A 56,551-nucleotide genomic window follows, 5' to 3' on the forward strand; every position below is an offset into this window, starting at 1 on the left:
GGGCAGCGGCGAAGGAGGCGAGCGCCTTCTCGTTCCGCCCCTCGAACTGGTGGGCCAGGCCCTGGATGACGAGCGCCATCGAGGCGACCCAGTCGTTCAGCGGCTCCTGGCGGGGTGCTTCGGTCACCGCCCCGACGTACGAGAGCGCGAGGCCGCCTTCGCCGAGGCTGATGTGGAGGGCCCCCAGCCCGGTCAGGGTCCGGGATTGCTCGTACGGGTCGGGGCGGAGCCGGCCGAGGTCCTGTGCCTCGGTGAACAGGTCCCGTGCCCGTGCGTACCGGCGCTGGAACAAGGAGGTGTAGGCCAGGCAGTTGCGCAGGGCCACGGCCATGCGCGGGTCCGTGGCCTCGTCGGCGTGCGCGAGCGCGATCTCGAGCGCCGTCTGGCTCTCGTGGTAGCGGCCCTGCCGTACGAAGTAGTCGCACAGCGCCTCGGCGAGCCGGCAGGCGTAGTCGGCTTCGCCGAGGGCCGCGGCGTGTCCGACGACGTCCACGAGCTCACCGCCGGCCGCGTCCAGCCAGGCCTCCGCCTCCCGCCAGTCCGTGAACCCGGTGCGCGTGGGCGCGGGGCCGGTGGGCGCGGGAGCGGCCGGGAAGGCGCCGGAGCCCCAGTCGCTGGTGGTCCGGGCTGCGTCGAGGTAGAGGCCGAGCGCGGCCGTCCGCGCGGTGGCTGCCTGCTCCGGCTCGGCCTGTGCGACCCGTCGCGCGTGGACGCGCACCAGGTCGTGCAGTCGGTAGCGGCCCGGCCGCGGCTGCTGGAGCAGGCTGGTGTCGACCAGGTCCTCCAGGACCGCCTCGGTCTCGTGGGGCGGCCGTCCGAGCATGGCCGCGGGTGTCAGCGCGTCGAACTCGACCGTCGGTGCCAGGCCCAGGGCCCGGAAGGCGCGCTGCTGGCCGGGGGTGAGCTGGTCGTACGACAGCCGGAAGGCCGCCTCGACGCTGCGGTCCCCGACGCTCAGCTCTCCGAGCAGGCGGTCGTCGTCCACCATGCGGTCGACCAGGTACCCGACCGTCCAGCTGCCGCGGTTCTGGAGCCGTGACCCGGCGATGCGCAGTGCCAGCGGCAGCCCGTCGCACAGCCCGGCCAGCCGGTCCGTGGCGTCCGGCTCGCTGCTCGCGCGCTCCTCCCCGATGAGGTGGGCGAGCAGGGACACGGCGTCCCCGCTCGCCAGCGGCTCCAGGGTGACGCGCCGGTCGGCGTCCAGTTCGCCGAGCCTGCGCCGGCCGGCCACCAGCACCCTGCTGCCCGCCCCGGCGGGCAGCAGCGGCCTGACCTGGTCCGCGTCCAGGGCGTCGTCCAATACGAGGAGCAGCCGCAGCGGGCTGGTCGCCGCGCGCCAGGCGGCGGTGAGTTCCTCCAGGTCGCTCGGCAGCTCGCCGTGGGCCGCGCCGAGGGAGCGGAGCAGCCGCTGGAGCGCCTGCTCGGGCGTCTGGCGCCGGCCGGTGCCGTGCGCGCGCAGGTCGACGAACAGGCAGCCGTCAGGGTGGTGGGCGCTGAGTTCGCGGGCCGCGCGGACGACGAGCGCCGTCTTGCCGACGCCGGCCGTGCCGTCGACCGTCACGACCGACACGGCTCCGGCCTCGGACGGGGCGGTCAGCCGGGCCAGTTCGGCCTCGCGTCCGATGAGGCGGCCCGCGTCACCGGGCAGTTCGTTTATCGCGCGGCGGGGCCCGGGCCGGGCGGGGGCGGCATGCCCTGGCGGGGGGTGTGGGGGGCGTACGTCCGCCCGGCGGAGCACCGCTTGGTGCGCACGCCGGAGTTCCGTGCCGGGATCGACGCCCAGCTCTCGCTTCAGGCGCCTGCGCAGCTCCTCGTACACGTTCAGTGCCTCGGCCTGGCGGTCGCAGCCCTGGAGGGCGCGCATGCGCAGCGCGGCGAGGGGTTCGTCGGTCGGAGCGGCCGCGGACAGGGCGGCGAGTTCGTCCAGGGTCTCGGTGAACCGGCCCAGCAGGACCATGCATTCGAGCCGGTCGCGCCGTGCCGCGCGCAGCCGCTCCAGGAGCCGCTGCCGCTCGGCGTCGGCGTACGGTCCGGGCAGCCCGGCGAGCGGCTCGCCGTCGCACAGGGCGAGTGCCTGGGAGAGCCGGTCCGCCGCGCCGGCCGGATCCCCGGCCCGTTTCGCGCGGTGGGCGGTGGCGGCCAGCCGGGCCAGGTCGTCGGCGTCGAGCCGGACCGTGCCGTCGGCGAAGCGGTATCCGCCCCGTTCCCCGCGGATCACCGAATCCGCGGGCGCGGTGCCCTCCTCGTCGAGCCTCCTGCGCAGTGCGTAGACGTAGCTGGGCAGGACCTTGAGGCCGGAGCCCGGCGGCTTGTCCCCCCAGACCCCGTCGAGCAGCTGCTCCCCGCTCACCAGGAGGCCGGGCCGCAGGGCCAGCGCGGCCAGGACGGCCTGCTGCCGGACGGGCCCGAGGGCCAGCTGCGTACCGTCCCGCCAGGCCCGTACGGTGCCGAGCACCGCGAGCCGTAACCGCCGAGGAGATCCCGCCCCCACTGTCGAAAGCCTCCGCTCCGCTCCGTACATCATCAGAACTTCATCCGCATTGCAGCGCGTTCCGCGACGGTTTCGCAAGCGCGGCGGCCGCCACGAGGGGTGCGGCCGCCGCCACGACCGCGGAAGGAACACGGACATGACCGTCATCGACGGATCTCTCGGGGCACTGCTGAAGACGCGGGGGCTCTTCCTCACACAGGAGCGGAGCGATGCCGCCGGGATCGTGTACGTCTGCGTGGACGACGGGCTGCCCGGCGGTTATCCGGTGGGCTACGTCGTCCCGTCCCGTGCGGGGAACTGGTTCGCGTACGCCCGGGCGCGCGCCGGCCGGGTGTTCGCCTGCGACCAGGTGGACGCCGGGCTGTCGGGGATCGAGGCGGCGGTCCGTTCCGTCCTGGACCACGCGCGCTACGGGGACGTCCTGTACGCCCTGGCGCGGGAGAGCGGGTCCGAGGACGTGTACACCGTCGAGCTGCACCGGGAGCACGCCGCCTGGCTGGCCTCGCTGAGCGCGCCGAAGGGCATCACCCGCGTCGGTGACGGCAGGGTGCGGCTGACCGGCCCGGCCGTCGCGTACCTGCGCGGTCTTCCGCGGCGCCTCGGCTGTCACGTGGACGTGGAGGACCGCATCTGGCTGGCGGGTGAGCCGTACCGGCTGGTCCGCGAGCCCCGGTAGGACCGGGGCTCGTGACGCGCCGGATCAGGCGTCGATCAGCGGGGAGGGCCGGGAGCTGCGCAGGGGCCCGGCGAGTTCGGCGAGGGCCTGTTCGAGGCCGTACAGGTGGGCGAGTGCGGGTTCGGTCGCGGCGGCCCGGATGGCGGTGTCGGGCGCCGCCGTGTGCCCGGCGTGGTCCTGTTCGTCGGCGGCGGTCAGCGCCTCCACCGCCGCTTCGACGCGCCAGCAGGCCGCCGCGAGGCGGGCGTCGTGGCTCGCGTCGGGGTCGGCGGCGACCGCCGCGAGGCCGCGGACCTCGCGGGCGCAGTCGTCGAGCAGCGCGATGACCTGCCCCGCACGTTCCTTGCGGCCCCGGAAGGGGCTCAGGGGGTGCACGAGCGGGGCGAGCGCCATCCGTACGCGGGCCAGCAGGACCTCGAGCTCGGCGGCGTGCGGTGCGGGGTCCGCGGTGGGGGAACCGGCGAGGCGCGCGGTGGCCTCGGCGGTCGCCGCGTGGACGCAGCGCAGGGCCCGCTGGATCCAGGCGGAGTTCACGGCGTGGGTGGTCACCGGCAGGACGACGATCACGGCGAGGGCGGCGCCGAGCGCGCCGATCGCGGTCTCCTGGAACCGCAGGAGCAGCAGGCCGGGGTGCAGGACGCCGAGGAGACCGTAGAGCAGCCCGGCCATGACGGTCACGAAGAACATCATCCAGGAGTACGAGGGGGCCGCGGTGTAGAAGATCCCGAAGACGCACAGGGCGACGAGGACGGCGGTCGGCACGGGCGCGCCGTGCAGGGGTACGGCGATCAGCAGGCCGGCGGCGATGCCGGTGACCGTGCCGAGGACGCGGCGGAAGCCCCGTACGAGGGTCTCGCCGCGGGAGGTGGTGTTGACGAAGATCCACCAGGCGGTGCCGACGGCCCAGTACCAGCGGTCATCGGAGAGGGACTGGCCGATGACGAGCGCGAAGGCGCAGGCGGCGGTGGCCTGGAAGGCCTGCCGGGTGGTGGGCCGGGCGAGGCCCGTGCCGGGCAGCCCGGGCGGGGCGGGCGGGGGCGGGGTGCGCCGCTCGATGGGCCACAGGACGAAGCGCACGGAGCCCGAGGCGAGGAGCGCCAGCCCGACGGCGGCGAACAGTTCGGGCAGCTGCGCGGGCACGGCGTGCAGGAACTGGGTGACGAAGAACATCATGAAGCCGAAGACGCCGAGGGCGTGCCCGCGCGGCCCCCAACGGCGGGCGTAGACCCCGGCGAGGACGACGGCGAGGAACGCGGCGTCCCGGGCGAGGGGCATGGTGTGCAGGCCGGTGGCCAGGGCCAGGACCGGGAATCCGGCGACGGGCAGCAGCGCGGTGGTGAGGCGCTGGGCCGGCACCTTCGGGTCCAGGACGGTGAAGAGGGCCAGCAGGGCGGCCAGTCCCCCGGTGATCGACGCGGTGAGGGAGAGACCGCACAGTTCGGCGAGGGCCACGGCGGCGGCGACGCCGATCACCGCGCGGGCCGAGTTCCGCAGTCTCGTGAGCCCCGGGTCCGGAGCAACGAACATCCTCTTCACGGCGGTGTGCCGCCCCCCTTGCGATGCTGCGCGCCGTGTCCGGGCGGCCGCCCGGGGGTGGTGGGAGGCGTACGGACACGACGAAGGCACCGCGGTCCGGTCCGGCGCCTTTGCCGGTCCGGCGCTGCGCGGCGCCGTAGATACATGGATAGGACACAGATAAGCATGTAGAGGGCAATGGTTCAACCGAGGAGCGGATCGGTGGGCCAATGGCACAGTCCTGGGCGGCGGTCCTCGGCCATGAGAAGACCAACGGACGGCAAACGTCGTGGCAGGTGACTCCACACCCCTGGGATCGGCGGTTTCGCACCACTACATTGCCCACGGCCCCGCGTGTACACAGGCGGGCGGAGGGGTGAGGAGCGGGGGACATGGGCTCTGGGGTCTTCGCGAGACTGGGTGGAACGATCAGCGGGAAGACCGCGGCGTCGGTGGCCGCGGGTGTGCTGGTGGTCGGCGGCGCCGCGGGGGCCGGCGTGTGGTGGACCGCGCAGGGGAAGCCGCACGTGGTGGTCGTGCAGCGCAGTGCGTCGGCGGAGGTGCCCGCGGGCGGCGAACAGTCGGTCATCGCGGCGTGCGAGAAGCACGAGACGGCGCTCGGCGGCGGGTACGCGGTCGGCGGCGGCGGCTTCGCGACGGCCGGCGAGTTCGTCGGCGCGGCATGGCTGGCGGCGGCGTACAACCCGGGGGACGCTCCCGTCAACCTCACCTCGTACGCGCTGTGCGTGAACGCCAAACCGGAGTTCGCACCGCACCAGGAGTTCACTCCTGCCGCGGCGCACGCCTTCAAGGACCACTCGACGAAGATCACCAACCACGACGACGGCGACATCCACGACCTGTCGACCGACGGCCCGTTCGCAGGGGCCTTCCGCAACACGGACGCGAGGCCCGTGTGTCCGGGCGGCGGCTTCGTCATGGTCGGAGTCGAGTTCCGGGCGGGGCGCAAGGTCCCCGGGCGGTCCGTGGCTCCCGTGCCGATGGACAGGATGGCCATGTACGAGCCCACCGCTGGGACGCCGTCGACCGCGGCCTGGAGGATCTCGGTCAATCCGGGTACGGAACTGAGCACGGGTTCGTTCCGGATGTGGAACTCCGAGGGGGCGGAGCGCAGGACCAGCATCCTGGACCCGCAGCCCCCTCAGTCGAACTACGCGGTCGACGTGCGGCCGGTCTGCGTCCAGCTGCGGGACGTCTCGATCGCCACCGCCACGGTCGACGTCGGGGCGGGGGGCACCGCGGAGGCCACCGTGAAATGTCCCAAGGGCCGGCTGGTACTCGGCGGCGGCTTCCAGTTCCCCGCGGACAACGAGAACGCCGCCGGCGGCCCGCAGCGCTTCTTCGGCGACGGCTGGCTGTACGCGTCGGCGGACGGGCCCACTCCGGGGAAGTCGGGCCGGCCGGTGAAGGACTGGCACGTCACCGGCAACAACCAGCAGCGGGCGGGCATCGACTACCACGACACGGTCTGGATGGAGCATTCCGACGGCGAGACCCTGACGGGCAACGTCTATTTCGACAACCACGCGCACGGCGCCGGTGACAACGAGCTGCGCAGCGTCCCCGTCCCCGACAGGCAGAAGATGGTCGCGCGTGCCGTGTGCGGCACCATCGACGCCGAGCCCACCTCCCCGGACAACGGGGCGGCGCCGCCCACCGTCAACCGGCCGGTCCTGCCGCCCGCCCTGGACCTGGCGCCGTCGAAGTCCGGTCCCGCGACCTCGGCGAGCCCCCTGCCCAGCGGCTCGCCCTCGCCCTCGGTGAGCCCCGGCGGGGCGCCGGGCGCCTCGCCCACGCCCCGTACGCCGAACAGTCCCGGGCCGACGACCGGCGGGCCCGATCAGCCGCCCGCCACCCAGCCCGGGCACTCGCCCTCCGCGCAGCCGCAGGCCCCGGCGGTGTCCATCCAGCAGCCGGGCGGTGGCGGCAGGCTCCGGCGCGGCTGCGAGGAGACGTTCACCGGTTCGGCGCGCACGCGCCCCGGAGACCGGGCCATCACCGATCCGCAGGCCACGACCTGGCAGATCATCGGCCCGAACGGGCCGATGACGATCGGCGCCGGTGCCTCAGGCCGGTTCCTGGTGCCGCTCCTGGCGGACGGGACCTACCCGCTCGTCTTCTCCGCCACCGACACGGCCTCCGGACTGACCGGGAGCGCGAGGATCTCGGTCCAGATCACGGGGTGCCTGCGCTGACCCGGGGGTAGCGGCGCGCTCCACGGCGCGCCGCCGGTCCGCCGGGAACCCGAGCCTGTAGGGCAAGGGGGTGCAGGCGCGGCGGCGAGGCTCTCGGGAGGACGGATGACGTCGGTCGATCCTTCGGCGCGGGAGGCGCCACCCGTAGATCCCGACCGGACCGGGCGGCAACGGACAGAGCGGCGGGTGGGCCAGGGGTCCACCGTCCTGCGATGGCTGTCGACCACCGACCACAAGGTGATCGGCAACCTCTACCTGGTGACGGCCTTCTGCTTCTTCCTCTTCGCCGGCGCGCTGGCCCTGGCCATGCGGGCCGAACTCGCCCGCCCCGGGCTGCAGATCCTGTCGAACCAGCAGTACAACGAGGCGTTCACCATTCACGCCACGATCATGATGCTGCTGTTCGCCACGCCGACCTTCACCGGTTTCGCCAACGCGATCATGCCGTTGCAGATCGGGGCGCCCGATGTCGCCTTCCCCCGGCTGAACGCCTTCACCTACTGGGTGTACCTGTTCGGGGGCCTGCTCGTCGTGTCGGGGTTCCTGACCGCCCACGGGGCCGCGGACTTCGGTTGGTTCGCGTACGCGCCCCTGAACGGCCTGCGCTACTCCCCCGGCACCGGCGCCGATCTGTGGGCCATGGGGCTCGCCGTGTCCGGGCTGAGCACGATCCTGGGAGCGGTCAACTTCATCACCACGATCATCTGCCTGCGGGCGCCGGGCATGACCTTGTTCCGCATGCCGATCTTCACCTGGAACGTCCTCTTCACCTCGGTGCTGGCGCTGCTGGCGTTTCCGGTGCTCACGGCCACGCTGCTGGTGCTGGAGGCGGACCGGAAGTTCGGCGCGCACGTCTTCGACCCGGCGAACGGTGGCGCTCTGCTGTGGCAGCACCTGTTCTGGTTCTTCGGGCATCCGGAGGTCTACATCGTGGCCCTGCCGTTCTTCGGCGTGGTGAGCGAGATCCTCCCGGTCTTCAGCCGCAAGCCCATGTTCGGTTACGTCTCCCTGATCGGTGCCACGATCGCGATCACCGGCCTGTCCGCGACGGTGTGGGCGCACCACATGTTCGCGACGGGGGCCGTGCTGCTGCCCTTCTTCTCCCTGCTGTCGTTCCTGATCGCCGTGCCCACGGGGGTGAAGTTCTTCAACTGGATCGGGACGATGTGGAACGGGTCGCTCTCCTTCGAGACACCGATGCTGTGGTGCGTCGGCTTCCTCGTCACCTTCCTCCTGGGAGGCCTGACGGGTGTGCTGGTGGCGTCGCCGCCGCTCGACTTCCACCTGACGGACAGCTATTTCGTCGTCGCCCACCTGCACTACGTCCTCTTCGGGACCATCGTGTTCGCCACCTTCGGCGGCTTCTACTTCTGGTGGCCCAAGATCACCGGGCGGATGCTGGACGAACGACTCGGCAAGGTCCACTTCTGGACGCTGTTCTTCGGCTTCCAGACGACCTTCCTGGTCCAGCACTGGCTGGGCGAGGCCGGCATGCCGCGCCGGTACGCGAACTACCTCGCGAGCGACGGTTTCACGCTGCTCAACACCGTCTCCACCATCGGCTCGTTCCTGCTGGGCCTCTCGACGCTCCCCTTCCTCTACAACGTCTGGCGGACCGGCCGCCACGGCACCCGGGTCACCGTGGACGATCCGTGGGGATGGGGCCGCTCCCTGGAGTGGGCGACGAGCTGTCCGCCGCCCCGCCACAACTTCCACTCCCTGCCCCGGATCCGCTCGGAATCCCCCGCCTTCGACCTGCACCACTCGGAGGTGCCCCGTGAAGGGTGAGGCCTGGCTCTTCACCGGTACGGCCCTGTTCTTCGGGATCACGGCCGTCGCCTACGAATGGCTGTCCCGGGAGCCCGCGGGGACCGCGGCACTCTGCGTGTCCTTCATCATGGCGGCCCTCGTCTCCGCCTTCCTCTGGCGCCAGTACCGGCGGGGCGGCGAGCGGCCGGAGGACCGCGGGGAAGCCGAGGTGAGCGAGGCCGCCGGGCGGCGGCTCTACTTCCCCGCGCGCAGCCACTTCCCCGTCCTGGCGGCCGCGGGAAGCGCGCTGATCGGCCTGGGCGTGGTCCAGGGGCTGTGGCTGTGCCTGATCGGGTTCGGGGTGCTGCTGCCGGGGGTCGTGGGGTTCGCCTTCCAGAACCTCGACCACCCCGAATCGGAGTAGGTCAGCGGTCCGGGGAGCGCCGGTCCCGGTCCGGGCCCGCGGTGGTCCCGGCGGCCCGCCGGCGTTGCTTCGGGGTCGCCGGGAAGCGGATGCGGTCCTGGTAGTACCAGGTGCTGAGGGCCGACCGGAGCCGGTCGCGCCGGCGCGCACGGCCGCGGGCCGGGAGCGTCAGCGGCAGGGGCCTTTCCCGCGCGAGCACGGCGTACCGCTCGGTGGGCGTGGGGGCCCGGTGCCGCGGCTCGAAGCCGCCTTCCACGCCCTGGAGCACGAGGCCGGACTCCGCACCGTCCGTCAGGAACCGTTGCTCGCGCCACTGGAGGGCCAGGCACAACCGCCTGGTGAGCCAGAAGACGGCCACCGGTACGAGGAAGAACGCGATCCGCAGCGCCCGGGTCAGGCCGGGCAGCGGCACGTCGAAGACGAACGCCAGGATGTCCTGCGCCCCGGCGAGGAGCAGTACGGCGTAGCAGGAGACGGCCGCCGCGCCCAGACCCGTACGGACGGGCCGGTCGCGCGGACGGTCGCAGAGGTGCCGCTCGCCCGTCGGGCCGGTGATCCAGCGCTCGAAGTACGGGTAGGCGTACAGGACGGTGAAGAGCAGACCGGGCAGCAGTACGGCCGTCACCAGCGGATTCCAGGCGATCGTGTGCCCCCACAGCCGGGTTTCCAGGCCGGGCATCAGTCGTAGTGCCCCTTCCAGGAAGCCGACGTACCAGTCGGGCTGGGATCCGATGGAGACCACGTCCGCTCGGTAGGGGCCGTAGGTCCAGATGGGGTTGATCTGCGCGACGGCGCCGAGGGCCGCGAGCACCCCGGAGAGCGCGAAGAACAGCCCGGCGGACTTGGCCGTGTACTGGGGGAAGAACGGCAGGCCGACGACGTTGCGGCCGGTCCTGCCCGGCCCCGGCCAGTGCGTGTGCTTCAGCGTGACGACGAGCAGGAGGTGCACGGTGATCAGGGCCGTGAGCAGGCCGGGGACCAGCAGGATGTGCACCGGGTAGAGGCGGGGCACGATGTCCTCTCCCGGGTACTGGCCGCCGAAGACGAAGAAGCTCAGGTACGTGCCGACGAGCGGGACCGACAGCATGATCCCCTGGGCGATCCGCAGCCCGGTGCCCGACAGCAGGTCGTCGGGGAGGGAGTAGCCGGCGAATCCTTCCAGCAGCGCCAGCAGGAACAGCGTCACGCCGATCGTCCAGTTGAGCTCGCGCGGGCGCCGGAACGCTCCGGTGAGGAACACCCGGAGCATGTGCACCCCGATGGCGGACACGAAGAGCAGGGCGGCCCAGTGGTGCATCTGACGGATCAGCAGCCCGCCCCGGACCTCGAAGCTGATCCTCAGGGTGGAGAGGTAGGCCTGCGACATGGGTACGCCCTGCAACGGTTCGTAGGGGCCCCGGTAGACCGTCTCCGTCATCGACGGATCGAAGAAGAACGTGAGGTACACGCCGGTCAGCAGCAGCACGACGAAGCTGTACAGGGCCAGCTCCCCCAGCAGGAACGACCAGTGGTCGGGGAACACCTTGCGCACCCCGGTCCGGGCCAGTTCCGAGAGCGGCAGCCGGGCGTCCAGGGCCTCGGCCCCGCGTGCCGCCACGCGCCCTGCCTTCCGCGTCGAACCGAGCACCGGCACGCACCTCCCGTCCGGGCTCCCACCGCTGGGTCGGTCAAGCCGCTCGGAATGCACGCAAAGCTACCGAAACCCACTCTCCGTCATCAATTCAGACACGGGACGGCCGACCACCCCTCGCTCCGCCCGGGCTCAGCCCTCGGTGGGCACGCACAGGACCGGCACCGGTGACAGGTGCAGGAGCTTGTGCGGGGTGGAGCCGAGGAGGGCGCCCCTGATCGGGCTGTCGCCCCAGGTGCCGACGATGATGACGCGCGCGTCGTGGCGTTCGGCCGCGTCGAGCAGGGCCTGGTGCGGCTTCTCGTCGACCACCTCGACGGTCGAGGGCACCCCGGCCTCGTCGGCGGCCTCGACCGCGTGCGCGAGGGCGCTGCGGCCCGCCTGCCGGACGGCTTCCTGGTGGGCGTGGTACTCCTCGCCCACGGCGCCCGGGGCGGCCGCGCCGTAGACGAGGACGAGGGGCTCGCCGAAGGCGGTGGCCACCTCCAGCGCCACGTGCAGGGCCCGTTCCGCGCCGGGCGACTCGTCGTACCCCAGGACTACGGACATGGGGGCTCCTCCTCGGTTCTTCCGGCTCGGTTCTTCCGGCTCGGTTCTTCCGGCTCAGTTCTTCCGGCCGCGGACGAGGGCCGGGTCCACCACACCGCGCCGCTCCTGCCAGAACCTGCCGTCGTGGATCCGCCAGTAGCACATGACGAGCAGGCCGACGACGGCGATGCCGATCCCGATGACCAGGGGCGGGCCGAGGCCGAACCAGGAGACCCCGCTGGCGGAGTTCTCGGGGTTCGACATGTCGTTCACCGACTCCACGAGCAGCCAGATCAGCAGGCAGGCGCCGATCACCGGGCCCGCCCCGATGAGCAGGAAGTTGCCCGGCGACTCCAACAGGTGGCGGCGGTAGTAGACGGCGCAGGCCAGTCCGGTGAGCGCGTAGTAGAAGGCGATGAGCAGGGAGAGCGCGGTCAGCGAGTCCAGGAGGGCGTTCTCGCTGATCTGGTTGACCACGAGGTACCAGCCGATGGCGATGGCGGCCACCCACCAGGTGCTGACGCTCGGGGTCCGGAAACGCGGGTGGATGTGGGCGAGATGGTGCGGCAGCGCGTGCCGGCGGGCCATCGACAGCGCGGTGCGGGAGGCGGGGATGATCGTGGTCTGGGTGGAGGCGAGCGCGGAGGTGCAGACGGCGGCGAGCACCACCCAGTCCCAGCCGCCCATCACCTCGTGGGCGAGTACGGCGAACACGGCCTCCTCCTCGCCCGCGTTCTCGGCGAGGAACTCGGTGCCGGCGTAGGCGACGACCGCGAAGCCCACGGACAGGTACGTCACCAGCAGGATGACGGTCGACCAGATACCGGCCCGCCCGGGCGCGGTGGCGGAGTTCTCGACCTCCTCGGTGAGGTTGACCGCCGACTCCCACCCCCAGTAGATGAACACGCCCAGCAGCAGGCCGGCGGTGAGGGCGGCGCCTCCCGCCCCGAAGGGGTTGAGCCATTCGATGGACGGATCGATCGCGTGGAGGGTGCTGGTGTCCGCGTAGACCCGGTAGATGGCCACGACGGAGAAGACCAGGAGGAAGAAGACCTGGGCGAGGATGAGGATGTCCTGCAGGTGGGCGGAGAGCTCGGTGCCGATGACACAGATGAGGGTCATCAGCAGGATCACGACGACGGCCAGCCCCTGCCGGATCGCCTCGTTGGCGGCCCAGCTGTCCAGGCCCACGGTGAGCAGCCCGAAGCGGACGGCCACGTCGGCCAGCGAGCCGATGACGAGCACGCCGGTCATCGCGATGGCCCAGCCGCCGAACCAGCCCGCCCACGGGCCCATGGCCCGGGTGACCCACGAGAAGGTCGTGCCGCAGTCCTGGTCGACCCTGTTGAGGTAGTAGAAGGCGGCGGCGATGAGCAGCATCGGCACGAAGGACGCCAGCATCACGCCCGGCGCGTAGATCCCGACCAGGGCGACGATCGGCCCGAGGACCGCGGCCAGCGAGTAGGCGGGCGAGGTCGAGTTCAGGCCGATGACGAGGGCGTCGAGGAAGCCGATCGCGTTCGCCTTGAGCCCCGGTTCGAGGTCGCCGTCCCCCGCACCGCCACCGCTCTCAACGTCTTGGGCCATGTACGCATCGTCACGCACCCGGCGGCGCCCCGCGAGGCGGGTTCCGCCGGTCAGGGGCGGGTGTTCCAGCCCGCGATCACCGGGAGGCCGTGTTCCTTGGAGAGGATGCTGACGGTGCCGGTGCGCAGCAGGAACAGCCGGCCGTCGGCGGGGTCCAGGCCCAGGTAGCGGGCGGTCAGCACGCGCAGGAAGTGCCCGTGGGCGACGATCACCACGTTGCCCTCGTCCGCGTCCAGCGCGGGGGCGACGCGGGCCAGCGCGCGGTCCGCGCGGGCGCCCACCTGGGTGGCGTTCTCGCCCGGGTGCGTGGCGTCGCCGGGCGGGACGCCGTGGGTCCACAGGGACCAGTCCGGGGTGGTCCGCCGGATCTCGGCGGTGGTGACGCCCTCGTAGCCGCCGTAGTCCCACTCGTGCAGGTCGGGGTAGGGGATGCCGCCGGTGAGGCCGGCGAGCTCGGCCGTGGCGACGGCCCTGCGCAGCGGGCTGGTCAGCACGAGGGCCGGCTCGCGGTCCCGGAAGAAGGGGGCCAGTGAGATGGCCTCCTCGACGCCGCGCGCGGTCAGCGGAACGTCGGTGAGTCCGGTGTGCCGTCCGTCGGCGCTCCAGGCCGTCTCTCCGTGCCTCACCAGCAACAGGTCGCTCATCCTCGGGACCCTATGCCTTCCGGCATGTCGACACGGCGGGACCAGGTGGGCGTGTCACTGTCGGGCCTCATGGACGAGGGGCCGCGGCTGCCCGCGCTGATGATCGTGCTGACGGTGGCGACCGGCTTGGTCGAGGCGGTGAGCCTGCTCGCGCTCGGGCCGGTGTTCACCGCGATGCAGACGGGCAACGTGCTGTTCCTGGCCTTCGGGGCCGCCCGGGCGGGCAACCTGCCGGCCCTGCCGTCGGCGGTCTCTCTGGCGGCCTTCGTCCTCGGGGTGCTCTGCGGGGCGCTGCTGGAATCGGTGACGGAGGCGCGGGGTCGGCGCTGGTTCATCATCGGGCTCACCGTCGAGGGGGTGCTCGTCCTGGCCGCCGCGGGCATCGGCTGGGGGCTGGAGCCTCGCTACGGCGCTCCGACCGCGCGGCACCTGCTCGTCACCGGCGTCCTGGCGTTCGCGCTGGGCATCCGCAACCTCACGATCATGCGCGCGCACCTGCCGGGGGTGCCCACGACGCTGATCACCCGGTCCATGACCGCCTTCTTCGGGGGCCCCGCGATGGGCCAGGGAGGGGCCTTCGCATACCGGACCCCCGCGTGGCAGCTGCGCGGACTGTCGGTCCTGGCGATGTTCGCGGGCGGCTTCGTCGGGGCGCTGCTGGTGCAGGCCGGATGGACCGTGGGCCGGCTGCTGCTGCCGATCGCGGTGCTGGTGCTGGCCTCGGCCGCGGCCGAGCTGGGACAGCCACGGCTGCACTCCGGGCAGTTCCCCGACGGCAGGGGATCCGGCTGAACCGGACCATTGGTATGCCATTGGTACAGTCGGGGCATGGCGGTGGACGAGTTGGACACGAGGATCCTGCGCCTGCTGATCGAGCAGCCGCGCACCAGCGTCCGTGAGTACGCCCGGATCCTCGGTGTCGCGCGCGGCACCCTCCAGGCCCGCCTGGACCGCCTGGAGCGCACCGGGGTGATCACCGGTACGGGGCCGGCGCTCTCCCCGGCGGCGCTGGGGCATCCGGTGCTGGCCTTCGTGCACATCGAGGTCACGCAGGGGCACCTGGACGACGTCGGCGACGCGCTCGCGGCCGTGCCCGAGATCATCGAGGCGTTTTCGATCACCGGCGGCGGGGACTTGCTGACCCGGGTCGCGGCCCGGGACAACGAACACCTGGAGGACGTGATCCAGCGGCTGATCCGGCTGCCCGGCGTCGTCCGCACCCGTACCGAGGTGGCACTGCGCGAGCGGGTCCCGCACCGGCTGCTGCCGCTGGTCGAATCAGTGGGACGAGCGACCCGCAAAACCTGACAGGATGGTCCGGACAGGACATGACCGGCAGGACAGGCACAGCGGATGATTTCCGTCATATTCGATCTCGACGGCACCCTCGTGGACAGTGAGCCGAACTACTACGAGTCGGGACGCCGCACCCTGGAGCGGCACGGGGTTCCCGATTTCACGTGGGAGGAGCACTCCCGCTTCATCGGGATCGGCACCCTGGAGACCCTGGAGATCCTCAAGGACCGCCACGGGATCGAGGCGCCGATCGAGCAGCTGCTGGCCGAACAGAACGCCGCCTACCTGGAACTGGCCCGCACCCGCACCGAGACCTTCCCGGAGATGCGCGGGTTCGTCGAGCGGCTGCACTCCGAGGGCGTGCCGATGGCGGTGGCCTCCGGATCCTCGCGCGAGGCGATCGACGCCGTGCTGGCGGGCACCGGTCTGGACGCGTTGCTGAGCCTGACCGTCTCCGCCGAGGAGGTGACGCACGGCAAGCCCGCCCCGGACGTGTTCCTGGAGGCGGCCCGGCGGCTGGGTGCGGAGCCGGCCGACTGCGTGGTCGTCGAGGACGCGGCGCCGGGAGCGCGGGCCGCCCACGCCGCCGGCATGCACTGCGTGGCGGTGCCGTACGTGGCGCGGAGCGCACGCGACCCGGAGTTCGCGACCGCCGGGCTCCTCTTCCCGGGCGGGCAGGGCGAGTTCAGCGCCGATGCGGCGCACGACTGGCTGACGGGACTGCGGACGGCCCGGTCCGGGGCCTGATCCGGCACCCGACATGCGGCCGATCCGGGGTCTGGTTCGCGGTCCGGTCCCGGGCCTGGTTCGCGGTCCGGTCCGGGGGCTGATCCGCGGCCCGGTCCGGGGGCTGATCCGCGGCCCGGTCCGGGGGCCGGTTCGCGGTCCGGTCCGGGGGCCGGTTCGCGGCCTGACGCCCCGTCGGCTCGCCCGAGGCGCCTGCCCACTTGGCCCGCCGACGAGGCCCGCCCACTCTGCCCGGTCGGCCCGGTCGGCACTCTGGCGCTCTGCCGGGGCGGCTGTCACCATGCCCGCGTGACCTCGACCCAGACCCCGCAGGCCCAGAGCCCCGGCACCCGGAACGGCGGCGGGCCGCGCGGCTGGCCCCTGCTCGGGAACCTTCCGGCCTTCGCCCGCGATCCGCTGGCCTTCTTCGAGTCCCTGCGCGACGAGCACGGGGACTGGGCGCCCTGGAGTCTCGGCCCGCAGCGCAACGTGCTGGTCTCCCGTCCGGAGCACGCCGGCGAGCTGCTCGGCGCCGTGGAGTCCACCTTCGAGCCGACGGAACTGGGATGGGCCTTCCGCCAGTTGCTGGGCAACGGGGTCGTCGTCGCCCGGGGGGACGACTGGCGGCGCAAGCGGGCCCTGGTGCAGCCGGCCGTACGCCCGCGCCAAGTGCGTTCGTACGCCGCCACGATGGTGGAGTGCGCGGACGCACTGGCCGGGACCTGGCAGGAGGGTGACGTCGTCGACGTGCACCGGGAGATGGCCGGGCTCACCCAGCGGATCGCGGTGCGCACCCTGTTCGGGAGCGACTCCGCCGGCCGGGAGGCTCCCATCAGCGCGGCGATGGCCACGGCTCAGCGGGAGCTGGGGGCGGAGTTCCGTGGGCTGACGCTGTTCCTGCCGCCTTGGGTCCGCACGCCCGGCAGGCAGCGGATGCGGCAGGCGGTGGCGGTCCTCGACCGGGAGATCGAGCACGTCATACGGGAACACGAGGCGGCATCGCGCGCGGGCGCGGAGCGGGACGACCTGCTGAGCCGTCTGCTGGCCGCCCGTGACGAGCGGGGCGGGCCCCTGTCCCGCAAGGAGCTGCGGGACGAGTCGATCACCCTGTACATCGGCGGCCACGAGACCACCTCCACCACCCTGACCTGGGCCTGGCAGCTGCTGTCGGGGGCGCCCGGGGCACGGGCCCGGCTGACGGAGGAGCTGGACCGGGTGCTCGGAGGGCGGCTGCCGACGTACGACGACTACGCGCGGCTGCCGTGGACGCAGCAGGTGGTCAAGGAGGCGCTGCGGATCTATCCGCCGATCTGGCTGATCTCGGCGCTGGCCAGGGAGGGCGCGAGCATCGGCGGCCGGCCGGTGCCCGCGGGGACGGCCGTGTGGACCAGCCCGTGGTCGGTGCACCGGGATCCGCGCTGGTTCCCGGACCCGGAGGCCTTCCGCCCCGAGCGCTGGGACGCGGACGCCCCGCATCCCGTGCCGGAGCACGCCTGGTTCCCCTTCGGCGGCGGCCCCCGGGCCTGCCTGGGGGCCAGGTTCGCGCTGGTGGAGGCGGCGCTCGTACTGGCCGTACTGGCGCAGCGGTTCCACCTGGACAGCGGCACCGGGCGGGCCGCCGTGTTCCCCGGGCTCACGCTCCAGCCGAAGACGCCGGTGACGGCGACGCTGGCGGCGCCCTGACCCGACCGGCAGCCACGGGAAGATCCCGCCGACCCCGCGAGTTGGTAGAACCGTGAACGAATTCTCGCGGGACGTGGACGTGGACGTGGTCGTCATCGGCGCCGGGCAGGCGGGGCTCTCCAGCGCCTACCACCTCGCCCGGGCCGGGATCGGGCACGTGGTACTGGACCACGCCCCCCGGCCCGGCGGCGCCTGGCAGTTCCGCTGGCCCTCGCTCACCTACGGCAAGGTCCACGGGATGCACGCCCTGCCCGGCATGGAGCTCACGGGTGCGGACGCGCTGCGGCCGTCGTCGGAGGTGATCGGGGAGTACTTCGCCGCCTACGAGGACCGCTTCGACCTGCGCGTACGGCGTCCCGTGGACGTCTCGGCCGTACGGGAGGGCGAGGGCGGGCGGCTGCGGGTGGAGGCCTCGGACGGCATCTGGTCGGCCCGGGCCCTGATCAACGCCACCGGGACCTGGGACCGGCCGTTCTGGCCGCGCTACCCGGGCCAGGAGTCCTTCCGCGGTCGGCAGCTGCACACGGCGAACTACCCGGGCCCGCGGGAGTTCACCGGAGCGCGGGTGATCGTCGTGGGCGGCGGGACCTCCGCGGTGCAGCACCTGCTGGAGGTCGCGGAGGTGGCGGCGCGGACCACCTGGGTGACGCGGAGGCCCCCGGTCTTCCGCGACGGGGGCTTCGGCGAGGCCGAGGGCCGGGCGGCGGTGGCACTGGTGGAGGAGCGGGTACGCCAGGGGCTGCCGCCGCAGAGCGTGGTGAGCGTGACGGGACTCCCACTGAACGAGGCCGTCCGGGCCGGGCTGGCCTCGGGGGTGCTGGAGCGGCGCCCGATGTTCGAGCGCCTCACCGCCACGGGCGCCGTCTGGGCGGACGGGAGCCGGGTGGACGCGGACGTCGTCCTGTGGGCCACCGGGTTCCGTGCGGCCGTCGACCACCTGGCGCCGCTGCGGCTGCGCGAGCCGGGCGGCGGCATCCGCGTCGAAGGGACGCGGGCCGTCCGCGACGAGCGGGTCCACCTGGTCGGCTACGGCCCCTCCGCGTCCACCATCGGCGCCAACCGGGCGGGCGGGGCGGCGGTCCGCGAGATCCGGAGCCTTCTGGCGCGCGAGCGGGCCGGCGAGCCGGTCGCGGAACCCGTGGGCTGAGACGGCCGCCGCGCCCTCAGCCGGCCTCCGGTTCGTCGAGGGGGAAGATCCGGTCGGGGGCGCCGTCGGCCGCACGGTCCTCACGGGTCGGGTACACCCGGCCCATGCCGTCCCGGACGTCCAGAACGGGATCGGTCCAGCTCTCGCCGGGCTCCGGGACGAGGATGCGCGTGGTTCCCCGCTCCGCGTCGTGGATCAGCAGCGAGACGATGTTGTGGAGCTGGTGGCCCATCGGGCCGAGTCCCTGCTCGGGGTGGTCCTCCGGGCCCTCGATCCGGATGGTGAAGAAGCGCTCGGCCTCCCAGAACCCGCCCTTGTCCAGCCAGTGGCCCTCCCCCACGCGTACGCCGTCCACCCAGAGCATGGCCTTGCCCGGATGGTCGCGGAAGAGGAGCACCGATCGGCGCTCGTCGCCGTCGGCGAAGGTCACGTCGATCTCGTGCTTGGAGTAGCAGTCGATGAAGCTGCTGCACGCCCCGGGGACCTCCCCGTGCCGATGGCTCGCGAGCCTCTCGCCCGGCGCGGGATCCCGGCTGCAGACCTCGGCGAAACGGCAGGCCCGGTCGACGCGCCGGGTGCAGCCGAGCCCCATCGCCGCGATGTCGCGCGCCCCGGCCTTCGAGAGCAGCTCCCCCAGCCGTTCCAGGTACCGCTCCTCGCCGACCAGGGCGGTCAGTTCGGCCTCGTCGAACCACCAGTGGAGCAGGTCCACTCCGACGGGGGAACGGGCCAGCCAGCCCTGCCAGTCGACCACGCGGTCGCCCCACCGCTCGACCATCCGCCGGTGCCCTGCCCGTTCGGCGGCCGCGGCGGCCTTGGCCTCGGCCTCGATGCGCTCCTGAATGCGCTTCCCGATCGATTCCTCGTCGAAGGCGAGCCCGTCCGCCGTTCCGGAGTCCGCTTCGGCCTTCGCTTCAGCCCTCGTCTTCGCTCTCCATGGCCATTTCACGGTTCGCCCCCTCGGTCCACGTACTCGGTAGGCCGCCGATCGTAGGACCGTCGCGAGGTCCGCCGCCCCTCATTTCCCGGCGGCCGGGCCCGCCTTCGCGCGGATGCGGTTGAACTCCGCCACGTGCTTCTTGTGTTCGTCGTAGGTCGCGGAGAAGCGGGTGTCCCCCGGCTGCACCGTGACGAAGAACAGCCAGTCGCCGGGGGTCGGGGCGACCGCCGCCGCCATGGCCTCCAGGCCAGGGCTGTCGATCGGGGTGGGTGGCAGTCCCTGGCGTTCGTAGGTGTTGAAGGGGCTGTTGATCCGGGTCTCGCTCAGCTTGGTGTCGACCGTGCTGCGGTTCAGTGCGTAGTTGATGGTGGAGTCCATCTGCAGCGGCATCGACTTCGCCAGCCGGTTGTGCACCACCCGGGCGACCTTGCCCATGTCGGTTCGTCCGTCGGCCTCGGCCTCGATGATGCTGGCCATCGTGGCCGTCTGGTACGGGGTCATCCCGTGGGCCTTGCCGCCGTCCGCGACGGCCCGGGTGGCGAGCTTCTCGTTCGCCGTCCGCACCATGTGCGCGAGGAGTGTCGCCGGGGTCGACTTCGAGGTCACCGGATAGGTCGCCGGGAAGAGGTAGCCCTCCGGGTTGCCCTTGGCCTCCGCCGGGAGGGGCAGGCCGGCCGTGGCCACCGCGGCCTTGGTCGAACCCGCCGGGAGGCGCAGCTCGCGGTCGACCGCCGCGTACACCTGCGGGGCCCGCCAGCCCTCGGGGATCAGCAGCCGTCGAGGGGCTTCCGGCGCCGGTTCGCCCCGGAAGACCGGGATCAGGACCACCGCGCCGATCGTGAGCAGTGCGGTGAGGAAGAACGCCAGCCGGCCCCGGCGGGTGAGCCGGGAACGGGGCTGAGGCGGCAGATACTCATGACGCATACGGGAACGCTAACGGGCGAAACATGGCATTCCCGGCATCCGACCGGTGAGCCGGTCATACGATCACACGTTGACCGGAGCCAAATGGGTGGCGTCCCGGTCCCGGCGGACCAGGGCCGCGTACCGGCCGTCCGCCTTGAGCAGTTCCTCGTGCGTGCCGCGCTCGGCGATCCGACCCTTGTCCAGGACCACGATCTGATCGGCGTCGCGCACGGTGGACAGCCGGTGGGCGATGGTGATGGTGGTACGACCCGCGGACAGGTTGTCGATGGCCTGCTGGACGGCGTGCTCGGTGCGGGTGTCCAGGGCGCTGGTCGCCTCGTCGAGGATCAGCACCGGCGGGTCCCGCAGGATGGTGCGGGCGATGGCGAGGCGCTGCTTCTCCCCGCCGGAGAACCGGTAGCCGCGTTCGCCGACCAGGGTCTCGTACCCGTCGGGCAGGGACTCGATGTGGTCGTGGATCTGGGCCGCGCGCGCCGCCTCCTCGATCTCCTCGTCCGTGGCGTCGGGCTTGGCGAAGCGCAGGTTGTCCGCGACCGAGGCGTGGAAGAGGTAGGTCTCCTGGGAGACCACGCCGATGGAGCGGGCCAGCGAGTCGAAGTCGAGGTCCCGCACGTCCACCCCGTCGAGGGCGACCCGGCCGCCCGTGACGTCGTAGAGCCGGGGCACCAGGTAGCTGAGCGTGCTCTTGCCGGAGCCGGTGGGGCCGACGACGGCCAGGGAGCCGCCGGCCGGGACGGTGATGTCGATGCCGGTGAGGGTCGGGCCGCTCTTGGCGTCGTACTCGAAGTGCACGCCCTCCAGGGTGACCTCGCCCTTGGCGCGGTCGATGCGGACGGCGCCCTCGCGCTCGGTGATGTCCACCGGCAGGTCGAGGTACTCGAAGATGCGGGCGAACAGGGCGAGCGAGGTCTGGATCTGCACTCCGGTCGACAGCAGGCTCACGGCGGGCCGGAAGAGGCCCTGCTGGAGGGTGACGAAGGCGACCAGGGTGCCGACGGAGAGCGAGGGGGCGCCCGTCTGGAGGGCGATGCCGGCGGCCCAGTAGATGAGTGCGGGCATGGCGGCCATGACGATGCCGATGGTGGACATCCGCCAGCGCCCGGCCATGCTGGAGCGCACTTCGAGGCCTACGAGCCGCTCCGACTCCTCGGCGAAGGCGGCCGTGAGGGACTCCGAGCGGCCCATGGTGCGGCCCAGCAGGATGCCGCTCACCGACAGGGACTCGGTGACCGTCGCGGCCATGGCGGCCATCTGCCGCTGGCGCTGGGTGGTGATCTTCTTGCGTTCGCGGCCGACGCGCCGGCTGATCCACACGAAGACGGGCAGCAGGAGCAGCGAGACGAGGGTGAGCCGCCAATCGAGGGCGAGCATGGCGACCACGGTGGCGATGACGGCCGTCAGGTTCGAGACGAGCGAGGTCGCGGTGGAGGTGACGGTGGCCTGCATGCCGCCGATGTCGTTGGCGATGCGGGACTGCACCTCGCCGGTGCGCGTCCGGGTGAAGAAGGCCAGCGGCATCCGCTGGAGCTGCGCGTAGACGGCGGTGCGCAGATCGTGCATGACCCGCTGGCCGACCGTGGTGGATATCAGGGTCTGGAGCACGTTGAAGACGCTCGTGACGACGGCGGTCAGGATCATGCCGAGGGCGAGCAGGCTGAGGAGGCCGGTGCGGCCCTGCGGGATCGCGACGTCGAGGATCGCCTTCAGCATGAACGGCGAGGCGACGCCGACCAGCGAGGAGGCGCCGACGAGCAGCCCCACGACGGCGAGCCGGCCGCGGTAGGGGCGGAAGAGCCCCACGATGCGGCGCAGCTCCCGCGGCTGTTCGGCGGGGGCCGGGCGGGTCGGGTCGAGGGGATCCTTCGACGGGATCCATTTGGGTTCGTCGTGCGGCATGGGCACCCTCCGGGGGGTCGACTGCATTCATTGGAGCATAGGTCATTGTTACCTATGTTCACAATGAGCGGGGTCCTGATATTGTTCCCGGCATGAGCTCCGCCTCCGACACCGACCGCCTCCTCGCCGAGCAGCTCCTCCGCCTGACGCGAAGGCTCCACCGGATCCAGAAGCGCCACATGGAGCCGCTCGGGATCACTCCCGCCCAGAGTCGGCTGCTGCGCCTCGTCTCGCACTACGAGGGCGAGCAGCCGCCCCGGATGGCGGACCTCGCGGCGCGCCTGGAAGTGGTCCCCCGGGCGGTCACCACGCTCGTCGACGGCCTGGAGGCGGCCGAGTGCGTGCGCCGCGCGCCCGACCCGGCGAACCGCCGCGTCGTCCGGATCGAGCTCACCGAGACCGGACGCGCCACGCTGCGCCGTCTGCGTAACGCGCGAACCGACGCGGCGGAGGAGATCCTTGCTCCATTGACCGCCGATCAGCGCGAGATCCTCGGCGGTCTGCTCAACGCGCTGTCGGACGCCCCGGCGGAGCGCCGCTGCTGAGCAAGGCGAGGGGTCGCACATGCCGCTGCTGGAACCGAAGCCGGGGGCCATGCGGCCACACAGCATCAGCGGCCCCTCCCCCGACCGGGTCCCCGAGCACCGGGCGGGCGGCACCCCCGAGCCGCTGCGCACCGAGCTGATCGAACTGCTGGGCGCGGAGAAGGTGCTGTGGAAGATCTCGGACCTGGTCCGCTACGCCTCCGACGCCTCCCCCTACCGGTTCGTCCCCCAGGTCGTGGTGATCGCCGAGGACATCGACGACGTCTCCGCGGTCCTCTCGTACGCCCACGGCCGGCAGCGCGACGTGGTCTTCCGCTCCGCCGGGACCTCCCTGAACGGCCAGGCCCAGGGCGAGGACATCCTGGTGGACGTACGCCGCCACTGGGCCGGGATCGAAGTGCTCGACGGGGGCCGGCGGGCCCGGATCCGGCCCGGCACGACCGTCATGCGGGCCAATGCCGCCCTCGCCCGGCACGGCCGGATCCTCGGCCCCGACCCGGCCAGCGCCATCGCCTGCACCCTCGGCGGGGTCGTCGCGAACAACTCGTCAGGCATGACGGCGGGCACCACCCGGAACGCGTACCGCACGCTCTCCTCCCTGACCCTCATCCTGCCCGGCGGCACCGTCGTGGACACGGCCGACCCCCTGGCCGACGAGGAACTGGCACGCGCCGAACCCGCCCTGTGCCACGGCCTGATGGAGATCAAGAAGGAGATCGAGGCCGACGCCGCCCTCGTCGCCCGGATCCGGGCCAAGTACGAGATCAAGAACACCACCGGCTACCGCCTGGACGCGTACCTCGACGGCAACACCCCCGTGGAGATCCTGCGCGGTCTGATGGTCGGGTCGGAGGGCACCCTGGGATTCATCTCCGAGGTCGTCTTCGACACCCTCCCGCTCGACCGCGAACTCTGCTCCGCCCTGCTGTTCTTCCCCTCGTTGCCCGCGGCGGCCGCGGCCGTGCCGCTCTTCAACGAGGCGGGCGCCATCGCCGTCGAGCTGATGGACGGCAACACCCTGCGCGCCTCGGTCAGCGTCGAGGGCGTGCCCGCCGACTGGGCCGCCCTGCCCAAGGACACCACGGCGCTGCTCGTGGAGTTCCGCGCACCCGACGAGGAGGGCCGCGCCGCGTACGAGCGGCGCGCGGCCGAGGTCCTGGCCGGACTCGACCTGGTGGCACCGGCGGCTTCGGTCACCAACACCTTCACCCGGGACGCGCACACGATCAACGGCTACTGGAAGGCCCGCAAGGCCTTCATCACCGCCGTCGGCGGGGCCCGTCCCTCGGGCACCACCCTGATCACCGAGGACTTCGCGGTGCCGCCCTCCCGGCTCGCCGAGGCCTGCGAGGCGCTGCTGAAACTCCAGGCGGAGCACGGGTTCGACGCAGCCGTCGCCGGTCACGCCGCCCACGGCAACCTCCACTTCGTACTCGCCTTCGACGCCTCCGATCCCGCCGACGTCGAGCGGTACGCGGCCTTCATGGACGCCTTCTGCCGGCTCACCGTGGAGCGGTTCGACGGCTCCCTGAAGGCCGAGCACTCCACCGGCCGCAACATGGCGCCCTTCCTGGAACTGGAATGGGGCCCCCGGGCCACCGAGCTGATGTGGCGCACCAAGCGGGTCGTCGACCCCGACGGGGTGCTCGCCCCGCGCATCCTCCTGGACCGCGATCCGGGGGCCCATCTGCGCGGCCTGAAGACGATCCCCCGGGTGGAGGCGGTCGCCGACCCGTGCATCGAGTGCGGGTTCTGCGAACCGACCTGCCCCAGCGAGGACCTGACGACCACTCCCCGCCAGCGGATCGTGCTGCGCCGCGAGATGACGCGCCAGCAGCCCGGTTCCGCCGTGCTGGACGGGCTGCTGGGCTCCTACGGCTACGACGCCGTGGACACCTGCGCCGGGGACTCCACCTGCAAGCTCGCCTGCCCGGTCGGCATCGACACCGGCGCGCTGATGAGGGACTTCCGCCACCGCCGGCACAGCCCGCGCGAGGAGGCCGCGGCGGCGCTCGCGGCCCGGCGGTTCAAGACCGTCGAGACCGCCGCCCGGATGGCCGTGGCCGCCGCCGACAAGATCACCGGCCGGGTCGGGAACGGGCTCCTCACGGCGGTGACGGGGGCCGCGCGCAAGGCCGTACGCCCGGACCTGGTACCGCAGTGGCTGCCGCAGATCCCCGGGGCCGCCGCCCGCGGGCTGCCCCCGACCCGGCGGGTGGGCGCCCGTGCCGTGTACTACCCGGCCTGCGTCAACCGGATCTTCGGCGGGCCGGAGGCCCGGCCCGGGCCCTCGCTGCCGGAGGCGGTGGTGGCGGTCTCGGAGCGGGCCGGGAAGCCGGTGTGGATCCCCGGCGACGTGCACGGCACCTGCTGCGCGACCATCTGGCACTCCAAGGGCTACGAAGCGGGCAACCGGGTGATGGCCAACCGGATCGTGGAAGCGGCCTGGGGCTGGACGGCCGGGGGCCGGCTCCCGCTGGTCGTCGACGCCTCCTCCTGCACCCTGGGCATCGCGCACGAGGTGGTCCCCTACCTGACGGAGGACAACCGGGCGCTCCACGACGAACTGCGGATCGTCGACTCGATCGTGTGGGCGGCGGAGGAACTGCTGCCGCACCTGGAGGTCCGCCGCACGGTGGGCTCGGCGGTGCTCCACCCCACCTGCTCGATGCGGCACTTGGGCGACGAGCCGCAGCTGCGGGCGGTGGCCGAGGCGTGCGCGGACGAGGTGGTGGTCCCGGACGACGCGGGCTGCTGTGCCTTCGCGGGCGACCGGGGCATGCTGCACCCCGAGCTGACGGCCTCGGCGACGGCGCGCGAGGCCGCGGAGGTGACGGCGCGGGAGTTCGACGCGCACCTGTCGGCGAACCGGATGTGCGAGGTGGGCATGGACCGTGCCACGGGCCGCGGCTACTACTCGGCCCTGCTCGAACTGGAGCGCGCGACCCGGCCGTGAGCGCCGGTGTGCGCGACCTGTCTGACCAGGTGCTTCGCGGCCTCCGATGGCCGCAAACCTCTTCGCGAGGGGGCGTTGCCGACGGAAAATCGATTGCCCGGCGCGGATCCGGAGGGCGAACCTTGCACGGCTTCGAACCTTCGACCAGCCGTGGGGCGTCATGCAGATCAGCGATCTTCCGTATCCGGATCCCGGGGTACCCGATGCTCGCTCCGGCCCCCGTTTCCTGCTGTGGCTGGGCCGCGGTCAGCTGGGCGGCCAGTTCAAGAGCCTGGCCTGGGGAATGCTGCACTTCTCGGGCGTCGCCGGACTGCCGTACGCGGTGGGTCTGGGCGTCGACGCCGTCGTGGAGCGCGACGCGGACCGGCTGTTGCTCGTGGGCGGGCTCCTCGTCCTGATCGGCATCGCCATCGCGCTGGGCGACGCCATGCTCCACCGCACGGCCGTCACCAACTGGATCACCGCCGCCGCCCGCGTGCAGCAGCTGCTCGCGCGGAAGACCGCCGAGCTCGGCTCCGCGCTGACCCGGCGGGTCGCGGCGGGCGAGGTCGTCGCGGTCTCCACCGGTGACGTGGAGAAGATCGGCTGGTTCGTCGAGGCGGTGTCCCGTTTCCTCGCGGCCGTGTTCTCCATCGTCCTCGTCTGTGTCGGCCTGCTGTTCTACGCACCCGAACTCGGTGTGGTCGTCGCGGTGGGCGTTCCCCTGGTCGCCCTGGCCGCGCTCCCGTTGTTGCCGCGCGCGACCCAACGCGCCGACGTCCAGCGGGAGAAGGCGGGCAAGGCCACCGAGTTGGCCTCCGACACGGTCGCCGGTCTGCGGGTCCTGCGCGGCATCGGCGGTGAGGAGCTGTTCCTCGGCCGTTACCGCGAGGCCTCGCAGGAGGTCCGCAAGGCCGCCGTGCGCAGTGCCCGGATGTGGGCGCTGATCTCCGCGATCCAGGTGCTCCTGCCGGGGGCGCTGCTGATCACGGTGGTCTGGTACGGCTCCACGCTGGTCCTGGACGGCCGTATCGCGGTCGGTGAACTCGTCGCGGCGTTCAGCGCGGTGGCGACGATGCTGTATCCGTTGCGGCACTTCGAGGAGATCGCCATGGCGTACTCCTTCTCGCGTCCCTCCGCCAAGCGGGCCGCCCGGGTGCTCTCGCTGACCCGGAGCGACTCCGCCGAGCCCGCCCCGGGCGCCGGGGGGACCCCGCAGCCGCCGGCTCCGGGTGGGGACCTGTACGACCCGCGGACCGGGCTGCTGGCCCCCGCGGGCTGCTTCACCGCCGTGGTGTGCGGGGACCCGGACCTGGCGGGCCGGCTCGCGGAGCGTCTCGGCGGCCACGCGGGGCAGGCGGCCGACGGCACGACCGCCGGGCCCTCGGTGCTCCTGGGCGGGGTCGCGCTGGACGAACTCGCGCTGGACGACGCGCGCCGGCTGGTCCTCGTCCAGGACAAGGATCCGGTGCTGCTGTCCGGGACGCTGCGGGAGCTGTTCGACGTACCGGCCTCCGGTGCGGTGGGCTCCGACGAAGCGCTGGCCGCCGCCCAGTGCACGGACGTGCTGGACGCACTGCTGCAATCGGCACCGGACGGGACCCGGGACCCGATGGACGCGCGGATCACCGAGCGCGGCCGGTCGCTGTCCGGTGGGCAGCGCCAGCGCCTCGCGCTGGCCCGGTCGCTGGTGACCGACCCGGAGGTGCTGGTGCTCGACGAGCCGACCTCGGCGGTCGACTCGCACACCGAGGCACGGATCGCCGACGGGGTCGCCGCCCTGCGGGGCGGGCGGACCACGGTGGTACTGGCGTCCTCACCGCTCCTGCTGGACCGCGCCGACCGGGTGGTCCTGATCGACGGAGGGACGGTGGCGGCGGTCGGCAGCCATCGCGGGCTGCTGGCCGTCGAACCGCGCTACCGGGCGGTCGTCACGCGCGAGACCGAGGAGGAGCAGCGGCTCGCCGGGCTCCCACTGCCGGATCTGGAAGAAGCACTCAAGGAAATCGAGGAATCAGCATGATCGGCGTGGCGCCGCCGGAGTACGATCCGGCGGCCCCCGAGACGGCCGCGACCCTGCCCGTGGGCACGCCGGCGACCGTACGGGGCTATGTGCGCGGCCTGTTCCGGCGCCACCGGGGCGCCTTCCTGGCGCTGGTGGGCGTCAACGCGGTCGCGGTGCTCGCCTCCATGGTCGGCCCGTACCTGTTGGGCCGGGTCGTGGACGACCTCGCGGCGGGGGCGCGCGAGCTCCATCTGGGGCGCGTGGCGCTGCTGTTCGCGCTGGCGCTCGGCGTCCAGACGTTCTTCGTCCGGCTGGTCCGGCTGCGCGGGGCGATGCTCGGCGAGGAGATGCTGGCCGATCTGCGCGAGGACTTCCTGGTGCGGTCGGTGGGGCTGCCGCCGGGCGTGCTGGAGCGGGCCGGTACCGGTGACCTGCTGTCGCGGATCACCACCGACATCGACCGGCTGGCCAACGCGATGCGGGAGGCCGTACCGCAGCTGGCCATCGGCGTGGTGTGGGTGTCGCTGCTGTTCGGGGCGCTCGCGGTGACCGCGCCGCCGCTGGCCCTGGCCGCGCTCGTGGCGCTGCCGGTGCTGGTGATCGGCTGCCGCTGGTACTTCAGGCGGGCTCCTTCGGCGTACCGTTCCGAGGCGGCCGGGTACGCGGCGGTGGCGGCGGCTCTGACGGAGACCGTGGACGCCGGGCGTACGGTCGAGGCGCACCGCCTCGGGCCCGCGCGGATCGCACGGTCGGAGCGGCGGATCTCCCAGTGGGTCGCGTGGGAGCGGTACACGCTGTTCCTGCGGACGGTCCTGTTCCCCGTCGTCAACGTCACGTACGTGACGATCCTCGGCTCGGTGCTGATGATCGGCGGCTACAGCGTGCTGCGGGGCTGGATGTCGGTGGGGCAGTTGACCACGGGGGCGCTGCTGGCGCAGATGATGGTCGACCCGATCGGTCTGATCCTGCGCTGGTACGACGAACTCCAGGTCGCGCAGGTGTCGCTGGGCCGGCTGGTGGGCGTGCGGGAGATCGAGCCGGACGCGGGGGACCCCGGCGTGTCCCCGGAGGGGCGCGCCGTCCGGGCGGACGCGGTCCGCTTCGGCTACCGGGAGGGCGTGGACGTCCTGCACCAGGTGTCGATGGCCGTGCCGCCGGGCACCCGGATGGCGCTGGTCGGGCCCTCGGGCGCGGGCAAGTCCACGCTGGGCCGGCTGCTGGCGGGCATCTACGCGCCGCGGACCGGCGAGGTCACGCTCGGCGGGGCGCGGCTGGCGGGGATGCCCGCGGAGCGGGTGCGCGAGCACGTGGCACTGGTCAACCAGGAGCACCACGTGTTCGTCGGCTCGCTGCGCGACAACCTCCGCCTCGCGCGGACGGGTGCCGGGGACGCCGAGCTGTGGGCGGCGCTGGGCGCGGTGGACGCCGACGGGTGGGCGCGGGCCCTGGAGGCCGGTCTGGACACCGAGGTCGGCTCGGGTGGCACGGCGCTGACTCCGGCGCAGGCCCAGCAGGTCGCGCTGGCCCGGCTGGTGCTGGCGGATCCGCACACGCTGGTGCTGGACGAGGCCACCTCGCTGCTCGATCCCCGAGCGGCACGGCACCTGGAACGCTCGCTGGCCCGGGTGCTGGACGGCCGTACGGTCATCGCCATCGCCCACCGGCTGCACACGGCGCACGATGCGGACGTGATCGCGGTGGTGGAGGGTGGCCGGATCAGTGAACTCGGCTCGCACGACGAGCTGGTCTCGGCCGGCGGCGCGTACGCGGCGCTGTGGCGATCCTGGCACGGGTGACCGCTGCGGGGCAGGTCATGAGGGAGGTGGGGAGGGGGAGTTCGGGAAATACCCGCTCCTCGCCACTCTCAACTTATAGCGCAGTGGGGGGCTTGCGGCAAGGCCCCGATCATGACGCAGAATCGGCGGCCTAGTCCTGATCCTGCGGAAATTGGGAGATCCACCCAGTGCGAGCCCCGACCTCGGCCACCAGCGCGTTCGACCTTCCCGATCACCTCGCCCCCAAGGCCGACCCGGCGCTGATCGAGGGCGACGAGCAGCACTTCGCGGCCATCGTCGAGAGCCTGGAGCAGTCGATATCCGAGGTGTCCGAGCGCCTCGACGCCGCACGCCGGGCTCCCGGCGGCGTCGGCCGGGAGGCGATGGACCGCGACACGGAGATCCACCGGCTGACCGGCCGCCTGCGCACCCTGCGCCGGTTCGGCCTGGACCTCTGCCTCGGGCGCATCGTCGGCGCGGACGGCTCCGAGCCCGTGTACATCGGGCGGCTCGGCCTCACCGACACTGCGGGGCGCCGGCTGCTGCTCGACTGGCGCTCGCCCGCCGCCGAGCCGTTCTTCGCCGCGACCCACGCCGACCCGATGGGGCTGGCGAGTCGCCGCAGGTACCGCTGGACCCGCGGCCGGATCACCGACTACTGGGACGAGGTGTTCACCGCCGACGGGCTCGAGGGGCACGCCGCGCTCGACGACCAGTCCGCCTTCATCGCCGGCCTGGGCGCCAACCGCTCGTCCCGGATGCGCGACGTGCTCGGCACCATCCAGGCCGATCAGGACGCCATCATCCGGGCGGGATCCCGCGGCGCCCTCGTCGTCGACGGCGGTCCCGGCACGGGCAAGACCGTCGTGGCACTGCACCGCACCGCCCACCTCCTCTACTCCGACCCCCGCCTCGGTCACCGTCGGGGCGGCGTGCTGTTCGTCGGTCCGCACCGGCCCTACCTGGACTACGTCGCCGACGTGCTGCCCAGTCTCGGCGAGGAGGGCGTCCAGACCTGCCTGGTACGGGACCTCGTCGACGAGGGGGCCGGGGCCCCTGCCGAGACGGACCCGGAGGTGACCCGGCTGAAGTCGTCCGCGGACATGGTGCGGGCGATCGAGCCGGCCGTCGGCCTCTACGAGGAGCCGCCCGCCAAGGGGATGACCGTCGAGACCCACTGGGCGGACGTCTGGCTGAGCGCCGACGACTGGGCCGCGGCGTTCGACGCTCCGGAGCCGGGCACCCCGCACAACGAGGCCCGTGACGTGATCTTCGAGGAGCTGGTCACGATCCTGTTGGACAAGCACGACGACGAGGACGACATCTCGCCCCAGATGTTCCGAAGGTCGCTGCGGCAGAACAAGGAGCTGGTCACCGCCCTCAACAACGCGTGGCCGATGCTGGAGGCGGCCGACCTCGTCGGAGACCTGTGGTCCGTACCCGCCTACCTGCGCAAGTGTGCTCCCTGGCTGGGCCCCGACGAGGTCGCGAAGCTCCAGCGCGCCGACCCCCAGGCGTGGACGGTGTCCGACCTGCCGCTGCTGGACGCGGCGCGGCAGCGGCTGGGCGACCCGGAGGCGTCGAAGCGAAGGCGCCGCCGGGAAGCCGCTGCCGCCGCCGAACGCGCCCGCATGGCCGACGTCATCGACAGGGTCCTCGAAGCCGACGCCGACGGTGAGGGCGCGGTGACCATGCTGCGCGGCAAGGACCTGCAGGACAGCCTGATCGACGAGTCCGCGCTGCCCATCGCCGACCGGGACCTGCTCGCCGGCCCGTTCGCGCACATCGTGGTGGACGAGGCCCAGGAACTGACCGACGCGGAGTGGCAGATGCTGCTGCTGCGCTGCCCGTCGCGGAGCTTCACCATCGTCGGTGACCGGGCCCAGGCCAGGCACGGGTTCACGGACTCGTGGCGGGAGCGGCTGGAGCGGGTCGGCTTCGACCGGATCGAGCGGGCTTCCCTGAGCGTCAACTACCGGACGCCGGAGGAGGTCATGGCGGAGGCGGAGCCGGTCATCCGGGCCGTGCTCCCGGACGCGAACGTGCCGACCTCCATCCGCCGCAGCGGCGTCCCCGTCGTGCGCGGACCGGTCTCGGAGCTGGATTCGGTCCTCGACACCTGGCTCGCGGCGAACGCTGACGGGATCGCGTGCGTGATCGGTGCTCCCGGGTTCCGGGGTACGTCCCGCGTCCGGTCGCTGACTCCGAGCCTGTCGAAGGGCCTCGAGTTCGACCTGGTCGTCCTCGTCGATCCGGAGTCCTTCGGCGAGGGCGTCGAAGGGGCGGTCGACCGGTACGTCGCGATGACCCGGGCGACCCGGCAGCTCGTCATCCTCACGAGCTGCTGACGCCGGCCCCGGGCGGCCGCCCCGCACCACGACGGCGGCCGCCCGGGGCCGGGTCAGATGAATCCGAGGGCGGAGGCACCGCCGAAGCCGCCCAACAGGACGAAGACGGGCATCAGGACCTTCAGCTCCACCCAGCTGCCGGCCCGGAAGCGCATCGCCTTCGGCGGTCCCAGCGGGTACCAGCGCTTGCCGGCGATCGGGAGGGGCCACAGGACCGGGCAGCCGGAGACGGTCAGCGCGTCGCCGATGTCGTGGACCAGGGCGCCGAGCACGATCGGCAGGCCGAGCCAGAGGTACTCCTGGCCGGGGTCGGTGAACAGCCAGTTCGCGCCGTTGCCGGGCTGGTCGAGGACCCCGGCCAGGATCCAGGCGCTGGTGGCGCCGAGCAGCCAGACCAGGACGTCGCTGGACACCCGGGCGGCGCGCCACAGCAGGCCTTCGACCGCCAGGACGAGGTGGACGAAGAGCAGCGCGAGCACGCCCCAGCGGTCGGCGGTGACGGCGAGGGCGGAGGCGCCGCCGCCTATCAGCACGGCCCAGAGCCAGGTGTGCGTCAGGGTGCGGTGGCCGCCGGTGCGGCGGGCGTCCTTCTTGGAGCGGGTGGACTTGTAGACGGCGTAGGAGATCTTGTCGACCACCTCGCACAGGCCCCGGGACAGGGGCCCGAAGGCGCGGGAGATCGTCGCCGACTTGTGGTCGAGGTCCGGGGCGAGGGCCGCGCCGGCGCAGATCAGTGCGCCGACGACGAGGACCGGCCACGGCATCGGGTGCCCGGCGGCCGCGGTCGCGGCGCCCACCCCCAGCCAGGCCGCTGCCCCGGACAGTGAGTGCGCCGGACCCATCATGGTCGTTTCCCGCCCCGGTGGTGTGGTGTTCGGGCCCTGTCGACTGGTTCGTTCGGGCCGCATCGACGGCACAGCGTACCGTCGGTGATCTTCATTCCGTCCGCCGGTTCCCTCATCCGGGGGGAAGCCAGGCAAGATGGGGGGTGTGACCCTCATTGATCAGCTCCCGCCGAACGCCGACCCCGACGCCCTCTTCGAGGCTTTCTCCTCGTGGGCCGAGGACCAGGGCATCACCCTGTACCCGGCTCAGGAGGAGGCGCTGATCGAGGTCGTCTCCGGGGCGAACGTGATCCTTTCCACTCCGACCGGCTCCGGCAAGAGCCTCGTCGCCGCCGGCGCGCACTTCACGGCCCTGGCCCAGGACAAGGTCACCTTCTACACCGCGCCGATCAAGGCACTGGTGTCGGAGAAGTTCTTCGACCTGTGCAAGCTCTTCGGCACCGAGAACGTCGGCATGCTGACCGGCGACGCCTCCGTGAACGCGGACGCCCCGGTGATCTGCTGCACCGCCGAGGTGCTGGCCTCCATCGCCCTGCGCGACGGCAAGTACGCCGACATCGGCCAGGTCGTCATGGACGAGTTCCATTTCTACGCCGAGCCGGACCGCGGCTGGGCCTGGCAGATCCCGCTGCTGGAGCTGCCGCAGGCGCAGTTCGTCCTGATGTCGGCGACCCTCGGCGACGTGAAGCGGTTCGAGGAGGAGTTGACCCGGCGCACCGGGCGGCCCACCTCGGTGGTCCGCTCCGCGACCCGGCCCGTCCCGCTGTCGTACGAGTACGTCACCACGCCGATCACCGACACGATCACCGAGCTGCTGGAGACCCGGCAGGCCCCCGTCTACATCGTGCACTTCACCCAGGCCCAGGCGGTCGAGCGGGCGCAGTCGCTCATGAGCATCAACATGTGCACCCGCGAGGAGAAGGACAAGATCCAGGACCTGATCGGAAACTTCCGCTTCACCACGAAGTTCGGCCAGAACCTCTCCCGCTACGTCCGGCACGGCATCGGCGTGCACCACGCCGGCATGCTGCCCAAGTACCGGCGTCTGGTGGAGAAGCTGGCGCAGGCCGGCCTGTTGAAGGTGATCTGCGGCACGGACACCCTCGGTGTCGGCGTCAACGTCCCGATCCGCACGGTGCTGTTCACCGCTCTCACCAAGTACGACGGCAACCGGGTCCGCACCCTGCGCGCCCGCGAGTTCCACCAGATCGCCGGCCGCGCCGGGCGGGCCGGCTTCGACACGGCGGGCTATGTGGTCGCGCAGGCGCCCGAGCACGTCATCGAGAACGAGAAGGCCCTCGCGAAGGCGGGTGACGACCCGAAGAAGCGCCGCAAGGTGGTCCGCAAGAAGGCCCCGGAGGGCTTCGTCGCCTGGTCGGACACCACCTTCGAGAAGCTGATCGCGGCCGACCCGGAGCCGCTGACCTCGCGCTTCAAGGTCACCAACATCATGCTCCTGTCGGTCATCGCCCGCCCGGGCGACGCCTTCCAGGCGATGCGCCACCTCCTGGAGGACAACCACGAGCCGCGCAAGGCCCAGCTGCGGCACATCCGCCGGGCCATCGCGATCTACCGCTCGCTGCTGGACGGTGGTGTGGTCGAGAAGCTCGACACCCCGGACGCGGAGGGCCGCACCATCCGGCTGACCGTCGACCTCCAGCAGGACTTCGCGCTGAACCAGCCGCTGTCCACCTTCGCGCTGGCCGCCTTCGACCTGCTGGACCAGGAGTCGCCCTCCTACGCCCTGGACATGGTGTCGGTCGTGGAGTCCACGCTGGACGACCCGCGCCAGATCCTGGCCGCCCAGCAGAACAAGGAACGCGGCATGGCCGTGGGCGCGATGAAGGCCGACGGGATCGAGTACGAGGAGCGGATGGAGCGGCTCCAGGAGGTCACCTATCCCAAGCCCCTCGAAGAGCTGCTGGTCCACGCCTACGACGTGTACTCCAAGAGCCACCCGTGGGTGCGCGACCACCCGGTCTCCCCGAAGTCGATCATCCGCGACATGTACGAACGCGCGATGACCTTCACCGAGTTCACCTCGTACTACGAGCTGGCCCGCACCGAGGGCATCGTGCTGCGCTATCTGGCGAGTGCGTTCAAGGCGCTGGACCACACCATCCCGGACGACCTCAAGTCCGAGGACCTGCAGGACCTGATCGAGTGGCTCGGCGAGCTGGTCCGCCAGGTCGACTCCAGCCTGCTGGACGAGTGGGAGCAGCTGGCGAACCCGGAGGTGGAGACGGCGGAGGAGGCCCAGGAGAAGGCCGACCAGGTCAAGCCGGTCACCTCCAACGCGCGCGCCTTCCGCGTCCTGGTCCGCAACGCCATGTTCCGCCGGGTGGAGCTGGCCGCCCTGGACCACGTCAACGTGCTGGGCGAGCTGGACGCGGACTCCGGATGGGACGCCGACGCCTGGGCGGACGCCATGGACGGGTACTGGGACGAGTACGACGACCTGGGTACCGGGCCCGACGCGCGCGGCCCGAAGCTGCTGCAGATCGAGGAGGACCCGGCGCACGGCCTGTGGCGCGTCCGGCAGACCTTCGCCGACCCCAACGGGGACCATGGCTGGGGCATCAGTGCCGAGGTCGACCTCGCGGCTTCCGACGAGGAGGGCCGGGCCGTCATCCGGGTCACCTCGGTGGGCGAGCTCGGCGCGCTCTGACCGCCACCCGCGTCCCGCCGTCCCCGCCAACGACCGTGGAGATCCTCTGATGACGAACCCCGCCGAGAGACTGGTCGACCTGCTCGATCTGGAGCAGATCGAGGTCAACATCTTCCGCGGCGCCAGCCCCCAGGAGTCGCTCCAGCGCGTCTTCGGCGGGCAGGTCGCCGGCCAGGCGCTGGTGGCCGCGGGCCGCACCGTCGAAAGCGCCCGGCCCGTGCACTCGCTGCACTCGTACTTCCTGCGCCCCGGCATCCCCGGGGTGCCGATCGTGTACCAGGTGGAGCGGGTGCGCGACGGGCGGTCCTTCACCACGCGCCGGGTCACCGCGGTCCAACAGGGCAAGACGATCTTCAATCTCACCGCCTCCTTCCATCACCCGGAGGAGGGCGGCATCGAGCACCAGCTGCCTCCTCACCACTACCCCCATCCGGACACGCTCCCGAAGGTCGCGGACGAGATCCGCGAGCACCTCGGAGAGCTGCCGGAGGCGCTGGAGCGGATGGCCCGCCGCCAGCCCTTCGACATCCGGTACGTCAACCGGCTCCGCTGGACCCCCGAGGAGCTGAAGGGAGCCGATCCCCGCAGCGCGGTGTGGATGCGCGCCGTGGGCCCGCTGGGCGACGACCCGCTCGTGCACACCTGCGCCCTCACCTACGCCAGTGACATGACCCTCCTCGATGCCGTGCGCATCCCGGTGGAACCGCTGTGGGGCATGCGCGGGTTCGACATGGCGAGCCTGGACCACGCCATGTGGTTCCACCGGCCGTTCCGTACGGACGAGTGGTTCCTGTACGACCAGGAGTCGCCCATCGCGCACGGCGGTCGGGGCCTGGCCCGCGGCCGCATCTACGACCTGGAGGGCAGGCTGCTGGTCTCCGTGGTCCAGGAAGGCCTCTTCCGCCCCTATCCCGCCCCGAGCCCCTCCCCGAAGAACTGAGCACGCCCATGACCACCCCGGCCCTCCCCTGCCCCTGCGGGCTGCCCGCCGCCTACCCGGACTGCTGCGGCCGCTTCCACTCCGGGGCGCAGCAGGCCCCCACCGCCGAGCGGCTGATGCGGTCCCGCTTCAGCGCCTTCGCGGTCGGTGACACCGCCTACCTGCTGCGCTCCTGGCACAGCACGACCCGGCCGTCCGACCTCGACCTGGATCCCGGGCAGCGCTGGGAGCGGCTGGAGATCCTGGCGACCGAGCGCGGCGGGATGTTCGAGACGGAGGGTTCGGTGGAGTTCCGCGCCCACTACCGCGAGGGCCGGCACACCGGCTCACTGCACGAGCACAGCGCCTTCACCCGCGAGGAGGGGGCCTGGGTCTACGTCGGCCCCCTCTCCCCGGTCGCGTTCGACTGACCGCGCGCCCCGGTGAGGGCGAAGTCCAGGCTGGTGCGGTACCAGTGGATCTCCTCCGGCTGATCCGCTTTCAGCAGCGGCGACGCCACCGCCGCGGCCGCCGGGACCTGCGGGTGCCCGTACGGCGGTGGCGGGGCGAGGGCGGCCAGGACGAGCCGCTCCGCCCGCTCGGGCACGGCCGCCCGCAGCTCGCCCTGCGGGAGCACGGCGGCCAGGACCGCGGCGCGCGCCCACGGGTCGGCCGTCCGTCTCAGCAGCAGTCCCACGTGGCGCCCGCGCCACTTCCGCGGGCGCAGGTCCGCATTGGCCGCCATCAGCTCCCGGTCCCCCTGCGGTGCGCTCCCGCGCAGCACGGCCGGCTCCCGGCCCGCGAACTCCCGTAACTCCGCGGCCAGATAGAGCCAGACCACGGCCCGGTAGCGGTTGATGCGATAGCCGACCGGGGTGAGGTGCCCGCAGCGGGCGAGCCTGGTGAACCGGCTGGGGCCGACGCCCAGCACCCGCGCCGCTGCCGCCGCTCCGGCCACGGTCTCGACGCGCTCGCGCAGCGCCTCCGCCCCGGCCGTGCCCGGCGGGCACTCCGCCGACCTGACCCGGTCCAGCTCGGCCCGCGCGAAACGCGCCGCACCGCTGCGCGCCGACGGCCCGGCGCGCACGATACCCAACTGCACGGCCCTGGCGAACTCGGCGCGGCTCAGCCCCAGTTCGCCGGCGGCCCGCGCACTTCCCACCAGTACGTCCCGAGCCGCCACGGTATCCATCTGTGTCATCACGATCTCCCCCACGAGCAGTGATTACCCTGTGTGAAGACCGTAACCCAGTGCTACGACACTCCGCCGGGCCTGTGGACAACTCGGCGGGACGGCTCGGAGGGACGGCTCAGCCGGCTCAGCCGCCGGTGATCCTCCGCTCCGCGACCCCCAGGTGCTCGCCCACCCGGTTGACCAGCAGCGTCATCTCGTAGGCGACTTGACCGATGTCGGACTCGGCCGCACTCAGCACGCACAGGCAGCTGCCCGCTCCGGCCGCCATCACGAAGAGGACCCCCTCGTCGTACTCGACCATCGTCTGGCGCACCTCACCGGCCCGGAAGTGCCGTCCGGATCCCTTCGCCAGGCTCTGCAGCCCGGCCGCCACGGCGGCCAGGTGTTCCGCGTCCTCCCGCGCCAGCCCGGCGCTCGCGCCCGTGACCAGCCCGTCGTTGGACAGCACCACCGCGTGCCGCACCTGCTGGACCCTGCGCGTCAGGTCGTCCAACAGCCAGTCGAGCTGCTTGTCCAGTGCCATTCCCAGCCCCTCCCCGTCGACGCGGCCGACATGGCCGCGCCCCACCCCGCATGGTCGTCCCGCAAGCCTTCCCCACCAGCGCCTTTCCGGCAAGGAGGATGTGCTCATGGCGAAGAAGATGACTCAAGAGGAATGGCGTGCGTTCGTCAGCCACTCCACTCGCACCGGCAAGCTCTCCACCGTCCGCGAAGACGGAAGTCCGCACGTCGCCCCCATCTGGTTCGTGCTCGACGGGGATTGCCTCGTCTTCAACACGGGCAGGGACACCGTCAAGGGACGCAACCTCGTCCGTGACGGCCGCGTCGCGCTCTGCGTGGACGACGACCGGCCGCCGTTCTCCTACGTCGTGCTCCAGGGCCGCGCGGAGATCAGCGAGTACGACGACGACCCGGACGCCATGCTCACCTGGGCGACCCGGATCGGCGCCCGGTACATGGGCGAGGAACTCGCCGCCGACTTCGGGCGCCGCAACGCCGTCCCGAGCGAGTTCCTCGTCCGCGTCCCCATCGACAAGGTGATCGCCATGGCGGGGATCGCCGACTGAGCCGCGCTCCCCCGCGGGCCCGCCGCCCGGCCGGTTCACACCGAACCGGCCTGCGGCTCCACCGAGTCCAGCAGCCGGGCGGTGTGCACCCGCCCGGCGTACTCGACCAGCCTGATCAGCACTTCCTTCCCCGAGTCCCTGTCCCGCGCGTCGCAGAGCACCACCGGAGTCCCCTGGTCCAGATCGAGCGCCCGCGACACCTCGTGCGCCCCGTAACGCCGCGCGTCCGTGAAGCAGTTGACCGCGACGACGAAGGGGATGCGCCGGTGCTCGAAGTAGTCCACCGCCGGGAAGCAGTCCTCCAGCCGCCGCGTGTCGGCGAGCACCACCGCGCCGAGCGCGCCCTGCGAGAGCTCGTCCCACAGGAACCAGAACCGGTCCTGGCCCGGCGTGCCGAACAGGTACAGGGACAGCCCGGAGCGGATGGTGATCCGGCCGAAGTCCATCGCCACGGTCGTGGTCGTCTTCTGGTCCACTCCACCCGTGTCGTCGACCAGTTCACCCGCCTCGCTCAGCAGTTCCTCCGTCCGCAGCGGCCGGATCTCGCTCACCGCGCCCACCAGCGTGGTCTTGCCGACCCCGAACCCGCCCGCGACGAGGATCTTCAGCGCGAGCGCGGCCAGTTCGGGGTCCTCCCCCGGATCCGCGTCCGGGGCCGAGCCCGCTCCGAGCAGCCCGTTGTCGTGTTGTCCCATCACAGCGCTCGCAATCCCTCGATGACTTCACGCAGAATCCGCTCGTCCGGCAGTTGCGCGGGCGGTACCGGCCTGCTGACCTTGACGTGGCCGCCCTCCAGCAGGTCCCCCAGGAGCACCCGGACCACGCCCACGGGCAGGTCGGCGTCGGCCGCGAGTTCCGCCACCGACTGCGTCTCGGACCGGCAGAGCCCGAGGAGCGCCCGGTGTTCGGGGCCGAGCAGCGACTCGGCGGCCTCGTCGGTGCCCGCACCGCCCTCGGTGTCCATGACGACCAGGGCGATCAGGTCGAAGCGGACCCCGTGGGGTCCCGGCTTCGTACGCCCACCGGTCATGGCGTACGGACGGACGAGCGGGCCCGCGTCGGCGTCGTACCACTGGCCGTTCATGTACCGGACCGCCGCCCTCAGCCGGCGGCCGGCGGCCGCGCCGCGAACCGGGGCGGGGTGTACAGGTGCTCGCCGACCCGCTTCACCAGGCGGGCCATCTCGTACGCGATGAGCCCGATGTCGGCGCCGGCGCCGCTGAGCACCGCCAGGCAGGAGCCGTCGCCGGCGGCCGCCACGAAGAGGAACCCCTCGTCCATCTCGACCATCGTCTGGCGCACGCCCCCGGCGTGGAAGTGCCGGCCCGCGCCCTTGGCCAGGCTGTGGAAGCCGGACGCGACGGCGGCCAGGTGCTCCGCGTCCTCCCGGCTCAGCGCGCTGGAGGCGCCCACGGCCAGCCCGTCGTTGGAGAGGACCACGGCGTGCCGGACCTCGCGGACCCGGACCACCAGGTCGTCCAGCAGCCAGTCCAGTTCGCCGGACCTGCGGCCGCCGTCGAAGCCGATCCGCTGATGTTCGATCATCACACTTCTCCTTCGCTGCCTGCGTGGGGGGAGTCGTCCTGGACGCCGCGGACCCAGCCGGCCCGGTAGGCCGCCATCCGGTCCCGGGCCTGCTCCGGGCTGCGGCCCGGCGGGTCCTCGGGGAGGCGGGCGCCGGCCGGGGCCTTGGGGGCGGCCTCGCGCAGCTGCGGGACCAGGCTGGCCTGGCGCACCCGGCGCGGCAGTTCCGTGACGGAAGCCGGGGCGGGGGCCTGTGCCGGTACGGGTGCGGGCGGCTGGGTACGGGTGACGGCGCCCCCCGCCCCGGTGGCGCGCGGCCGCAGCGGGGCCACCGGGGCCGGGGGCACGGCCGGTTGGTGCGCCGCGGGGGGCCGCTCGTGGGCCGGGACGCCGCGCCCGTCCTCCCGTACGACGGTCATGGCGGGCGGCTGCTCCGGCCCGGCGACCGCCTTCGGCCGGGGGGCCGGGGGTGGGACCGGGACCGCGGCGGGAGGGTGGTTCCGGGGCTGGTTCCGGGGCTGGGCCGGGGGCTCCGGGGCGCGTTCCGGGTCGGGCTCGGGGGCGCCGGCCGTGATCGCGCCCTGGAGCATCGAGTTCGGCAGGAGGACCACGGCGGTGGTGCCACCGTACGGTGACGTGCGCAGGTGCACCTTCACACCGTGGCGGGCGGAGAGGCGGCTGACCACGAAGAGGCCGAGCCGGTCGCTGTCGAAGAGGTCGAGGGCCTCGGACTGCTCGATGCGCCGGTTGGCCTCGCTCAGGGATTCGCGCCCCATGCCGAGCCCGCGGTCCTCGACCTCCAGGACGTACCCGGCCCCGACGGGCTCGCCGCTGACCTGGACCTTGGTGTGGGGAGGGGAGAACTGGGCGGCGTTCTCGATGAGTTCGGCGAGCAGATGGGTGAGGTCGGCGACGGCGCCGCCGACGACGGCGGCCTCGGCGAGCCGGCGGACCTCGATGCGCGGGTAGTCCTCGATCTCGGAGACGGCGGCCCGCACGACGTTCGTGAGGGGGACCGGCAGCCGCCAGGCCCGGCCCGGGGCCGCGCCCGACAGGATGATCAGGCTTTCCGCGTGGCGCCGCATCCGGGTGGTGAGGTGGTCGAGGCGGAAGAGGTCGCCCAGTTCGCCCGGGTCGTCGGCGCGGCGTTCCATGGAGTCGAGCAGGGTGAGCTGCTTGTGCACGAGCACCTGGCTGCGGCGGGCGAGGTTGACGAAGACCCCGGATACGCCGCTGGCGAGCTCCGCGCGTTCGACGGCGGCGCTGAGCGCGGCCCGGTGGACGGTGGCGAGGGCCTCGCCCACCTGGGTGATCTCGTCGTCGGCCGGTGGTCCGGGCGGGGTCTCGGCCGCGACGTCGATCTCCTCGCCGGCGCGCAGTCGTTCCATCGCCTCGGGGAGCTTGCGGCGGGCGATCTCCAGTGCGGTGTTGCGCAGCGAGACGAGTTCCACGACCAGGGCGCGGCCGATGCGTACGGAGATGACGAGCGAGGCCGCGACGGCGCCCAGGCCCAGGACAACGGCGGCTCCGGCGGGCCCGAGCGCGCCCTCGGTGAACGGGTCGGCCTGGTCCGCGGCGGCGGCGTGCGCGGCCTCCTCGATCTCCCTCATCGAGCCGCCGACGCCCGCCTGGGCGGTTTCCCAGCCCGCGGGGACGGCGCGGCTGTCACGGGTGGTGCCCGCGGCCAGGGCACGGTCCTCGGCCGCGGTGAGGTCGGCGTAGACGGCGCTCTTGGTGACGGACTGCCAGGCGGCCCGCTGTTCCTGGGGGAGGTCCTCGGCCGCGGCGGCGGTGAGGGTGCGGCGGGATTCGATGGTGCCGGTCAGACGGCGAAGCGTTTCGGCGGTCCGCGGGCCCGGTACGGCGAGGAGGGCGTCCTCGCGGGCGAGCAGTTCCCCGGCGCGGGCGAATTCGAGCAGGACGCGGGCGTCGGGGCCGAGTTCGGCGTCCGGCCCGCCGGTCAGCGCGCCCCCCACGGCGAGGGCTGCGTCGACCACGTCGGTGTACGTCTCGTAGGCCGCCTCGGGGGTGGCCCTGCGGGCGATGATGTCCTTGCGGGCCGGTCCCAGTGCCTCGGCGGCGGCCACGAACGCACCCAGGCGGATCGTGATGTCGGCGCGGTAGCCGCCGGAGTCGGCGACGGTGTGCCGGTCCCCGAGGCGCAGCCGCCGGACGGCGGCCTCGGTGCGGCGGACCTGCTGGTCCAGGGCGGTGCCCGGATCGGCGGCGGGATCGGCGAGGAGCCGGACCGCGGCGCGGCGCTCGGCCTGGAGTTCGGTGACGGCGGCCGCGACGGGGGTGCGTATCTCGGTGTCGACCCGGTGCGCGAGGCTGAGGCGGGCCATGTCCTGGGCGGTGCTGACGGTGGCGAAGCCCCAGAGCGCGAGGAGCGAGACGACGGGGACCATCAGCAGGGAGACGATCTTCGCGCGGACGGTGGCGGGCCGCAGCCGGGAGCCGGCCGCGCGCGGGGCGGCGGCGGGGAGGAGCTGGTGGGTCTCCTGCGCCTCCGGTTCCTCGGCCGGCGGCCCGGCGTGGGCCCGGCGGCCGCGGGCCGGGGGCGCGGGCGGGCGCTGCGCCGCTGCTTCCGGATGTCTGCGGGGTCTGCGCATGGGCTCCTCGTTCCGGGGCGGTGCCTACAGGTGCGGACGTATGGGCTTACGGGCTTACGGGTGTGCGGGGGGGGTGCCGCGTGTGCGCGCCGGTGGCTCAGCGAGCGGCCGGCACGGGTTGCGGGACGTGCTGCGCGGAGGCGGAGGCGGCCCGCTCGTCCGCGGTCGGGGACAGGGCGACGAAGGCGGCGGTGATGAACAGGTAGGAGCCGAGTCCGACGGCGAGCGGGAAAATGAACTGCATGGCCGTGGCGCCGGGCAGGGCCGTGTCCGAGGGGCTGACGGCGACGCGGACGGCCATCATTCCGGTGTAGTGCATGCTGCTGACCGCGGCGCCCATGACGAGCGAGGCGCCGGCCACGGCGAGCGGCGACTTGATGTTGAGGGCGGCCCACAGGGCGGCGGTGGCGGCGATCACGGCGATGGCTACGGAGAGGCCGACGGTGAGCGGTTTGTACGAGATGTGTCCGTGCAGGCGCAGGGCCGCCATGCCCAGGTAGTGCATGCTGGCGACGCCGAGGCCGGTGGTGAGGCCGCCGAGGACGAGGGAGCGGCCGCGGTCCTTTCCGTAGCCGACGGCGAACACCCCGGCGCCGACGACGAGTACGGCGACGAGCAGGCTGAGGATGGTGAGCGGCACGTTGTAGTGGATCTCGGTGCCGGTGACTTCGAATCCGAGCATCGCGACGAAGTGCATCGTCCAGATGCCGGTGCCGATGGCGGAGGCCGCGGTGAGGAGCCAGTTGCGGCGGGAGGGTCCGGTCGCGGCGAGCGCACGGACGGTGCAGCGCAGCCCGAGGGCGGCGCCGATCGAGGCCATCACGTATGACAGCACGGGTGTCAGCCAGCCATAGGCTGCGTGGTCCAGGTGTCCCATGGCCACCGGACGCTAGTCCGGGTGAGCCCACGAACAAGGTGCGCATTTCGAAAGCAGCTGGAACTGCTGGAATATGACAGAGATACGTTCATCTCCGATCACGCCGCGTACCACCTTGCACACGCACCGCAGGGGCGCCCGGTGGGGGATCATGGGTGCATGAGCGAAGACCACACGCACGTCCGGGAATTCTTCGGGACGCGCGCCGCCGGCTGGGACGCCAAGTTCCCGGAGGACGGCGCCGCGTTCCGGGCCGCCGTCGCCGATTTCGGACTGCGGCCCGGGGACCGCGTGCTCGACGCGGGCTGCGGCACCGGCCGGGCCCTGACCGCGCTACGGGCCGCCGTGGGACCCTCCGGGACGGTACTGGGCGCGGACCTCACCCCGCAGATGCTCGCCGCCGCGCAGCGGGCGGGACGGGCCGCCGAGGGCACGCTCCTGCTCGCCGACGTGGCCCGGCTGCCGCTGCGCGACGGGGTGCTCGACGCGGTGTTCGCCGCCGGGCTCATCGCTCACCTGCCGGAACCGGCGGCGAACCTGCGCGAACTGGCCCGGGTGGTCCGCCCCGGCGGCCGGCTCGCGCTCTTCCACCCGATCGGGCGGGCGGCGCTCGCCGCGCGCCACGGCCGCGAACTCACCCCGGACGACCTGCGGGCCGAGCACAACCTGCGCCCGCTGCTGGCCGGTTCGGGCTGGGACGTGACCTCGTACGCCGACGAGGACGCCCGCTTCCTGGTGGTGGCCGTACGACGTCACGAGGGCGGCTGAGCCTCCGCCCCGGCGGGCCGGCGGGGGTGCGGGACCGGGCAGCCGCTCGCACCGGGCACCGGGAACGTGCCGAGTTCGCCGACGTCGTAGCCGTCGGGGTAGCCCTTGATCTCCGGGTTCTGCCGGGCGTAGTGGGGGGCCTTGCGCGGGGGCAGCAGCCGGACGGCGCGGCCGCGCAGCTTCAGGGCGCCCCGGACCAGCCGTTTGACCTGCGGGCGGGGGCTCTTGTAGCGGAAGGCGGCCAGCAGCGGATCGTCGAGGAGCGAGAGGCTCAGTGCGCGCACGGCGGGGGCGAGCGGCGCCGGGTACCAGGAGGCCATCAGGCCGATGGTGGAGTCGGCGACCTTGCGGCCGCCCTCGTCCCAGCCGAAGTGGGCCTCCTCGTAGGCGTTCAGGGTCTCCTCGAACTCCTCGTAGGAGCCCGGGATGTCCTTGATGCCCAGGTGTCGCCCGAGTTCGGCGTAGTAGTTCGCACTGGCCCGGCGCTCGTGGTGGGTCATCGGGCGCCAGGCGTAGGCGTCCATCCAGCGCACCGGAATCACCACGAAAGTGCACAGGACGTAGCGCATGTCCTCGTTGGTGATGTCGTAGGCGCGGTGCATCTGGTTGACGCGGCGGATCGCCGTACGCGCGGTCTCGCTCTGGAAACCGTGCTCGACGACGGCGTCGAGGAGCAACGACGTGTCGTCGTAACGCTTCTGCGGGCGGTCGGTGAACTCGGCCGTCTCGGCCAGCAGGCGGCCGATGGCGGGGACGGCGTACGTCCGGAAGAGGGCGAGCTCCAGGGCACGGGTGAAGTCCCAGGGGAACTCGTACGTGGCGGTGAGCCGGTAGATGGCGAGGAAGTCCTTGTCGGGATCGAGCCGGAGGATCTCCCTCAGCCGGTCGTAACGCTGCACCGGGTATCCCTTTCTGTGGCGGGCTGCCAACTCTACGTGCAGGTGGCGGGCTTGGAAATCGTCACCCGCAGGCTCTCGACGGGTGGGTTACCCGCTGGTTAAGGTGCGGCCGACGAGAGAGCTCCGGGAGGCCAGGTGTCCGACGACGAGGGTGGCGGCTCGCTGTACGTGCTGACCGCCGTACTGCTGACTCCCGCGCAGTTCCCCAGCATCCTGGGCGACGACTTCGCCGAGGCCTGCTCCCTGCTGGGGGTGGCCGCGTCCGGGGAGGGCTACGGGCTGGTGCTGGGCCAGGACGAGGAGGGTGCGCGCTGGACGGTCGTCGTGGACGACGTCTCGCTCGTGGCCGCGGCCATCGCCTCCTGGGACTGCGGGATGGAGTACGACCTGTCCCCCGACGAGCGGAGCATCGTGATCTCGCTGGCGGGCTGGCCGCTGGAGCTCTCGGTGTCCGCGACGGGGATACCGGAGCCGCACGATCCGGAGCAGGGCGCGGACGGCACTGGACGGGTGCCGCTGGCGCCGCCGTCGGCCGAGGCCTGGGGGCCGGTCCAGCGGCGGATGGGCGCGGACCAGATCGCCCGGGAGTGGGCCGACTGGCGCGAGCGGGTGGCGACGGACGGCGGGGCGGCCGCTGCCGCGCACCCCGGGCTCGCGCGGGCGCTGGACGAGGCCCTGGGGTACACGCGGACCCCGCCGCCGCCCGGCCGGGTGCGGTCCTCCTTCGCCGGCGAGGGGGCCCGGACGCTGCGCGTGGACGGGCCGGGCTGGTCACTGGTGGCCCGCACGGGAGGCACCGGAGACCCGGACGCCGCTTTCGTCCTGCTGGACGAGGAGCCGAGCGAGGTCCTCACGGTCCCCCACGAGGGGCGTCACGATCTTCCGCGACTACTGGCGGCGCTGGATCGCGTCGCGGCGCGTCCCGCCTAGCCCCGACCAGGGGGCGGGTATCGGGCGCGCGTACGAGCGGTGACACGAGGGGAGAGACGATGGTGGAGTCGGAGCCGGTGGGCGTGGTCGTGGGCGGCCGTACGGAGGTGCTCGACGACGACTGGGGGCGCGAGACGGCGGTGATCCGCCTGGACTCCCTCCGGTTCGGCCCGGAGGCCCTGTACGGGCTGGAGGACTTCTCGCACGTCGAGGTGGTGTACCACTTCGACCGGGTGCCCGTGGAGAAGATCGAGACGGGCGCCCGCCACCCGCGCGGCAACACGGACTGGCCGCTGGTCGGCATCTTCGCGCAGCGCGGCAAGAACCGGCCGAACCGGCTGGGCCTCTCGCGCTGCCGGCTGGTGAAGGTGGACGGCCTGGACGTGCACGTGGAGGGACTCGACGCGGTGGACGGCACTCCTGTGCTCGATCTCAAGCCCTACATGGTCGAGTTCGCGCCGCGTGGCGAAGTGCGGCAACCGGAGTGGGCGACGGCCCTGATGCGCGGCTACTACTAGGGCCCCGCCCGGCGCCCGTGCGCGGGCGCCGGGCGGTCCACCACCGGCGACAACCGGCCTACAAGATCGAGATCCGGCCACTCGGGCCGAAAATCGCTCTGGATCCCCTCACTCCGGAATGATCGAATCAGCCACGTCACTGACCAACCGACTCGAAGGGACCGCATCGCTCCCCTCGGGTCTTACTTCCGACGGAGGCCGATCTCTTGAATTACACGTCGTACCTGGACCTGCACCGGCAAGTCGCACAGGACATCGATGCGGAGATCGAGACCGCTCTGGAGCGACTCGGACCGATCGCGAACATCACCCGGAACTCAGTGGCCAAGCTCCTGGAGCAGCGCAAACTCAGACATCCCCTTTCGGTGCTGCCCCTGCTCACGCACGCCATAGAGACGGGCGACCCCCGGCCTGCCATGCCGCTGTCCGCCGTCCACCTGCTGTGGTGGACTTCGGCCTGCTACCTCGACGATCTCGCCGACGCGAACGGCGCGCGGATCTGCGGCGAGCTCACCGAGAACGAGGCCCTGCTCGCCTCCGTCATCACCGGCAACTCCCTCCCCATCCAGATCGTTCTGGATCAGAACCTGCCGGAATCGGCGCGCAGCGCACTGGTCACGGAGATCCTGAACGGCTGGATCATCGGCGTCGACGGCCAGATAGACGACATGCGCGGGGAAGCCGGCAAGGCGTCGCGCGCATCGGTGGTCGAAACGTACCGCGGCAAGTCCGGAGCGCCCTTCGGAATGATCACGGCCATGGCCGCCATATTTTCCGGAACTACTGCGGAGAAGGTGGAGCTCTGGCGGGAATTCGGCTACATATTCGGGATTCTGTGGCAGATATTCAACGACCAGGAGGACATCCTCTCCGGCCGTGACGAGGATCTGCTCAACGGCACCGTGACCTATCTCCTCGCGTCCGTCATCGAGGACGCGCCCCTGGAGTCCAGGGACCACATCCTGGGCCTGAGCGCCACCGCGGGCCGCTCGACCGAGGCCCGGGCGGAACTCGCTGCCCTCCTGCGGACGCCCGTCGCCCTCGACCGGTACCGGGCGGAGATCGACGAATTCCGCGACGAGGCACACCGCATCCTGGACGAACTGGGCGGCGACCAGGCCTCCTCGGCTGTACTCCGCCACCTCGTGGACCACGCGTCCCAGATGCTCCTCGAAGCCGACCTCGGCCCCGTCCCCGCGACCAACGCGGCCTGACCCGGCAGGGCGTACCGGACTCCGCGCGGCGCGAGCCGGAGTCCGGACCGTCCTGTCGGCGGCGGGGTCAACCGTCCTGTCGGCGGCTGCGGGGTCAGCGGCCTATCTGCTTGCGGGAGACTCCCCGGAGGCGACGGCGCTGCGAAGGATCCAGCAGGAGGTAGGCGGCCGTCGGCACACCGATCAGGACCAGCAGACCCGCCCAGAACCCGACGCTCCAGAACAACACGATGGCTGCCACGACCCCGGCAACCGCGACCTTTCCGCGATTGGACATCTGCGGACACCTCCTCCTGTGGTCGGCCACTACCCCCTCAACGCCCGGCCTCGCCCGGGCGTTCCCGGACCTCCGGGAATCGGGTACGACGGCCCGGTGGCCCGCCCCGTGGGCCGTCGGTCGGGTACTCTCGGCGGCCCTGTGCCCCGGTAGTCAAGTTCGAGGGATGCGTGCTGCCCAACACCTCCGACCTCATCCACTGCTCCGCCGTCTTCCTGCCCGGCGAGCCGGGCGAACCCGCCCGCAGCGGCCGGATGGGCCTCTGGCGATCCGACGGCGAGACCCCCTGGGGCGGCGCCGACCCGCGCGCCGACCCGCGCGCCGACCCGAGCGCCGACCCCGACGCCCACGCCTCCCTCGCCGGAGCGGGCGGGTTCGAGGAGCTCACCGTCGTCACCCCCGAGTCGCGCCGGATCACCGTGACCGCGCTCGTGCTCCCCGTCGACGAAGCCCTGCCCCTGCTCACCCGCGCCCGGGCGGCCGCCGATCCGGCGGGCGGTCCGGCGGGCGGATCGGCCGCCGCCTTCTGGGGCGCCGCCGCGCTGCTGGCCCTGCACCTCGCGGCCCGCGGCCGGCTGTTGCCCGGCCTGAGCCCCGCCGGCCACGACGCCTGGCGGATGGGGCCGCTGGAGGCCGCGGACCTCGACGCCGTGCGGGAGCTGGCCGCCGCCATGCCGCCCGCGGCCCACTGCGTGCCCCTGAACGCGGACGGCCCGCCCCGGCTGCCCACCCCGGAGCCGCTTCTGCGCGCGTTCCTCGACGCCGTCGCCGACACCCTGCCCCGCTCCCCCGCGGCGCCCGCGGCGGCCGGCGGTCCCGCCTACGCGGGCCGCCCGCCGAGGCCGTACCCCGCCCTGCGCGGGTGGGCCGCCGAGGTGGCCGCTGGCCACGACGCGGGCGTGCGCCTCTCGCTGCGGATCGAACTCGACGGGCCCCTGGACGTCCCGGACCGGGCACCCGCCTTCCGGGCCGTCCTCCAGATGCACGGGGCGGCCGATTCCGCCCTGGTGGCCGACGCCGCCGACGTCTGGGCCGGCTCGGGTGCCGCCGCGGCCTCGTTCCCGCCCGGTGCCCGGATGGACGCGCTGCGTGCCCTGCGCCGCGCCGCCCGGCTGTGGCCCCCACTGGCCCCGCTGCTGAGCGCCGCCGTGCCGAACGCCGTGGAACTCGCCGACGAAGAGGTCACGGAGCTGCTCGGCGGAGCCGCCGCCGAACTGGCCGCCGACGGCGTGCAAGTCCACTGGCCGCGTGAGCTCGCCCGGGAACTCGGCGCCCGCGCCGTCGTCACCTCCCACGAACCCGCCGGGACCGCGCTCCCCACCGGCCTGCTCTCCCCCGGCGCGCTGCTCTCCTTCACCTGGCGCCACGCCCTGGGCGGCCTCGGCGACCTCACCCCCGACGAACTCGACCGGCTCGCCGAGTCGAAGCGCCCCCTGGTCCGGCTCCGCGACCGGTGGGTCCTGGTCGACCCCGCCGCGGCCCGCCGGGCCCGCGCGAGGCGGGGCCGTCGGCTCGCGGCGCCGGAGGCGCTGGCAGCCGTACTCACCGGGTCGGCCGAGCTCGACGGCCGGCGGGTCGAGGTGGAAGCCACCGGTCCCCTGGAGCTGCTGCGCGCACGGCTCGTCGCCGAACCGCACGGACCCGGGGGCCACGAGGACGCCGAGGACGGCACGGGCACCGAAGCGCCCCCGGAGCTCCGGGCCACCCTCCGCGACTACCAACTGCGCGGCCTGCACTGGCTCGCCCGCATGACCTCGCTCGGCCTCGGCGCCTGCCTCGCCGACGACATGGGCCTCGGCAAGACCGTCACCCTCATCGCGCTCCACCTGCACCGGGGCCGCCAGGACCCCGCCACCGGGCCGACCCTCGTGGTCTGCCCGGCCTCGCTGCTCGGCAACTGGCAGCGGGAGATCGAGAAGTTCGCGCCCGGCACCCCGGTGCGCCGGTTCCACGGCCCCGGCCGCGAGCTGTCGGGGCTCGGCGGCGGCTTCGTGCTCACCACCTACGGCACCATGCGCGTGGACGCCCCCGAACTCGCGGCCGTCCGCTGGGGCATGGTCGTCGCCGACGAGGCCCAGCACGTCAAGAACCCGCACTCCTCCACCGCCAAGGCCCTGCGCACCATCCCCGCTCCGGCCAGGGTGGCCCTCACCGGCACCCCCGTCGAGAACAACCTCTCCGAGCTCTGGGCCGTCCTCGACTGGACCACGCCCGGGCTCCTCGGCCGCCTCGGCACCTTCCGCGCCCGCTACGCCGAGCCCGTCGAGAGCGGGCGCGATCCCCGGGCCGCGGCCCGACTCGGCGCGCTCGTAAGGCCGTTCCTGCTGCGCCGTCAGAAGACCGACCCGGGCATCGCGCCCGAACTGCCGCCGAAGACCGAGACCGACCACACCGTGACGCTGAGCCGTGAACAGACCGCGCTCTACGAGGCCGTCGTACGCGAGACCCTCGCCGCGATCTCGGAGGCGGACGGAATGGAACGGCGCGGACTGGTGATCGGACTGCTGACCTCCCTCAAGCAGATCTGCAACCATCCCGCGCAGTACTCGAAGGAGCACGGCCCGGGGGGCCGCGGCGCCAAGGACACCGGTGCCTCGCGCTCCGGCAAGCTGGAGCTCCTCGACGAACTCCTCGACACGATCCTCGCCGGGGGCGTATCGGTCCTCGTCTTCACCCAGTACGTGGCGATGGCCAGGATCCTGGAGAAGCACCTGGCCGGCCGCGGGATCACGACGCGGCTGCTGCACGGAGGGACTCCGGTGGCGCGCCGCGAGGAGCTCGTGGACGAGTTCCAGGCGGGCGGGGTCCCCGTCTTCCTGCTCTCGCTCAAGGCGGCGGGCACCGGATTGAACCTGACCCGCGCCGGGCACGTCATCCACTTCGACCGCTGGTGGAACCCGGCGGTGGAAGAGCAGGCCACCGACCGTGCCTACCGGATCGGCCAGACCCAGCCCGTACAGGTCCACCGGATCATCGCCGAGGGCACCGTCGAGGAGCGGATCGCACGGCTCCTGGAGCGCAAACGGGAGCTCGCGGATGCCGTTCTCGCCGGCGGCGAGGGCGCACTGACCGAACTGACCGATGCCGAACTGGCCGAACTCGTGGCGCTGCGCCCGGCCCTGGGGAGTGACAGGTGATGGGGAACGACGAGAAGACCTTCCCCGCGCTGCCGCCCTCCCCCGGGCGGGGCTTCGCCCAGACCTGGTGGGGGCGGTCCTGGCTGACCGCCCTGGAGGACGGCGCGCTCGACGGGGAGCAGGTCAAGGCGGGCCGCCGGTACGCGCGTTCGGGCGCGGTCGGCGCCGTGTCGGTGCGCCCGGGCGGGCTCACGGCCGTGGTGCGCGACCGGGACGGGACCGCGTACCGGACGGACGTACTGGTCCAGGAGTTCACGGAACCGGAATGGGACCGGCTGCTGGGGCTGGCGGCCTCGGAGTCGGGGTACATCGCGGCGCTGCTGGACCGGGAGGTGCCGCCGGAGCTGGCGGAGGACGCGGCGGAGGCCGGGGTGGAGCTGCTGCCGGGCATCGGGGACCTCGACCCGCGCTGCGACTGCGACGAGTGGGACCACTGCCCGCACACGGCGGCGCTCTGCTACCAGGTGGCGAGGCTGCTGGACCAGGACCCCTTCGTGCTGCTGCTCCTGCGCGGGCGCGGTGAACGGGAGTTGCTGGCACAGCTGGAGGCCCGGAGCACGGCCGAGGCCGGGCGACCCCGGGAAACGCTCGATGCGCCCGCCGACGCCGGGATCCCCGCGGCGGACGCGTACGCGGCGGCGGGGAGCCTGCCGCCCCTGCCCCCGCTGCCGGGCCTTCCGGAGGCACCGGGCCAGCCGCCGACGCTGGACACCGCGACCGAGCCGGAGTCCGAACCGGAACTCGACGTGGACGCCGTGGAGTTCCTCGCCCAGGCGGCCGCGAACGAGGCGTACCGGCTGCTCGCCCTGGCCCTGGCTCCGGGCCACGCCGATCGCGCCCCGACGGCCCCGCTGACCACGGCCGAAGACGCCGTACGACTCACCTCCGAGGCATCGGACTTCCGGGTCCGCTCCCGTCTGGCGGTGGCCACGGGGCGCGACCGGGGCGCCATGGACCTGGCCGTGCGCGCCTGGGGCTTCGGCGGGCCGCCCGCGCTCGCGGCACTGGAGGACGACTGGGCGCCGGACCGGGCGACCCTCGCGCGGGCGCGTGCCGCACTGGCGGCGGCCTGGGCCGACGAGCGGGCTCCGGTGCTCCGCCGGATCCGCGCCCGCTGGTCCGAGGTGGCAGAGGTGGCCGAGGCGTCCGCGGCGTCCCAGGCGGGCGCAGACCGTCAGCTGCGACTCGGCCGCGAGGGCCGCTGGTGGCCGTACCGCCGCGAGGAGGGCCGCTGGTGCCCTGCGGGGGCGTCGGCCCCGGATCCGGCCTCGGCGTGGGCGGCGCTGGACAGCGCCTGATCCCGGCGGATCCCGGCTGACCCCGGCTGACCCCGGCTGACCCCGGCTGACAGCCTCCGACACCCGCCGACACCCGCCGACACGTCCCGCCACATGCCGACACCCGCTGTTTCGGCCCGGCCCCGCCGTCGTACTGGCCGACGCACCGCTTGCCGGGTCCCGGCACCGGGACGACGATGGGGGCGCTCCGGGTTCCGCGGCACCACGGGAGGGTGACATGGACGATCCGTCGGTGGCGTTGCCGGGCGGGGCCGATCCCGCCGAGCGCACGCGCGAACTGCGGCGCGCCCACGCCGTGTTCACCCGCGACGGGCGGGTCGAGGCGCCGGTGCGGGCGGTCATCGCGAGGTCCTGGCGGCGGTGTGCCCGGGCCCGTGTCAGCCCGGAGTGCGCGCCCCGGATGGAGCTGGCGGAGCGGGAGCTGCGCTCCTACCGCGCCGAGCATCCGCTGGCCCGGGTCATGCCCCTGTTCCGTGAACTCGTCGGGGAGTTCGCGGCGCACGGGGCCCATCTGCTCGCCGTGTGCGACGCGCGGGGCAGCCTGCTGTGGGTGGAAGGGGAACCGGCCACCCTGCGGCGCGCGGAGGGGCTCGGCTTCGTCCCGGGCGCGCGCTGGGCGGAGACGGCGATGGGAACCAACGCTCCCGGTACGGCGGTGGCGGTCGGCGAGCCCGTACAGGTCTTCGGGGCCGAGCACTTCAGCCGACGGGTCCATCCGTGGACCTGCGCGGCGTCCCCGGTGCGCGATCCGCGGACGGGCGGGCTGCTGGGCGCGGTGGACATCACCGGCGGCGACGGGCTGGCGCACCCCCATTCCCTGGCCTTCGTACGGGCGGTGGCGCGGGCGGCGGAGGCCCAGCTGACGCTGCTCGAACCGGGCCCGCCGGCCGTCCCGGACACGCTGACCGCCCTCGGGCTGGACGAGGCACTGCTGGTCACGGGCGGGCGCCGGGTGCGGCTCGGCCGGCGGCACAGCGAGATCATGGCCCTGCTGGCACACCACCCCGGTGGGCTCTCGGGCGAGGAGTTGGCGATCGCCCTGTACGAGGACGAGTCGGTGTCCCCCGTCACCCTGCGCGCCGAGATGTCCCGGTTGCGCGCCCTGCTGGGGCCGGCGGCCCCGCTCTCCCGCCCTTACCGCACGGCCGTCCCGCTGGCCGCGGACTTCACCGCGCTGACCCGGCACCTGGCGGCGGGCGCGGTCTCCACGGCCCTCCACCACTACCCCGGCCCCCTGCTGCCCGCTTCCACGGCGCCCGGCATCGTCCGGCTGCGCCGCAGGATCGAGGAGCAGGCGCGGGCCGCCGTGATCGCCCGGGCCGACGCGGGACTGCTGACCGACTGGGTGTGCAGTGCGTGGGGCGCGGACGACCGGGAGGCGTGGCAGGCCCTCGCCTCGGCGCTACCGGCCGAGGGCAGGTCGGCCGCGCTGGCCCGCGTACGCGCCCTGGACCGTGAACTGGGCGCGCGCGTGGACCACGTACGCGCGCACCGGCACCCGCCGCAGCGTGCAACGTATCCGCAACCTGTCCGCTCCTAGCCTCCCCCCGAGCGCTGTCCGACGGCGGCCGGCGCCCGGCAAGGGGAGGACACCATGGCCCGTTACGCTGCGCCCGGTACCGAGGGGGCGCTCATGTCGTACGCGTCCCGCTACGGCCACTTCATCGGCGGAGAGTACGTCGAGCCCGCCGGCGGCCGGTACTTCGACAACCCCTCCCCCGTGACCGGCCTGACCTTCACCGAGGTCGCCCGCGGCAGCGCGGAGGACGTGGAGCGGGCCCTGGACGCGGCGCACGCGGCCGCGCCCGCCTGGGGGCGCACCTCGGTCGCCGAACGCTCGACCGTCCTGCTGCGCATCGCGGACCGCATGGAACAGAACCTGGAAGCCCTCGCCGTCGCGGAGACCTGGGAGAACGGCAAGCCGATCCGCGAGACCCTGGCAGCCGATCTCCCTCTGGCCATCGACCAGTTCCGCTACTTCGCGGGGGCGCTGCGCGCGCAGGAGGGAGCGCTCAGCCAGCTCGACGAGGACACGGTGGCCTACCACTTCCACGAGCCGCTCGGCGTGGTCGGGCAGATCATCCCGTGGAACTTCCCGATCCTGATGGCGGTCTGGAAGTTGGCCCCGGCGCTGGCGGCGGGGAACACCGTCGTCCTCAAGCCGGCCGAGCAGACCCCGGCTTCCGTCCACTACTGGCTGAGCCTGGTGGCGGACCTGCTGCCGCCGGGCGTGGTGAACATCGTGAACGGCTTTGGGGAGGAGGCGGGCAAGCCGCTGGCGTCCAGCCCTCGCGTCGCCAAGATCGCCTTCACCGGGGAGACCTCGACGGGCCGTCTGATCATGCAGTACGCGGCGGAGCACCTGAAGCCGGTCACGCTCGAACTCGGCGGCAAGAGCCCCAACCTCTTCTTCGACGACATCTGGACAGCGGACGACGACCTGCGCGACAAGGCCCTGGAGGGCTTCGCGATGTTCGCGCTCAACCAGGGCGAGGTGTGCACGAGCCCGTCGCGCGCCCTGATCGAGCGGGGCAGGTACGGGGACTTCCTCGACGCGGCCGTCGCCCGCACCGAACTGATCGTGCCGGGCCACCCGTTGGACACGGACACGATGATCGGCGCGCAGGCCTCGGAGGAGCAGCTGAAGAAGATCCTCTCGTACGTGGAGATCGGCCGGCAGGAGGGCGCGAAGATCCTGACCGGCGGCGCCCGGATCGACCACGGTGGCGACCTGGCCGGCGGCTTCTACGTCGAGCCGACGGTCTTCGAGGGCGACAACCGCATGCGGATCTTCCAGGAGGAGATCTTCGGCCCGGTGGTGTCCGTGACCTCCTTCCAGGACTTCGACGACGCCGTACGGATCGCGAACGACACCTCGTACGGCCTGGGCGCGGGAGTCTGGACCCGCGACATCAACACGGCGTACCGCGCGGGCCGGGCGATCCAGGCGGGCCGCGTCTGGACCAACTGCTACCACGCGTACCCGGCGCACGCGGCCTTCGGCGGCTACAAGCAGTCGGGCATCGGCCGTGAGACCCACAAGATGATGCTGGAGCACTACCAGCAGACGAAGAACATCCTGACCAGCTACTCCCCGAAGAAGCTCGGCTTCTTCTAGAGCAGTGAGATCCGCCGCCCGGCGTCGGCGTTGCCTTCCCACCAGGCAACGCCCGCGCCGGCCGCTCAGATTTGCCGCACGTGCCACCCCCACTTGAGACCACCGAAGATCTTGACGATCCCCCGTCCCGACGCGTCCTTGTGGCCGGTGTCCTGGGCGAGGAAGACCTCGGCCGTGAACTCGCCCTCCAGAGAGCCGTGCGTGTCCAGGTTGATCACGGACTCGTCGTGGAAGTTGCAGACTTGGGTGCCGTTGATCGAGGTCAGACCCCCGTCCATGTAGAACGGGTTCGCCCGGTACATATTGTCGACTTCGCTCGGCCTGTCGACGGGCACGGAGGAGCGGACCACCTGGATCCACCGAATCGACTCCCGGATCCCGGGGTCGCCTCGGCTGACGTCCGGGTCGTAGACGACGTACACTCCGCCGCCGAAGCGCGCCCCCGGCTCCTGCGGTGTCGGCTCGGCGGCGAAGACGCTGTACGACTGGACCCTGAACTCCGCCCTGCCCGGAAAGCCGCCCTGGTAGCGGAACGCGTAGGAGTCGCCGAAGGCATCGGCCAGCGTCTTCCTGAACGCGATGGCGGGATCAGCCGGAGCGTCCTCGTAGACGGGATCCGGTGCGTCGCCGTTCTGCCCGAACGGCAGGAGGGCGATCCGGTGGGGTGTGCCGTTGAACGTGAAGTCCTGGGTGGCGACGTGACCGCCGATCGTTCCCGTCGGCTTGCCGGGGCGCGGCGGCCAGCCGGTGGCCTGGCTCGGCTGGTAGTCGAGGACGAGGTGACCGCCCGGGGCCCGGGAAGCGGCGGATTTCGCGGCGGCGGAAGGGGCGGTGAGTGCGGACAGTCCGATGGCGGACCCTGCGGCGAGCAGGGAGCGCCGCGTCAGACGTGACGGGGTGTTGGCGTGCATGGCGAGATGACCTCCCGGTCGGGACGAGGAGATGAGGAGGAAGAGGGGGGACGTGGACGAACGGCCCGCCGCGTTCATACGGCCAGGGCTT

General features: G+C 72.8%; 47 protein-coding genes (2 of these 47 cut by a window edge). 26 read left to right on the top strand and 21 right to left on the bottom strand.

Going from position 1 to position 56,551, the window contains the following annotated elements; translation table 11 throughout:
* A protein-coding gene (locus ACIQ5Y_RS12980; protein WP_403879047.1) for a BTAD domain-containing putative transcriptional regulator crosses the window boundary here: on the bottom strand, nt 1–2,455 show its 5' portion. It extends 434 nt beyond the left edge of the window; 2,455 of the gene's 2,889 nt are visible here — the first part of the coding sequence; its start codon is at nt 2,453–2,455; the stop codon falls past the left edge of the window.
* A 172-nt stretch (nt 2,456–2,627) separates the two neighbouring features.
* Between ACIQ5Y_RS12980 and ACIQ5Y_RS12985 the strand changes: the two genes are divergently transcribed.
* Entirely contained in the window at nt 2,628–3,167 is a 540-nt protein-coding gene (locus ACIQ5Y_RS12985; RefSeq protein ID WP_403879049.1) for a hypothetical protein, read from the top strand.
* Nucleotides 3,168–3,191: 24 nt separating this feature from the next.
* Here the strand turns inward: ACIQ5Y_RS12985 and ACIQ5Y_RS12990 are convergent, their stop codons facing one another.
* On the bottom strand, nt 3,192–4,694 hold the full coding sequence (locus ACIQ5Y_RS12990) for an FUSC family protein (protein ID WP_403879236.1): 1,503 nt from the start codon (nt 4,692–4,694) through the stop codon (nt 3,192–3,194).
* 380 nt (nt 4,695–5,074) lie between these two features.
* On the opposite strand from ACIQ5Y_RS12990, the gene ACIQ5Y_RS12995 reads away from it, so the two are divergent.
* The 3 genes from ACIQ5Y_RS12995 (at nt 5,075) to ACIQ5Y_RS13005 (ending at nt 9,071) form a co-directional block, all read left to right on the top strand.
* Nucleotides 5,075–6,898, top strand: coding sequence for a hypothetical protein (locus ACIQ5Y_RS12995; RefSeq protein WP_403879051.1), 1,824 nt, complete (start codon nt 5,075–5,077; stop codon nt 6,896–6,898).
* Nucleotides 6,899–7,003: 105 nt separating this feature from the next.
* The gene (gene ctaD / locus ACIQ5Y_RS13000; RefSeq protein WP_403879053.1) at nt 7,004–8,686 is read left to right on the top strand and encodes a cytochrome c oxidase subunit I; all 1,683 of its coding nucleotides are present in this window, start codon (nt 7,004–7,006) and stop codon (nt 8,684–8,686) included.
* The gene (locus ACIQ5Y_RS13005; protein WP_403879055.1) at nt 8,676–9,071 is read left to right on the top strand and encodes a cytochrome c oxidase subunit 4; all 396 of its coding nucleotides are present in this window, start codon (nt 8,676–8,678) and stop codon (nt 9,069–9,071) included. Before ctaD ends, ACIQ5Y_RS13005 begins: the two co-directional genes overlap by 11 nt.
* Before the next feature lies 1 nt (nt 9,072).
* Here the strand turns inward: ACIQ5Y_RS13005 and ACIQ5Y_RS13010 are convergent, their stop codons facing one another.
* From ACIQ5Y_RS13010 to ACIQ5Y_RS13025, 4 genes are all read right to left on the bottom strand, one after another.
* Complete coding sequence (locus ACIQ5Y_RS13010; protein WP_403879056.1) at nt 9,073–10,668, bottom strand: cytochrome bc complex cytochrome b subunit; 1,596 nt, start codon at nt 10,666–10,668, stop codon at nt 9,073–9,075.
* 165 nt (nt 10,669–10,833) lie between these two features.
* Nucleotides 10,834–11,250 carry a universal stress protein gene (locus ACIQ5Y_RS13015; protein WP_403879058.1) on the bottom strand — a complete coding sequence of 139 codons (417 nt, stop codon included), beginning with the start codon at nt 11,248–11,250 and terminating at the stop codon, nt 10,834–10,836.
* Between the two features lie 54 nt (nt 11,251–11,304).
* Entirely contained in the window at nt 11,305–12,816 is a 1,512-nt protein-coding gene (locus ACIQ5Y_RS13020; RefSeq protein WP_403879060.1) for an APC family permease, read from the bottom strand.
* Between the two features lie 50 nt (nt 12,817–12,866).
* On the bottom strand, nt 12,867–13,460 hold the full coding sequence (locus tag ACIQ5Y_RS13025) for a histidine phosphatase family protein (RefSeq protein ID WP_403879062.1): 594 nt from the start codon (nt 13,458–13,460) through the stop codon (nt 12,867–12,869).
* 24 nt (nt 13,461–13,484) lie between these two features.
* On the opposite strand from ACIQ5Y_RS13025, the gene ACIQ5Y_RS13030 reads away from it, so the two are divergent.
* From ACIQ5Y_RS13030 to ACIQ5Y_RS13050, 5 genes are all read left to right on the top strand, one after another.
* On the top strand, nt 13,485–14,252 hold the full coding sequence (locus tag ACIQ5Y_RS13030) for a YoaK family protein (protein WP_403879064.1): 768 nt from the start codon (nt 13,485–13,487) through the stop codon (nt 14,250–14,252).
* Between the two features lie 36 nt (nt 14,253–14,288).
* Nucleotides 14,289–14,768, top strand: a complete 480-nt coding sequence (locus ACIQ5Y_RS13035; RefSeq protein ID WP_403879066.1) for an Lrp/AsnC family transcriptional regulator — start codon at nt 14,289–14,291, stop codon at nt 14,766–14,768.
* A gap of 45 nt (nt 14,769–14,813) precedes the next feature.
* Nucleotides 14,814–15,503, top strand: a complete 690-nt coding sequence (locus ACIQ5Y_RS13040) for an HAD family hydrolase (RefSeq protein WP_403879067.1) — start codon at nt 14,814–14,816, stop codon at nt 15,501–15,503.
* Between the two features lie 288 nt (nt 15,504–15,791).
* A complete protein-coding gene (locus tag ACIQ5Y_RS13045) occupies nt 15,792–17,165 on the top strand; it encodes a cytochrome P450 (protein WP_403879069.1) in 1,374 nt (457 codons plus the stop codon).
* 52 nt (nt 17,166–17,217) lie between these two features.
* Nucleotides 17,218–18,312 carry an FAD-dependent oxidoreductase gene (locus tag ACIQ5Y_RS13050; RefSeq protein ID WP_403879071.1) on the top strand — a complete coding sequence of 365 codons (1,095 nt, stop codon included), beginning with the start codon at nt 17,218–17,220 and terminating at the stop codon, nt 18,310–18,312.
* A gap of 16 nt (nt 18,313–18,328) precedes the next feature.
* Here the strand turns inward: ACIQ5Y_RS13050 and ACIQ5Y_RS13055 are convergent, their stop codons facing one another.
* The 3 genes from ACIQ5Y_RS13055 to ACIQ5Y_RS13065 all read right to left on the bottom strand — a co-directional run bounded on the left by ACIQ5Y_RS13055 (nt 18,329) and on the right by ACIQ5Y_RS13065 (nt 22,075).
* Nucleotides 18,329–19,261 (bottom strand): hypothetical protein, encoded by a 933-nt coding sequence (locus ACIQ5Y_RS13055; RefSeq protein ID WP_403879073.1) that lies wholly within the window; start codon nt 19,259–19,261, stop codon nt 18,329–18,331.
* A gap of 69 nt (nt 19,262–19,330) precedes the next feature.
* Entirely contained in the window at nt 19,331–20,176 is an 846-nt protein-coding gene (gene mltG, locus ACIQ5Y_RS13060) for an endolytic transglycosylase MltG (protein ID WP_403879075.1), read from the bottom strand.
* A 63-nt stretch (nt 20,177–20,239) separates the two neighbouring features.
* Nucleotides 20,240–22,075, bottom strand: a complete 1,836-nt coding sequence (locus tag ACIQ5Y_RS13065; protein ID WP_403879077.1) for an ABC transporter ATP-binding protein — start codon at nt 22,073–22,075, stop codon at nt 20,240–20,242.
* Nucleotides 22,076–22,167: 92 nt separating this feature from the next.
* Here ACIQ5Y_RS13065 and ACIQ5Y_RS13070 point away from each other — a divergent pair, with 92 nt between their 5' ends.
* The 5 genes from ACIQ5Y_RS13070 (at nt 22,168) to helR (ending at nt 31,683) form a co-directional block, all read left to right on the top strand.
* Nucleotides 22,168–22,620 (top strand): MarR family winged helix-turn-helix transcriptional regulator, encoded by a 453-nt coding sequence (locus tag ACIQ5Y_RS13070; protein WP_403879079.1) that lies wholly within the window; start codon nt 22,168–22,170, stop codon nt 22,618–22,620.
* Nucleotides 22,621–22,639: 19 nt separating this feature from the next.
* Nucleotides 22,640–25,576, top strand: a complete 2,937-nt coding sequence (locus ACIQ5Y_RS13075) for an FAD-binding and (Fe-S)-binding domain-containing protein (RefSeq protein ID WP_403879081.1) — start codon at nt 22,640–22,642, stop codon at nt 25,574–25,576.
* Nucleotides 25,577–25,736: 160 nt separating this feature from the next.
* Nucleotides 25,737–27,578, top strand: coding sequence for an ABC transporter transmembrane domain-containing protein (locus ACIQ5Y_RS13080; protein ID WP_403879083.1), 1,842 nt, complete (start codon nt 25,737–25,739; stop codon nt 27,576–27,578).
* The gene (locus ACIQ5Y_RS13085) at nt 27,575–29,356 is read left to right on the top strand and encodes an ABC transporter ATP-binding protein (protein ID WP_403879085.1); all 1,782 of its coding nucleotides are present in this window, start codon (nt 27,575–27,577) and stop codon (nt 29,354–29,356) included. Before ACIQ5Y_RS13080 ends, ACIQ5Y_RS13085 begins: the two co-directional genes overlap by 4 nt.
* 167 nt (nt 29,357–29,523) lie before the next feature.
* Nucleotides 29,524–31,683 carry an RNA polymerase recycling motor ATPase HelR gene (gene helR, locus ACIQ5Y_RS13090; RefSeq protein WP_403879087.1) on the top strand — a complete coding sequence of 720 codons (2,160 nt, stop codon included), beginning with the start codon at nt 29,524–29,526 and terminating at the stop codon, nt 31,681–31,683.
* 53 nt (nt 31,684–31,736) lie between these two features.
* Here helR and ACIQ5Y_RS13095 read toward each other — a convergent pair whose 3' ends face one another.
* Nucleotides 31,737–32,528 carry a metal-dependent hydrolase gene (locus tag ACIQ5Y_RS13095; RefSeq protein WP_403879089.1) on the bottom strand — a complete coding sequence of 264 codons (792 nt, stop codon included), beginning with the start codon at nt 32,526–32,528 and terminating at the stop codon, nt 31,737–31,739.
* Nucleotides 32,529–32,673: 145 nt separating this feature from the next.
* Between ACIQ5Y_RS13095 and ACIQ5Y_RS13100 the strand changes: the two genes are divergently transcribed.
* The 3 genes from ACIQ5Y_RS13100 to ACIQ5Y_RS13110 are packed head-to-tail and all read left to right on the top strand — an operon-like array spanning nt 32,674 to nt 36,546.
* Complete coding sequence (locus ACIQ5Y_RS13100; protein WP_403879091.1) at nt 32,674–35,196, top strand: DEAD/DEAH box helicase; 2,523 nt, start codon at nt 32,674–32,676, stop codon at nt 35,194–35,196.
* A gap of 49 nt (nt 35,197–35,245) precedes the next feature.
* A complete protein-coding gene (locus ACIQ5Y_RS13105) occupies nt 35,246–36,136 on the top strand; it encodes an acyl-CoA thioesterase (RefSeq protein WP_403879093.1) in 891 nt (296 codons plus the stop codon).
* A gap of 8 nt (nt 36,137–36,144) precedes the next feature.
* Nucleotides 36,145–36,546, top strand: a complete 402-nt coding sequence (locus tag ACIQ5Y_RS13110) for a YchJ family protein (protein WP_403879095.1) — start codon at nt 36,145–36,147, stop codon at nt 36,544–36,546.
* Here ACIQ5Y_RS13110 and ACIQ5Y_RS13115 read toward each other — a convergent pair.
* Together ACIQ5Y_RS13115 and ACIQ5Y_RS13120 are read right to left on the bottom strand one after the other, a co-directional pair.
* Complete coding sequence (locus tag ACIQ5Y_RS13115) at nt 36,510–37,316, bottom strand: DUF6397 family protein (protein WP_403879096.1); 807 nt, start codon at nt 37,314–37,316, stop codon at nt 36,510–36,512. The genes ACIQ5Y_RS13110 and ACIQ5Y_RS13115 overlap by 37 nt on opposite strands.
* A gap of 118 nt (nt 37,317–37,434) precedes the next feature.
* Nucleotides 37,435–37,833 carry a roadblock/LC7 domain-containing protein gene (locus tag ACIQ5Y_RS13120; protein WP_031141767.1) on the bottom strand — a complete coding sequence of 133 codons (399 nt, stop codon included), beginning with the start codon at nt 37,831–37,833 and terminating at the stop codon, nt 37,435–37,437.
* Between the two features lie 106 nt (nt 37,834–37,939).
* On the opposite strand from ACIQ5Y_RS13120, the gene ACIQ5Y_RS13125 reads away from it, so the two are divergent.
* Nucleotides 37,940–38,377, top strand: a complete 438-nt coding sequence (locus ACIQ5Y_RS13125) for a PPOX class F420-dependent oxidoreductase (RefSeq protein WP_403879098.1) — start codon at nt 37,940–37,942, stop codon at nt 38,375–38,377.
* A gap of 35 nt (nt 38,378–38,412) precedes the next feature.
* Here the strand turns inward: ACIQ5Y_RS13125 and ACIQ5Y_RS13130 are convergent, their stop codons facing one another.
* The 5 genes from ACIQ5Y_RS13130 to ACIQ5Y_RS13150 all read right to left on the bottom strand — a co-directional run bounded on the left by ACIQ5Y_RS13130 (nt 38,413) and on the right by ACIQ5Y_RS13150 (nt 43,390).
* On the bottom strand, nt 38,413–39,072 hold the full coding sequence (locus ACIQ5Y_RS13130; RefSeq protein WP_403879100.1) for a GTP-binding protein: 660 nt from the start codon (nt 39,070–39,072) through the stop codon (nt 38,413–38,415).
* Entirely contained in the window at nt 39,072–39,461 is a 390-nt protein-coding gene (locus ACIQ5Y_RS13135; protein ID WP_403879102.1) for a DUF742 domain-containing protein, read from the bottom strand. The genes ACIQ5Y_RS13130 and ACIQ5Y_RS13135 overlap by 1 nt, the downstream gene beginning before the upstream one ends.
* A gap of 17 nt (nt 39,462–39,478) precedes the next feature.
* Entirely contained in the window at nt 39,479–39,922 is a 444-nt protein-coding gene (locus ACIQ5Y_RS13140) for a roadblock/LC7 domain-containing protein (protein ID WP_385357344.1), read from the bottom strand.
* Nucleotides 39,922–42,513: a nitrate- and nitrite sensing domain-containing protein gene (locus ACIQ5Y_RS13145; RefSeq protein ID WP_403879104.1), complete on the bottom strand. Its 2,592-nt coding sequence runs from the start codon at nt 42,511–42,513 to the stop codon at nt 39,922–39,924. Before ACIQ5Y_RS13145 ends, ACIQ5Y_RS13140 begins: the two co-directional genes overlap by 1 nt.
* Nucleotides 42,514–42,610: 97 nt before the next feature.
* The gene (locus ACIQ5Y_RS13150; RefSeq protein ID WP_403879106.1) at nt 42,611–43,390 is read right to left on the bottom strand and encodes an MHYT domain-containing protein; all 780 of its coding nucleotides are present in this window, start codon (nt 43,388–43,390) and stop codon (nt 42,611–42,613) included.
* Between the two features lie 159 nt (nt 43,391–43,549).
* Between ACIQ5Y_RS13150 and ACIQ5Y_RS13155 the strand changes: the two genes are divergently transcribed.
* Nucleotides 43,550–44,158, top strand: coding sequence for a class I SAM-dependent methyltransferase (locus tag ACIQ5Y_RS13155; RefSeq protein WP_403879108.1), 609 nt, complete (start codon nt 43,550–43,552; stop codon nt 44,156–44,158).
* Here the strand turns inward: ACIQ5Y_RS13155 and ACIQ5Y_RS13160 are convergent.
* Nucleotides 44,143–45,057, bottom strand: a complete 915-nt coding sequence (locus tag ACIQ5Y_RS13160) for an oxygenase MpaB family protein (RefSeq protein WP_403879110.1) — start codon at nt 45,055–45,057, stop codon at nt 44,143–44,145. The two genes, ACIQ5Y_RS13155 and ACIQ5Y_RS13160, sit on opposite strands and share 16 nt — an antisense overlap.
* Before the next feature lie 135 nt (nt 45,058–45,192).
* Between ACIQ5Y_RS13160 and ACIQ5Y_RS13165 the strand changes: the two genes are divergently transcribed.
* The 3 genes from ACIQ5Y_RS13165 (at nt 45,193) to ACIQ5Y_RS13175 (ending at nt 47,719) form a co-directional block, all read left to right on the top strand.
* Nucleotides 45,193–45,987 (top strand): hypothetical protein, encoded by a 795-nt coding sequence (locus ACIQ5Y_RS13165; protein ID WP_403879112.1) that lies wholly within the window; start codon nt 45,193–45,195, stop codon nt 45,985–45,987.
* Between the two features lie 59 nt (nt 45,988–46,046).
* Complete coding sequence (locus ACIQ5Y_RS13170; RefSeq protein ID WP_403879114.1) at nt 46,047–46,505, top strand: SAM-dependent methyltransferase; 459 nt, start codon at nt 46,047–46,049, stop codon at nt 46,503–46,505.
* A 206-nt stretch (nt 46,506–46,711) separates the two neighbouring features.
* On the top strand, nt 46,712–47,719 hold the full coding sequence (locus ACIQ5Y_RS13175) for a polyprenyl synthetase family protein (RefSeq protein ID WP_403879115.1): 1,008 nt from the start codon (nt 46,712–46,714) through the stop codon (nt 47,717–47,719).
* Nucleotides 47,720–47,813: 94 nt separating this feature from the next.
* Here ACIQ5Y_RS13175 and ACIQ5Y_RS13180 read toward each other — a convergent pair whose 3' ends face one another.
* The gene (locus ACIQ5Y_RS13180) at nt 47,814–47,996 is read right to left on the bottom strand and encodes a hypothetical protein (protein WP_384583151.1); all 183 of its coding nucleotides are present in this window, start codon (nt 47,994–47,996) and stop codon (nt 47,814–47,816) included.
* A gap of 170 nt (nt 47,997–48,166) precedes the next feature.
* Here ACIQ5Y_RS13180 and ACIQ5Y_RS13185 point away from each other — a divergent pair, with 170 nt between their 5' ends.
* The 4 genes from ACIQ5Y_RS13185 (at nt 48,167) to ACIQ5Y_RS13200 (ending at nt 55,549) form a co-directional block, all read left to right on the top strand.
* Entirely contained in the window at nt 48,167–51,133 is a 2,967-nt protein-coding gene (locus tag ACIQ5Y_RS13185; RefSeq protein ID WP_403879117.1) for a DEAD/DEAH box helicase, read from the top strand.
* Nucleotides 51,133–52,431 (top strand): SWF or SNF family helicase, encoded by a 1,299-nt coding sequence (locus ACIQ5Y_RS13190; protein ID WP_403879119.1) that lies wholly within the window; start codon nt 51,133–51,135, stop codon nt 52,429–52,431. The genes ACIQ5Y_RS13185 and ACIQ5Y_RS13190 overlap by 1 nt, the downstream gene beginning before the upstream one ends.
* Nucleotides 52,432–52,648: 217 nt before the next feature.
* Nucleotides 52,649–53,971, top strand: coding sequence for a GAF domain-containing protein (locus ACIQ5Y_RS13195; RefSeq protein WP_403879121.1), 1,323 nt, complete (start codon nt 52,649–52,651; stop codon nt 53,969–53,971).
* 54 nt (nt 53,972–54,025) lie between these two features.
* Nucleotides 54,026–55,549 (top strand): aldehyde dehydrogenase family protein, encoded by a 1,524-nt coding sequence (locus tag ACIQ5Y_RS13200; RefSeq protein WP_403879123.1) that lies wholly within the window; start codon nt 54,026–54,028, stop codon nt 55,547–55,549.
* A 65-nt stretch (nt 55,550–55,614) separates the two neighbouring features.
* On the opposite strand, the gene ACIQ5Y_RS13205 is transcribed toward ACIQ5Y_RS13200, so the two are convergent.
* Nucleotides 55,615–56,460, bottom strand: a complete 846-nt coding sequence (locus ACIQ5Y_RS13205) for a hypothetical protein (RefSeq protein WP_403879125.1) — start codon at nt 56,458–56,460, stop codon at nt 55,615–55,617.
* 74 nt (nt 56,461–56,534) lie between these two features.
* Nucleotides 56,535–56,551, bottom strand: the 3' portion of a protein-coding gene (locus tag ACIQ5Y_RS13210) for an ABC transporter permease (protein ID WP_403879127.1). The gene runs 1,204 nt beyond the window's last position; only the last 17 of its 1,221 coding nucleotides appear in the window; its start codon lies beyond the right edge, outside the window; the stop codon is at nt 56,535–56,537.

Origin of the sequence: Streptomyces sp. NPDC096339 (assembly GCF_044762985.1) — a bacterium.
Classification (GTDB): Bacteria; Actinomycetota; Actinomycetes; order Streptomycetales; family Streptomycetaceae; genus Streptomyces.

Bases quoted from the DNA above. Each gene is read 5' to 3' on its own strand.
- ACIQ5Y_RS12985 (WP_403879049.1), top strand. From the start codon at position 2,628: ATGACCGTCATCGACGGATCTCTCGGGGCACTGCTGAAGACGCGGGGG.
- ACIQ5Y_RS12990 (WP_403879236.1), bottom strand. From the start codon at position 4,694: ATGTTCGTTGCTCCGGACCCGGGGCTCACGAGACTGCGGAACTCGGCC.
- ACIQ5Y_RS12995 (WP_403879051.1), top strand. From the start codon at position 5,075: ATGGGCTCTGGGGTCTTCGCGAGACTGGGTGGAACGATCAGCGGGAAG.
- ctaD (WP_403879053.1), top strand. From the start codon at position 7,004: ATGACGTCGGTCGATCCTTCGGCGCGGGAGGCGCCACCCGTAGATCCC.
- ACIQ5Y_RS13015 (WP_403879058.1), bottom strand. From the start codon at position 11,250: ATGTCCGTAGTCCTGGGGTACGACGAGTCGCCCGGCGCGGAACGGGCC.
- ACIQ5Y_RS13020 (WP_403879060.1), bottom strand. From the start codon at position 12,816: ATGGCCCAAGACGTTGAGAGCGGTGGCGGTGCGGGGGACGGCGACCTC.
- ACIQ5Y_RS13025 (WP_403879062.1), bottom strand. From the start codon at position 13,460: ATGAGCGACCTGTTGCTGGTGAGGCACGGAGAGACGGCCTGGAGCGCC.
- ACIQ5Y_RS13030 (WP_403879064.1), top strand. From the start codon at position 13,485: ATGTCGACACGGCGGGACCAGGTGGGCGTGTCACTGTCGGGCCTCATG.
- ACIQ5Y_RS13035 (WP_403879066.1), top strand. From the start codon at position 14,289: ATGGCGGTGGACGAGTTGGACACGAGGATCCTGCGCCTGCTGATCGAG.
- ACIQ5Y_RS13040 (WP_403879067.1), top strand. From the start codon at position 14,814: ATGATTTCCGTCATATTCGATCTCGACGGCACCCTCGTGGACAGTGAG.
- mltG (WP_403879075.1), bottom strand. From the start codon at position 20,176: ATGCGTCATGAGTATCTGCCGCCTCAGCCCCGTTCCCGGCTCACCCGC.
- ACIQ5Y_RS13065 (WP_403879077.1), bottom strand. From the start codon at position 22,075: ATGCCGCACGACGAACCCAAATGGATCCCGTCGAAGGATCCCCTCGAC.
- ACIQ5Y_RS13070 (WP_403879079.1), top strand. From the start codon at position 22,168: ATGAGCTCCGCCTCCGACACCGACCGCCTCCTCGCCGAGCAGCTCCTC.
- ACIQ5Y_RS13075 (WP_403879081.1), top strand. From the start codon at position 22,640: ATGCCGCTGCTGGAACCGAAGCCGGGGGCCATGCGGCCACACAGCATC.
- ACIQ5Y_RS13080 (WP_403879083.1), top strand. From the start codon at position 25,737: ATGCAGATCAGCGATCTTCCGTATCCGGATCCCGGGGTACCCGATGCT.
- ACIQ5Y_RS13085 (WP_403879085.1), top strand. From the start codon at position 27,575: ATGATCGGCGTGGCGCCGCCGGAGTACGATCCGGCGGCCCCCGAGACG.
- ACIQ5Y_RS13095 (WP_403879089.1), bottom strand. From the start codon at position 32,528: ATGATGGGTCCGGCGCACTCACTGTCCGGGGCAGCGGCCTGGCTGGGG.
- ACIQ5Y_RS13105 (WP_403879093.1), top strand. From the start codon at position 35,246: ATGACGAACCCCGCCGAGAGACTGGTCGACCTGCTCGATCTGGAGCAG.
- ACIQ5Y_RS13110 (WP_403879095.1), top strand. From the start codon at position 36,145: ATGACCACCCCGGCCCTCCCCTGCCCCTGCGGGCTGCCCGCCGCCTAC.
- ACIQ5Y_RS13115 (WP_403879096.1), bottom strand. From the start codon at position 37,316: ATGACACAGATGGATACCGTGGCGGCTCGGGACGTACTGGTGGGAAGT.
- ACIQ5Y_RS13120 (WP_031141767.1), bottom strand. From the start codon at position 37,833: ATGGCACTGGACAAGCAGCTCGACTGGCTGTTGGACGACCTGACGCGC.
- ACIQ5Y_RS13125 (WP_403879098.1), top strand. From the start codon at position 37,940: ATGGCGAAGAAGATGACTCAAGAGGAATGGCGTGCGTTCGTCAGCCAC.
- ACIQ5Y_RS13130 (WP_403879100.1), bottom strand. From the start codon at position 39,072: ATGGGACAACACGACAACGGGCTGCTCGGAGCGGGCTCGGCCCCGGAC.
- ACIQ5Y_RS13135 (WP_403879102.1), bottom strand. From the start codon at position 39,461: ATGAACGGCCAGTGGTACGACGCCGACGCGGGCCCGCTCGTCCGTCCG.
- ACIQ5Y_RS13140 (WP_385357344.1), bottom strand. From the start codon at position 39,922: ATGATCGAACATCAGCGGATCGGCTTCGACGGCGGCCGCAGGTCCGGC.
- ACIQ5Y_RS13145 (WP_403879104.1), bottom strand. From the start codon at position 42,513: ATGCGCAGACCCCGCAGACATCCGGAAGCAGCGGCGCAGCGCCCGCCC.
- ACIQ5Y_RS13150 (WP_403879106.1), bottom strand. From the start codon at position 43,390: ATGGGACACCTGGACCACGCAGCCTATGGCTGGCTGACACCCGTGCTG.
- ACIQ5Y_RS13155 (WP_403879108.1), top strand. From the start codon at position 43,550: ATGAGCGAAGACCACACGCACGTCCGGGAATTCTTCGGGACGCGCGCC.
- ACIQ5Y_RS13170 (WP_403879114.1), top strand. From the start codon at position 46,047: ATGGTGGAGTCGGAGCCGGTGGGCGTGGTCGTGGGCGGCCGTACGGAG.
- ACIQ5Y_RS13180 (WP_384583151.1), bottom strand. From the start codon at position 47,996: ATGTCCAATCGCGGAAAGGTCGCGGTTGCCGGGGTCGTGGCAGCCATC.
- ACIQ5Y_RS13190 (WP_403879119.1), top strand. From the start codon at position 51,133: ATGGGGAACGACGAGAAGACCTTCCCCGCGCTGCCGCCCTCCCCCGGG.
- ACIQ5Y_RS13195 (WP_403879121.1), top strand. From the start codon at position 52,649: ATGGACGATCCGTCGGTGGCGTTGCCGGGCGGGGCCGATCCCGCCGAG.
- ACIQ5Y_RS13200 (WP_403879123.1), top strand. From the start codon at position 54,026: ATGGCCCGTTACGCTGCGCCCGGTACCGAGGGGGCGCTCATGTCGTAC.
- ACIQ5Y_RS13205 (WP_403879125.1), bottom strand. From the start codon at position 56,460: ATGCACGCCAACACCCCGTCACGTCTGACGCGGCGCTCCCTGCTCGCC.